Source organism: Capnocytophaga sp. oral taxon 863 str. F0517 (assembly GCF_000466425.1).
In the GTDB taxonomy this organism is placed as follows: Bacteria; Bacteroidota; Bacteroidia; order Flavobacteriales; family Flavobacteriaceae; genus Capnocytophaga.
This window is the reverse complement of the sequence record NZ_KE992117.1, coordinates 145,144-202,814: the sequence shown is the minus strand read 5'-3', so window position 1 is coordinate 202,814 and position 57,671 is coordinate 145,144. Positions and strand designations below refer to the sequence as shown.

The window sequence follows — 57,671 nt, the reverse complement described above, 5'->3', positions numbered from 1 at the left end:
CTGAGATGCGCCAAGCGGCTTTTGATAACTACGAAACCCTTGACGATCACGCCATGCACATCGTAGGCTTGGCCAAAGACCAAACAGGTAAGGAATACTATATCGTAAAGAACTCCTGGGGTACCGATAACGATAACCAAGGCTACCTATATGCCAGCAAGGACTATGTACGCTACAAAACAATAGCTATCTTAGTCAATCAAAAAGGAGCTCCTAAGGATTTGGTAAAGAAATTCAAGAAGGCCTCTTATGTAAGCCTTTGATAATGACTAATGACGAGTGACTAATGACGAGTGACAATTTACTCTAAAAAAGTGAAGATTACCTATGGTGGTCTTCACTTTTTTATGATTAGGAGAAGGGCATTATAGGTTGTGTTTGTTGATATATGTCAAAAAGAATAATAGTTTATTTCTTCAAAAAGTAACCTATTTTGTTACTTTTTGCAGAAATGAACTATTATAAAAAATAGAGAAGAGAAGGGTGTAATTAGATCTTTTCTATAAGAGTAGTTTTAATCTTTTCCCAAGCAACTGCTGCATTATAGTCTATATTGGGGCGTATAATCGCAACCATATCAGAAAGAAATTCATGGTCTTTCATTTTTTCTTCCATATTAGCAAGAAATTGTTTGTAGGTAGGAGGTTGTTCTACGACAAAAGACATATATTTGTGATAACATTCAAGCACTTTAGAAGGGTCTATTTCATTACGCAGTATCGCCCAATAAAGATCAAATAAATCTCGTCCCTTTCTACGTTGGTATAATGCCCTTAATTTTGTTCCTAGCAATTCCTCTAATTCATAGCTAATGAGATTGCATTCTCCAGAATACCAAGTGTTAGAAACTCTAAAAGGGATTGGCTTGAGACCTAAAATATTAAAATGTTCACGAGTGTTTATTTCTATTTTTAGTCTCATATTAATCACTGGAGGGAACTCAGATTCAAAACGGTAGATGATAGTGTTATTGTGTATATGTTGCTTGACGGTTCGCTTAGTTCCTAGGAAAGAAAGGCGATCTCGTATTTCTTTGAGTATAGGATGTATAGGAGCAGATTCTATTTGTACTAAATCAATATCTTCTGAATAGCGAGCCTGTGGTTGTATATATAGCTTATGTAAAGCAGTCCCCCCACGAAAGGCTAATGTTTTACTAAGCAATGGAGAGGAAAACATTTCTACAAGAGCACGACTAATGACCAAATCTTGCTCAACCTGAGCATCATTAGTCCAAGGAGCTATAGATTTCCATTCTAGGATATATCGTTGTGGTATCATATGTCAATTTCTATTTTGTCATTTGGAATAATCTTCCATTTATCAGTTAAAGAGCCATTTTTTTGAGTGGATAGAGAAAGGTATTGTGGGTATATATTTCGTTTTGAAAGGACAACGAACAAACACTTAGCTATATCCTCTCTGCCAAGCAAATCATCAAGTATATAACCTGTTCTCTGAACTACTGAAGTAGGATAGAAGTTAGCTATTTTCTTTAAAGTATTTTTATTGACCACTTCAGAGAGTTCTTCAATAATACCAATCACTCTGCCTAATCCAAAATTCTGTAAGTTCTCAACCAGGTCAAGTATAGTAGCCTCTGCTGTAGCGACATTTACATATCCTGTACGTGTTTTAAGTTGTGTAATACAGGAGGTATCCCAGCCATTTTTTATAGTAAAAGAAATATGGATTTTTTCTTTCTTTATATCCCTGATAAAAGGCATGGTAGTGGTAACGAAAAACTGCATAGGCTGTTGATGGGCGGCACCATGGAGAGCTGCCGCAGATAGTAGAGACACATAATAATTTCGCTGCATATACGTCATAAGATCATCAATATACATGATGTAAGGAATACTCCTTTGTATGGAAAATTCGGGGGTGATAATCACATAAAATCCCCTTCTGATAAGAAGGATTTTTCCTTTACTTATTAAGCGAGATAGAGAGACTTGTACTATTTTTCTATTATAGCCACTTTTCTCTATTACTTCGTCTAAGGTAAATGAAATTCTTCCTACAGAAAGTACCTGATTGATAAAATCAATATAAGGAAATCTTTTTTCTACCATGTCTTACAGATAATTTATTTCTTCAAAAAGTAACAAGATAGGTTACTTTTTGAAGAAATGAACTTTTGCTTAGTTGGCTACAAAGATACTTATTTTCAATGAAATATACAAGTTTTGGGAGGAAAATATTTTATGATACTAAACGGTTGTTTTGTTTTGAAAACTTTAACTATAAAAAATTTTTTACTCGGTCACAGTTTGGCCGAGTTAGTCTGTAATTTTGTCCCAGATAAAAAAACGAAGTATTATGTATATACGATCACTACACATAGAAACAGAGCGAACTAAGAATTTTCCCTATAACACTTTGGCGGCACGCTATGCCAAGCATATAGATATGGGGCAGGCGGTAACCTTTATCGTAGGGGATAATGGCGTAGGGAAATCCACACTGATAGAGAGTATTGCCTACAAATTGGGTTTGCCCCGTATAGACAGCTATTTGGACTATATGCAAGAGTCCTTTGAGCCTATAGAAAGGCTTTCGGAGTGCTTGCAATTGGAGCAATACAATCAGGGAAAGGTCAAAGGCTTTTTCTTTCGGGCGGAGGACTTTGGCGATTATGTAGCCAAAGTAGATGATTATGCCAAGTCATGGGCTTATGAGTATTTTAAAGAATTGCCCCATTCTCGTATGCTGGAGGCGGTCAATAACAATACCAGAGAGTACAAGAATATGATGTGGAATTACGGACAGAAACTCTCGTCCTTTTCCCATGGAGAGGCCTTTTTGCATATCATCACTGAGCGGACGAAGAAGCAGGGACTTTATATCTTTGACGAGCTAGAGAGCGCTCTTTCCCCTATACACCAGCTATCGCTGATCTATCTTATTAGGGAGCACCTCAAGAGGGAGGAATCACAGTTTATCATCGCTACCCATTCACCTATATTGATGGCCATGCCAGGAGCCTTGATTTACGAAATCACAGAGACAGGTATGAACGCCACGCCCTTAGAACAAGTAGAGCACTATGTTGTAACAAAAACTTTTCTTAATAACCCAGCGGCGTATTTCAGAGAGGAGGAATAGGGCAGCCAAAAGAAGACCGACCCGCAATAGGGTGGCAGCTCAAATGCTTGTATCTTAGCGCGTTAAAGAATTTATCAACGTGTATAAAATTTAACACATGAAAGTGTGTAAAATAAAGATAAATTTGTATTTTTGTAGCAGGTTTAAAATAGATACTATAGCGTACTAAAAATACAATTTTAAAAGACATATAAACAGCGTTTCGCTTTACAATTTCCTGTTATAGAAAACGACCAATTTTTTAATGTTACGGGGAAAGTAAAAGTGGAATTGCCTACCTATAGCGTAGGCATTCCTTTTGCTTTCGTAACATAGCCTTTGGTCGGGCTTCTATAACAAGCAAAAAAGGAATGTTTGCGCTTTTTTGTGCTTATACCTGAAGTGTTTTTTTGTGGATAGATTGCTGTTTATCGAAGGATTAGGAATAATTGTTTAAATATATAAAAAATGAAAGAATACTTAGAAAAATTCAAAGAAGAATTGGAAAATTTCAAAAAAACCAAAGTAAAATGCCGTATAATAGGAAGAAGTGGTACAGGAAAATCTTCCTTAATTAATGCGATTGTAGGTGAAAGAATTGCAGAAGTAGGAGTAACGGAAACAACCATGGAAGTAGGGAAACCTTATGAAAATAGAGGTCTTCTTTTCTATGACTTACCAGGTTGTTCGACGGAGAAATTCCCAAGAGAAACTTATATAGAAAAAATGGGAATCAAGGATTCTGATTGTGTAATAGTAGTAACTTCAGATCGCTTTTATGAAGACGATTTGTTCTTAATTAAGGAGATAGCTAAAATACAACCACTGATAGCTATTTATGCAGTAAGGACAAAGATAGATTATTCTGTTGAAAGAAATAGGAAAGATACAGGAGAGGATGAGGGAACTACTTTGAAAAAGATCTATGAAGAACTTAGAGACAATATACAAGATGCTCCCGTAAAAGGAATTTACTTAACATCAGCAGATTATCCCACAGCATATGATTTGGATAAGCTCTTAAATGATATATCTTCAAACTTATCAAAGATCAAAAAAGAACGTTTTATTGCTGATGTTACTATTACTTCTGAAAAAGTAATCAAGGAAAAAAGAAAAATAGCAGAGAAATTAGTTCTAAGGTATGCTGCTTTGGCGGCTGCAAATGGTCTGAATCCAATACCAGGACTTGATATCTCTGTTGATCTTGGACTTGTGTTAAAAATGTCTAATGATATTACGGCAGTATATGGACTTAATAAAGAAGATCAAGAATACTATAAAACTCTTGTAGATTTACCCAATCAAGTAAAGTTGAAAACAGCTCTGTTGAAAGGAACTCAATATTTGGCTAGATATGGAGCTAAAGAAGCTATCATGATTTTACTAAAAAGGTTTGGAACATCAGTGGCTACTAAATCATTATCTAAATGGGTTCCATTTGTAGGGCAAGCAATAGCAGCAGGAATAGGATTTAAAATGGTTTTTTCTTTAGGTGAAGAAATGGTAGAAGAAGGAGAAAAAACAGCTATGGAAATTTTCGAAAGTTTCAAACAGTGAATGGAAGAAGTTTTTCCTGTAATAGATATAAATTTCAGAAAAAGGGAATTAGGAGGCAATATAAACGCCTCCTAATTCATAAAATAAGACTTGGATAAAATGATCTACACCCTACACCCTGAATTAGCTCCCTTTGTAGGGAAGCATTATGCAAAGGCTCCTTTGAAAGTGCTCTTTCAAGGGGAGAGCCACTATCTGCCAGAGGCTTATGACCATAAGATGGGGTAGGAGTGGTATGAGTAGAATATAGTAATATAAAAAATCTAAAAAATGATAAGGTCAACAGAAGAGCGTACTTATGATGGTAGTGATTATGATGGAGGAAAAATATACTTACCACAACACACTATAAAAAAGCATTATGACCTACAAGGGAGATTGGTTGCTATAGATATTGCTAAGGATAATCGTAGGCAAGAATATACCTATGATCACTTAGGAAATCTTATAGAAGAGCGTTATTATAGAAATGGTAAGCAAATAGATATGGTAAGGCATGAATTTCTATATGATAATAAGGGTCGCTTACTACAGAAAGTAGATAAAGGTAGCTATTCTTCTACTCGTAAATATGTGTATGATGATCATGATAATCTTATTGCTCTCTATTTGAATGGTGTTCTTTTTGAAATATATGAATATGAGTATGATTTTTTAGGAAATATTACTGAAGAACGCTGGTATACACCTTATTGGGAAATATTTGATGAGTACCGTATGGAGATAAAAAATCCTGATTTTCAATCTCTTTATAAGAATAAAATTCCAATTTTCATTGAAAAAGATGATAAAAATAGTATTGATTATACCCAAGCAGGGGTACTATTCAAGCGAATTTGCTATGATGATAAAAAAGAAATCAGTACTCAGTTTGATTTGCAATGGGGAGTGTATTTCAATGTATTATTTGAAAAGGATGATAACCATATTGATATGGTGAAAAAAGGTAGGAAAAAAGAGCCTCAAGAATGCATCTTTCGTAATTGGGAAGGGGTAAGAGTAGAAAGGTGCTATAATAAGAAAAGTATAAAGGTGGAAATATTTGATGAAAATTTTCCAAATGACATATATGAGAGAAAAAAAGGAGGTTATTGGAGCAGGGTACGATTTTTTGATTATTTAGATTTATGTAGAGATGTTGATATATTTCAGCATGGTAAATATGAAGACGATATATTTACTTATTCTATGAGATGTTTTTTAAGTTGGAAGTATGACACTAAAGGAAATTGGATTGAAAAACTAGATTATAGATTTTTTTATACAGAAGGTTCTGTTTCTCTTGCTGAAAAGGAGGAAATTGTAGAGAGAAAAATAGAATATTATTAACCTTTAAATCATTAGAAAAATGCCATTATATAGAGTGACAGTAACAAGAACAGTAGTAAGCAATGGCTTGCGATTGGAATCAGGAATGCAGGTGGAGGTACCAACCCAATCAGTTACCAACCCTGTATTTGTAAACGGAGGAAAGGATGTAATTGCAGCTTTCCAGCGTGTGTATGGGATTGATGTAAGTCGTATCTTTACAAGCCTCAAGACAGCGCTAAAAGTAGACAAAATAGGATAAAATGATCTATAACCTACACCCTGAATTAGCTCCCTTTGTAGGGAAGCATTATACAAAAGCTCCTTTGAAAGTACTTTTTCAAGGAGAGAGCCACTATCTGCCAGCGGACTATAACCATAAGGTAGGGCAGGAGTGGTATGAGCGGAGTACCGCTAGCTATGGCTTTACGAAGGAGGCTTTAGCTTGGCTCAATACAGCGGCGATTATACGGCATGATGTGATAGAGAGCAGTTACAAAAATCCCTCTCATGCTATCTATAGGCATATAGGTGGGGTATATGGAGCGGTGTTTGACAAGGGAGATTACCCACAAGCTCTTGAATATATAGCCTTTAGTAACTACTTTCTACGTCCTGCGGAGGTAAGTGGGGTGAGCATTGTAGTGGCAGGGGAGGCGGAGGAGTTGCGTTCTTTCGAGCAGTTGCGTGCTTTGGAGAGCCAGTATCGCCCTGACCTGATTGTCTTTGTCAGCAAGAAAGCCTATGAGTCCTTTCTGCGGATCGCTCAAAAGCAGCAAGCAAGTAGCTTGCTCAGCAAGGCGCGGAGTATCCCGCACCCCAATACGTCTTGGTGGAACAGACCTATCAGTCAATATCAAGGACGTACGGGGAAGGAGCAGTTAGAGCAAATCCTGAGAGAAGCATAGCAAAAATATATTTTCCAAATTATTAGGGTGTAATTGATAATTAATTTCTATCTTTGCACCCTATTACTATTAGTATGAATTTATTTGAAACATTGGGGCTAAGCGCACCCCTACTCGAAGCGATTGATGACTTAGGCTTCGAGCGTCCGTCTGAGGTACAACAAGCCGCTATTCCTGTCTTGCTCGAAGCACCTACCGATATGGTGGCTTTGGCACAAACAGGTACTGGGAAAACCGCTGCTTTTGGTTTTCCGCTTCTTCAACTGATTGACCCTACCGAGCGTATTACGCAAGGACTGATCTTGGCGCCTACTCGTGAGCTTTGCTTGCAAATTGCCTCCGAGCTCAAGCAGTATGCCAAGTATATGCCACAGGTGCATATTGTGGCCATCTATGGGGGGGCAAGTATAGAGGAACAAGCCCGTAGCCTCAAGAAAGGGGCGCATATTATCGTGGCTACCCCTGGCCGTATGCAGGATATGATGCGCCGCGAACTGGCTTCTATTGCTCATATTAGCTATTGTGTGCTCGATGAGGCCGATGAGATGCTCAATATGGGCTTCTATGAGGATATCCGCGCTATATTATCCGAAACACCTGATGAAAAAAATACATGGCTCTTCTCGGCTACCATGCCTGCCGAGGTGGCTAAAATCGCTAAAGAGTTCATGTATAAGCCCAAGGAGATTACCATAGGGCATAAGAACCAAGCCTCCAACAATGTACTCCACGAGTGCTATATCGTCAATGGTCGTCAGCGCTATGAGGCCCTCAAGCGCTTGGCCGATGCCAATCCGTCTATCTTCTCCGTAGTCTTCTGCCGTACCAAGCGTGATACCCAAGCGGTAGCCGAAAAGCTGATAGAGGATGGCTACAATGCGGCTGCTCTCCATGGCGACCTTAGTCAAAACCAGCGCGACCTGGTGATGAAGGGCTTCCGTGCCAAGCAAATCCAAATGCTGGTGGCTACCGATGTGGCTGCCCGTGGGATAGATGTGGATGATATTACCCATGTGATCCACTACCAACTCCCTGATGAGGTGGAGACCTACACCCACCGCAGTGGCCGTACCGGGCGTGCGGGCAAGTCGGGTGTATCGATGGTGATCCTTACCAAGAGTGAGGCCAAGCGTATCAAGATGATTGAGAAGATCATCCAAAAGACTTTTGAGTACAAGTCTATCCCCAATGGGATGGAAATCTGTGAGATACAGCTCTACCACTTGGCCAATACGATTAAGGATACCCAGGTGAATCCGGCAGTGAATGAGTATCTGCCAGCGATCTACGATGTACTGAGCGACCTGAACCGCGAAGAGCTGATTCAGCGTATGGTAGCGGTGGAGTTCAACCGTTTTTACAACTACTACAGCAAGTCCAAAGATCTCAATGCAGAAACCTCCGAAGGCAAGTCTTTCTCTACCGAGGGAGAGACCCGTTACTTTATCAATATAGGGGAGCGCGATGGTTATGACTGGCGCCTACTGAAGGATTTTCTGAGGGAGAACATAGGCTTGGGCAAGAACGATATCTTCAAGGTAGATGTAAAGGATACTTTCTCCTTCTTCAATACCGAGGCGGAGATGACCCAGCTGGTATTGGACACCTTTGCCGATTTCAAGATGGACAACCGTTCCATTCATATAGAAATCTCCCAGCAAAAAGGAGCCGGGGACAAAGGAAAGAAAGATAGGAAAGATAAAAAAGAAAAAAGAGACCGCAAACCAGCCGATAGAAGAGATAAAAAAGGAGCGCCTAAGCGTAAAGATGCTTCCGATACCTTTTCAAAGAAGCGAAAAAAGAGAAAATAGCAGCTAGTGACAAATGACAAGTGACTAGTGAGAAATTATTGACAATTGTTATTTTTTTTCTTATATTTGGGGCTGATTTTGAAGTTGAGTAGTTATATTTTTAATTTACTGAAAACAAGTGTTTTATGAGAAACAGTTTTCTTTTTTTTCTACTATTCTTGTCCTTTGCCACTTGGGCGCAGGAGGAGACTCTCATGCGGGGTAATGTCTTCAATACCAAGACCAATTTGCCTTTGGATAATGTAAACATATTGAATATCAATCAAGTAAAAGGAGCTATCACCAATGCCAAAGGAGATTTTGCTATTCGGGCAGCGGTGAATGATACCTTACACTTTTCTTATCTGGGTTTTAAGTCTATAAAGGTGAGGGTTACTCAGGATATGATTCGCTTTCCAGGGACACGAATTGGGCTGACGGAATTGGCCTATGCCTTGGAGGAGGTGGTTATCTCCCCCTATCGCCTGACGGGTTATTTGGATATAGATGCCAAGTATATGCCTATCAATACCAATAAGCAATACAGCATCTCTGGTTTGGACTTGGGCTATGAGCCACGTACCGGTTCCCCTTCTACAGCCGGAAAAGTGTTGGGTGCTATAGGTAATCCGGTGGGCACTATCTATAAGCTCTTCAGTGGCCGCGAGAAAGACCTTAGGAAACTTAAGAAGATGAAGCAAAACGATGAGATTCGCACCATGCTCAATGGCAAATATGACCGAGAGTCCCTCTGTGAGATCTTAGGGATAGACAAGGACAAATTGGAGGACTTGCTTCGCCATTGTAACTATTCGAAGGACTTTATCAAAAACTCCAATGACCTACAGTTCTTGGACGCCCTTACCCAATGCTATGAGGAATACAAACTCCTTAATAAGTGACAAATTACTAGTGACTAATCCCTAAACCCCTATAACCTTATATAGATGAAAAAGTTTTTTAAAATTATTGGAATTATTTTTGTGGTCTTGATACTGCTGCTTGTTTCCATTCCTTTTCTCTTTAAGAATACCATAAAGGAGAAAATCATGGAGAAAGTAAACGAAAGTGTAGATGCACAAATCAGTTTTACAGACTTCTCTCTGAGTTTGTTCAAGAACTTCCCCGATGCGACGGTAGAAGTGGGCGGACTGAAGGTGATCAACAACGCACCATTCGAGGGAGATACCTTGGCTTATGTGGGTAATTTTTCCGCAAAGGTGAATCTCAAGGATATTCTCTTTAAGAAAGACAATGAGCCTTATAAGCTCTTGGGCTTTTCCATAGCCGATGCGGTGGTGAATATCCGTATGAATGAGGCAGGAAAGGGCAACTTCGACATTGCTAAAAGTACTTCGGAGACTCCAGAAGAGGAACCCAGTAATGTGTCTCTTGACCTGAATGAATATAGCATTGAGAACCTGCGCTTTACCTTCAAGGACGACAGCTCCAAGATGAGTGTAATAGTGGACAGTCTCTACCACAAAGGAAAAGGGAACTTTGCCAACCAAGTGCTTGACTTAGAGACAACTACTTCGCTTAAATTGTCTTTTGCTTCTGATGGTACGGCCTTCTTGCGCAACAATGTGGTGACCCTTGATGCTATCTTAGGGATAGACCTTAATCAGCAAAAATATACCCTAAAGGACAACACGCTGAAATTGAATAACTTAGAGCTTAATTTTAACGGATTTGTACAACTCTTGGACGATGGACAGCTCTATGATCTTAGCTTTAAGACCCCTAAGACCACCTTTAAGAACTGTTTGGATCTTGTTCCTGCGGCCTATACCAAGAGTATAGAGGGGGTACAGACGACAGGGGAGTTCACCATCAACGGAAAGGTAGCCGGCAAATACACTCCTACTACCATTCCAAAGTTGGATATACGGATGCTCTCCCAAGATGCTTCCTTCAAGTATCCTTCCTTGCCTAAGTCGGTTAAGAATATCAATATAGATATCAAGATAGGTAACGATACAGAGAAATTGGAAGATACCTATGTGAACATCAATCGATTTGCCTTTACGATAGATCAGGATGCTTTCTCAGCCAAAGCCCTTCTAAGAAACCTTACCGGCAATATGCTCGTAGATGCCGACCTTAAGGGAACTATCAATTTGGCGAATATCCAAAAAGCCTATCCTGTAGACTTGGATTTAGACCTCAAGGGGATTCTCAAGGCTGATGTAAGCACTTCTTTGGATATGGAATCTGTAGAGAAACAAGCCTATGAGCGTATTCGCAACTCTGGACATGCCTCTTTGGAACAGTTTGTCTATTCAGGAGCAGGCTTCCTACAGCCTTTCCATATCAATAAGGCAGGACTTTCCTTCAATAACGCTAAGATAGAGCTAACCGAATTGGATGCTAAGACCGGGAAAACAGATTTCCAAATCAAGGGAGACCTTCAGAACTTCTACGGTTTTGCCCTTCGCAATGAGGTACTCAAGGGGTATTTCTCCTTGGCTTCCAATCACATAGAGGTAGCAGACTTCATGCAAACAGATACACCAGCGCAAACCCCTAAGCAAGAGGAACAAAAACCCGCTGAGAGCAAGCCTGCTACTACGGCGAATACAGCCAGTACATCTATCAAAATTCCTGCTTTCTTGGATTGTACCCTCGATGCCAAGGCGAAAACGGTAGTCTATGACAAATTGTCACTCAACAATGTATCGGGTAAGCTCATTATCAAAGATGAAAAAGTAAGCCTACAGAACCTACAAACCGATATTTTCGGAGGAAAGACCGCTATCACAGGGGATGTCTCTACCAAAGGAGAAACCTCGACCTTCGCAGTGGATTTGGATATGAGCAAGCTCAATATCGTAGAATCATTCACTCAGATAGAGATGCTCAAGCATATCATGCCTATAGCCAAGGCCGTGGAAGGATTCTTTAGCTCTAAGATTTCCGTAACAGGAAAGCTCACTCCAGAGCTTACGCCTGATATGAACTCACTCTCTGGTAGCCTTTCGGCCTCTATATTGGATGGACATGTGAAGAGTAGTTCTCCTTTGGTGTCTGCCTTAGATTCACAGTTTACCCAGCTGAACCTTTCCAAGATGAATCTCAAAGACCTCAAGGCTAATGTAACCTTTGAGAATGGCCGTGTGATTGTAAAGCCTTTTACCATTAAGTGGAACAATAGTACCATCAATGTAGCAGGAACCCACGGCTTTGACCAAACGATGGACTACAAGCTCACCTTCAATGTGCCGGCTAAGATGCTTGGCTCCGATGCTTCGGCACTGCTGGCGAAGCTTACCGCTACCGAACAACAGAAGTTGGGCGATATTCCGGTGAATGTGAATATGGGAGGTAACTTTGCTAAGCCCCAAGTATCCACCGATATGAAGCAAGTGGTAGCCAATCTGGGGCTTCAAATAGCCAAAGCACAGGCCAACCAGCTTACAGATAAGGTGATGGACAAAGTAACCAATGAGGTAACGAATAAGATTACTGAAAAAATAGGCGGAGAGGCTATGAACAAAGCCACCGATGCCTTAGGCAAACTCATAGGCGGAGGCAAGACCACCCCTGCGGACTCCACCAAGACCCAACAACAAACCCCTAAAGACCAAGCCAAAAAAGCGGTGAACAACCTCTTGGATGGACTGTTTAAAAAGAAAGAATAATATTAATAATTAATGATTAATGTTCAATGATTAATGATTAATAGTCAGTGATTTAATGGCTATTAATCATTGATCATTATTGGCATTAATCATTCATCATTATTGGCATTAATCATTAGAAATGAAGGATACAGCCAGACATCAGGGGATGCGGAATCTTTTGGCAAGACAGCTTATGGAGCGTAAAGATTATCCTATTTCCGATGAGAAAGTATTGCAAGCCATTAGAGCTATTCCCCGACATTTGTTTTTAGATAGTATTTTTGAAGAAAAAGCCTATCAGGATATAGCCTTTCCTATTGGTGCGGATCAGACGATTTCTCGCCCTCATACGGTAGCATTTCAGACAGAATTGCTACAAGTAGCACCAGGGCAGAAAGTCCTTGAGATAGGTACCGGAAGCGGTTACCAATCGGCCGTATTAGTCTTTTTGAAAGTAGAACTCTACACCATAGAAAGGCAACAAGAGCTATTTAAAAAGACCAAGCTTCTATTGGAGCGAATGGGTTATACCCCCAAGAAAATGATTTTTGGAGATGGCTATAAGGGCTATGCAGAACAAGCTCCTTATGATCGTATTTTGGTAACGGCAGGCGCCCCTGAGGTGCCTTCGGAACTGCTCTCACAGCTCAAGGTAGGAGGGCGATTGGTGATACCCATAGGGCGAGGCCAGCAGATTATGACCATCTTCACCCGACTTTCTCCTTATGAGTTCCATAAGGAGGAATATGGCACCTTCGGTTTTGTGCCTATGCTGGAGAATGTACAAGGAAAAATCAGGAGTTAGGGATACCCCATAAAACGCAAATATACGAAAAAAAAACGGAAAATAAAAATGGAATTTTCAGTAATATTTCAAATATTTTTATTAACTTTGTAGTGCAAAAAAGAAACACATAAAATAATAAAGATATGAAACAGAGAGTTCCCGTTTCCCAAATTATGTCCAAGGACATCGTAACGATAGACCCTACTAATACTTTGTATGAAGCAGAGGCATTGTTCAAAAAGCACCATATTCGTCATATTCCTGTAGTGGAAGGGCACAAATTAGTAGGTGTATTGAGCCTTACAGACTTGTTGCGTATCAGTTTTGCTGACCTCTCCGATGACGAAAAACATGTGGATAGTGTGGTGTATGATATGTTCACCATTCCACAAGTAATGGCCAAGGTTCCGCTTTCTATCTCTCCGGATACGACTATCAAGGAAGCAGCGGAGATACTTGCAAAGCAAACTTTCCACGCCTTACCTGTTACAGAGAATGGAAATTTGGTAGGTATGCTTACCACTACCGACCTTATTAAGTATCTGCTTGAGCAGTATTAGTGCTGTTTTAAAAGGAAAAAAGAAGCCAAAATCCGAGGATTTTGGCTTCTTTTATTAAACACTATGCAAACTACAAACTTATTACTTGAGGGTTTCCTTGAGCCAACCAAAGAAGGTACGTTGCCAAAGGAGTGCGTTCTGTGGCTGTAACACCCAGTGATTTTCATCAGGGAAGTAGAGGAGTTTGCTCTTGATGCCTCTAAGCTGGGCAGCGGTAAAAGCTTGGAAGCCTTGTTCTTCAGGAACGCGGTAGTCCTTGCCTCCGTGGATGATGAGAATAGGGGTATCCCAAGCCCCTACTTTCTCTATAGGGTTGAATTCGGTAACTGCCTTTTGAGCTGTAGCATTGTCTTTTTCCCAGTAGTGCCCGCCGAACTCATGATGGTTGAAGAAAATCTCTTCGGTGGTACCATACATACTTTTGGTATTGAATACACCACAATGGGCAATAAAGGTCTTGAAACGCTTGTTATGGATACCCGCTAAGTAATATACAGAATACCCTCCATAGCTAGCCCCAACGGCTCCCAATCGGGAAGTATCCACATAAGGTTCTTTCGAAATATCGTCGATAGCCGCTAAGTAGTCTTGCATCACCTGGCCACCCCAATCACCGCTGATTTGGGCATTCCAAGCCACTCCATGTCCGGGCATTCCACGGCGATTGGGAGCGATGACGATATAGCCCTGAGAGGCCATCAGCTGGAGATTCCAGCGGAAGCTATAGAACTGTGTGAGGGCAGACTGTGGTCCTCCCTCACAATAGAGTAGGGTAGGGTATTTCTTCTTAGGACTGAATCCAGGAGGATAGATCACCCAAGCGAACATATCCTTGCCGTCAGTGGTTTTTATAATACGCTCTTTTACAGGACATCGGGCGATATTCTTATAGAGCTCATCATTGACATGAGAGAGCTGTTTTACATCCGCTTTACCTTTAAGACTAACGGTATATATTTCAGCAGCCCTATTCATATCATTTCGAGAAACCACTAAGAGGTCTGCGGATTGGCCTATGATACTGCTTATATCAAATACGCCTCGGGTGAGCTGCTTAGGGGTAGGATTTTTAGCAAAAGGCTCTATTTCAAAGAGCTGTTGGGTACCCCCAGTTGCGGCAGTAAAATAGATTTTCTTTCCATCATTGCTCCAAATATAGCTAAAGACGGTATTATCCCACCCAGCTGTAAGATTGATTCTATTACCTTCGTGGAGGATATATAGGTCATTCTTATCTGCCTCATTGCCATCCTCTTTCATACTTAACCATGCCAATACTCCCTCCTTGCTGAAAGAAGGATGGGTATCGTAGCCCATCATACCTTCGGTAAGATTGGTGGTCGTCTTGGTCTCGATATCATACTGATAGATGTCCGTATTGGTACTTACCACATAGTCGGTACCTACTTTGGCTTTGGTTACATAGAGTACTTTCTTGCCATCATTACTCCAAACATAGTCTTCATCACCACCGGAGGGTTCCTGAGGACAATAGTAGGGGAGTCCCTGCAAGAGGTCTGTTTGTGTACCAGTGGCTATATTTTCGATAAAGACATGGTTGTAAGTTCCTTCGTTCCACTTATCCCAATGGCGATGGTCTAACCCCTCATATACTTTTCCAGTGGATTTGTCCAATTCTTTGTAGAAATCCTTACCCAAGACAGGAGTTAGCTTAACTTCCTTGTGAATGAGCTTGAGGGTCTTGTCGGTATTATATTTTACAGTAAGGTTGTCCAACTGTTCTTTGGTGATAGGGATTAGCTTTCCTCCCTTTACATCCAGCTTATAATACTCTTTTTTGAAAGAGTTCTCAGCGATATTGGGAGTGGTTACACTTAGTAATACCTGTTTTTTGTCAGGCGTAAGGCCAATACCGCTTACACGGTGTAGTTCCCAAAGCTTCTCGGGGGTCAGGGGCTGTTGTGCTTGTGTACTATAGGTCATGATCAGTACAAGGATTAGTAAAATTTTTCTCATGTTATATAGAATTAGAAATTTTTCTTAATGAACTTAGAGAAAAACCAATTTGTCAGTCAGGAAAACATATCTTTGACCTTCTCGAAGAAACTTTTTTCCGATTTATCAGGCTGAGGCGTGAAGTTATCATCGTCCAACATTTTTTGGAAGAAGTTTTTCTGTTCTTTGGTCAAAGTCTTAGGAGTCCATACATTCACATGTACAAGCAAGTCTCCTGTTCCATATCCGTTGAGGCTGGGTAGTCCCTTTCCTTTGAGACGTAGGATTTTTCCGGATTGGATTCCCTCTTCGAGCTTGATGCGTACCTTACCATTAGCCGTTTCTATATCCTTAGAGGTACCTAAAATAGCTTCAGGCATACTTATGTAGAGGTCTAAATGGAGGTTTTCTCCTTCACGCTTGAGCGTTTCGTGTTCTACTTCCTCGATAAGTACCAATAAGTCACCAGGGATACTATTGTTACCAGGTGCTTCATTTCCTTTGTTAGGCACCTTCATCTGCATACCTTCTACTACTCCGGCAGGGATTTTGATAGAAACGGTTTCCTCAATAGTTTTAAGCCCTTGAGAGTCGGCACCTTCAGGTTTTTTGTCAATAACCTCTCCACTTCCCCCACAAGTATGGCAGGGGGTAGAGGACTGCATACGACCAAGCATGGTATTGACTTCCCGTACGATACTACCATTTCCATGGCAAGTACTACAAGTCTTGTAGGTAGCTCCTTCGGCCTTGACCTTGCGGAGAACCTTTACTTTTTTCTCAGTACCAGAAACGATGTCGGCCAAGGTAAGTTTTACACGGATGCGCAAGTCTCCTCCTTTAATTCTGTAGGAACGAGAGTTGCCTCCGCCGAAGCCTCCAAATCCGCCGAAGCCACTAAAGTGTCCGCCAAATATATCACCAAAATTACGGAAGATATCTTCCATGGAGCTAAAACCTCCACCACCACCTTCGAAGGCAGCGTGTCCGTATTGGTCATATTGTGCGCGTTTTTGTTCGTCACCCAGGACTTCATAAGCCTGAGCCGCCTCTTTGAATTTCTCTTCAGCCTCCTTATCTCCGGGGTTTTTATCGGGATGGTATTCTAATGCTTTTTTTCGGTATGCTTTTTTTATTTCAGCGGCAGTAGCATTTTTGCTAACGCCTAAAATTTCATAATAATCTTTTTTCATTTATTGAATTACTAAGAAGCCTTATTGTCCAACGACCACTTTAGGGTATCGGATAATTTTTTCTCCCAAACGGTATCCTTTTTCTATTACGTCAATTATCTTTCCTTTTAGTTCGGGGGTAGGGGCAGTAGTTTGAGTGAGTGCCTCATGGATATCACTATCGAAAGCATCGGAGGCGGCCACAGGTATTTCTTCCAATCCCTTTGACTTGAGGGTATTGAAGAATTTGCTATGTATGAGCTCAACCCCGCGGAGGAGATTTTCGTCTTCGGATTTGGATATCTCCACTAAGGCACGATCGAAATCGTCCAAGACAGGGAGCATGGCCTTTATGACATCTTGTCCGGCAGATTTGAGTAAGTCCTGTCTTTCTTTGGCAGTACGTCGTTTGTAGTTTTCAAATTCAGCAAACAGACGCATGTATTTGTCCTTTTCTTTGTGGAGTTCCCCCTCGAGGATAGAGATAGCCTCATCGGCCTGTTCGGCATCGCTGGCTTGTCTTTCGGCTTGGGCTTGTCGTTGGGCAAATTCGGCAGGGTTATCGTTGAACTGAATATCTATATTTTCTTGAGCTTGAGGTTCTACCACTTGTGGCTCCTCCTGTACCGCAGCAGTTTCCTGCTGTGGAGCAGTAGGGGCATGTTCGTGTATTTCCTCATCTATGATTTCCGCATCTTGGAATTCGGCGTCATGAATGTCATCTGCGTAGAGATCGCCTTCGTTGTGAGTGTGTCCTGTATTCATGGGTGTATTATTTTGTATTACTAATTTCTATTGTTAGCAAAAGTATTGCCAAAGATTAAAAAGTGACAAAATGGCATATACTAATGGTGATGGTGTCGGTGTTTTCGTTTTTCGGTGAGGTATCTGAATCGCACATCATCATAATACAAGCCAGCCAATAGGATGGCAATGGCAAAGAAAAGTGTCTTGATACCCAAGGCTAATTCTACATAAGAAAAGCCTGCAAAGAAGCCACCAAGGAAGAAAAAAACGACAATAAAAAGTCTTAGCCTGATACTATTTTTTATGTTCTTCTCCTGTTGTAGATAATTGTTCCGACGGATATAGAACAGCTGAGAGAGCTCAATCCCTAAGTCCGTAAATAGCCCAGTGAGGTGGGTGGTACGGACGGTAGCGTTGGAGATTTTGGTCACAAAAGAGTTCTGTAAGCCCATGGCATAGAGGAGCATGAAGGTAGTGAGTTCATGAGGGAATTGCTCCCATAGGCTATTGCATAGGATTACTACCCCCAGGGTCAAACATTCCAAAAGGGTAGGTCTGAAATACTTATTTTGCCTTTTGTGGTAGTTGGCATCCTCAATTAGCCATCCGGAGGTAAAAGAACCGCAAAGAAAAGAAATGATATAGCATAGATAGATGGTACCCTTCCAAAACTCAGCGATGGACATATCATGGATAAAAAAAGCGAAGTGCCCGGTGACATTGGTCGTGAGCCTGCTTAGGAAAAGAAATCCCACTACATTGACCATACCCGCCACGAAGGAGAGTACGACCGCTATTTGTAGGTTATTCTTGGCAGAACGCTTTTTTCCTTGATGTCTGAACATGATGGTTTGTTTTTCACAGGGTAAAGGGCTTATATAGAGCTTTTGAATTGCTCTAAGAATCGCACATCATTTTCGTAGAAAGCGCGGATATCACCTATCTGATAGAGGAGCATAGCCACACGCTCCAAGCCTATACCGAAGGCGAAACCGGAATATTTCTCAGGGTCTATATTACAATTTTTCAGTACATTGGGGTCGGTCATACCACATCCCATGATTTCGAGCCATCCGGTTCCCTTGGTGATACGGTAGTCAATTTCGTTGTTCAATCCCCAATAGATATCCATTTCGGCACTGGGTTCAGTGAAAGGGAAGTAAGAGGGGCGGAGGCGTATTTTGGATTTGCCAAACATCTCTTTGGTAAAATATAAGAGCGTTTGCTTGAGGTCGGCAAAAGACACATTTGTATCAATATACAAGCCTTCTATTTGGTGGAATAAACAGTGAGAGCGCGCTGATATATCCTCATTGCGATATACACGCCCTGGGGCTATGATACGGATAGGGGGTTGGTTTTGTTCCATATAGCGCGCCTCTACCGAGCTGGTATGGGTGTGAAGGAGGATGTCGGGATTGGTTTGGATAAAGAAAGTATCCTGCATATCCCTCGCAGGGTGATATTCAGGGAGGTTCAGTGCAGTGAAGTTGTGCCAATCATCTTCTATTTCAGGCCCTTCGGCGATGCTAAAACCAATATTGGCAAAAATTTCAATGATTTTATTCTTGATAAGGGACACAGGGTGTCGGCTGCCGATTTCGATAGGAAAGGCAGGACGAGTTAGGTCATTATAAGTGGGGGTAGCAGCAGCTTGGCTATTGAGTTTTTCTTTGAGCTCGTTGATCTTAGCTTCCGCCTTGTTTTTAAGTTCATTGATTATTTGGCCAAAATCTTTCTTTTCTTCCTTGGGAACTTCCTTGAATTTGGCAAAAAGGTCATTGAGCAATCCCTTTTTCCCGAGATACTCCAAGCGGAATTGTTCTAATTCTTCTTTTTTTTCAGTAGCAAAAGCCTCTACTTTGGCGATATGAGCTTTGATTTTATCGATCATAAGGATAACAATATTATTGTGGTTAAATTTTTTCTACACGTCGGGCATGTCGTCCTCCCTCAAAAGGGGTGGCGAGGAAGGTCTTGACCATTTCAAGGGCTTGTTCTACTGCGGTAAAGCGTGCAGGGATGGCCAGTATGTTGGCATTGTTATGCTCGCGAGCCAGGGCTGCAATCTCTTTATTCCAGCATAGGGCACAGCGCACTTTGGCATGTTTGTTCACAGTCATAGCCACTCCGTTACCGCTCCCACAGATGACGATTCCCCAGTCAGCTTCTCCCTTGTCAATCATCTCTCCTATAGGATGTGCAAAATCTGGATAATCCACACTTTCAGGAGTATCCGTACCTACATTGGTAACCTGATAATTCTCAGATAGCAAGTACTGCATAATTACTTTTTTGTATTCAGTACCAGCGTGGTCGTTTCCAATCGCAATTTTCATCAGTTAGTGTTTTTTAAGGTGCAAAGGTACATTTTTTTTAGTAGTTTTAAAAGCTATTGTCAAGAAAAAATTGTATTTTTGCACAAGTATAATTTTTTCCTAAGAGGAAAAGCTAATTCATTAAAAATAAGGCTCATGAAACTCACCTTTTTAGGGACAGGTACCTCTCAAGGGGTGCCTGTGATAGGGATGGATACACCTGTGGCACGCAGTCGGGACAAGCGAGATAAGCGATTGCGAACTTCGGCCTTGCTCTCATGGGGAGGAGTGAATGTAAATATCGACTGTTCGCCCGATTTTCGCCAACAGATGCTTCGCCATAGGGTACAGCACTTGGAGGCTATTCTCTTCACCCATGAGCATGCTGACCATACGGCAGGCATGGATGATATCCGTCCTTTCGTACTCAAGCAAGGGGATATGCCTATCTATGGATTGCCCAGGGTTATAGCGCAGCTACGCATACGCTTTGCCTATATTTTTGCCACTGAAAATCGCTATGCAGGTGCCCCCTCGGTGATGGCGACAGAGGTAGAGGCTCATACTCCTTTTACTCTTTTTGGGAAGGAGGTAGTTCCCATAGCGGTGGAGCATGGCACGTTACCTATCTTGGGCTATCGGATTGGGAACTTAGCCTATATCACCGATGCCAAGTACATCACCGATACAGAACTCTCCAAGCTCCATAAGGTAGATACCTTGGTGCTCAATGCCTTGCGTAAGGCACCACACCCCACTCACTTGAATATAGAAGAAGCCTTAGCCATCGTCAAGGAAGTAAAACCACGGCAGACTTTCTTCACTCATATAAGTCAGACAATGGGGCTTCATGCTAAAGTCCAAAAAGAACTTCCCCCACATGTGTTTTTAGCCTATGATAACCTTACGATAGTGGTAAAAGATTAGTTACAAATAATTAATGCTCTTTCTCTAATATAAAGGAAAGAGCATTAATTCGTTTAAAAAATTAACAATCAATCATTCTTATTTTCTTTTTATCTCAATGGCATATCCACCTCCACGAGCAGCCTTTAGGGTAAGTTTGGTTTTGGCATTTACCTTTTGCTTCTTAATAGTATAGGCTTGGGCGTTGGACTGATAGTCTGCATTAGGCGCATCAGCATAGATGGTAGCCTCGTAATCTTTTCCTTTGTCTAAGAAATCAAGAGAAAGCACGGAAGTATGTCCGTTTTCGTTGCTTGTATTACCTATATACCAGTTATCACTATGCTTGTCCTTACGAGCAATAGTGATATACTGTCCGGGTTCTGCTTCTAAATATACACTTTTTTGCCAGTCTACAGGTACTTTTTTGATAAAATCGAAAGCGTCTAAGAATTTTTCATAGTTTTCAGGAAGGTCAGCGGCCATTTGTAGAGGACTATACATGGTTACATACAGGCCTAATTGCTTAGCAATGGTACTGCTTAGCTTGTGATGGTTCTCAGGATTGATATTTACCATATTCGTTTCGAAGATACCAGGTGTATAGTCCATGGGCCCTCCTTGTAAACGGGTGAAAGGTAAGATAGTCGTGTTGAAGGGTTTCACAGTCTCAAGAGCTTCGTATTCGGTACCACGAGCCGATTCATTACCGATAAGGTTCGGATAGGTTCGGCATAGTCCGGTAGGGCGTACGGCCTCATGTCCATTGACCATGATCTTGTGTTTGGCAGCTTGCTTAAGTGCATAGAGGTAATGGTTCACAGCCCATTGGCCATAGTGATGTTCGCCACGAGGGATGATGCTCCCTACATAACCACTTTTTACAGAGTTATAACCATAGTCATTCATCAGCTGGTAAGCCTTTTCCATATGGCGTTCGTAGTTGCGCAAAGAGGCAGAAGTTTCGTGATGCATCATCAGTTTTATCCCTTTTTGGTGAGCATAGTCATTGAGACCCTTGAGGTCAAAATCGGGATAGGGGGTTACAAAGTCAAAGACATAATCTTTGGAATTGTCGAACCAGTCTTCCCAGCCGATATTCCAACCTTCTACGAGGACTTGGTCAAAACCATGCTGAGCAGCGAAGTCGATGTAACGGCGAACTTTTTGGTTGTTAGCGGCATGGGTACCATTGGGGCGTGTTTTGGAGTAGTCCACCTTATCAAGATCTACGGTAGGAAGATCGTTGGTATAAGCCCAAGAGGACTTTCCAGTAATCATTTCCCACCATACCCCTATGTATTTTACAGGTTTTATCCAAGAGGTATCGGAGAAGGCACAAGGCTCATTGAGGTTGAGGACCAGGCGGGAAGCTAAGATATTACGGGCATCGTCGCTGACCATAATAGTACGCCAAGGAGTATGGCATGGGGAGTATATATGTCCCTTATCGCCTTTGGCATCGGGGGTGAGGTGTGATTGGAAGATAAGAGTCTTGTCGTCTAAGTTAAGGTGCATACAAGCGTAGTTGACAAGGGCAGCCTCATGTAGGTTGATGTATAAGCCATCTTGACTTTTCATCATCAGTGAAGTCTGTACTCCTGTAGGAGAGAAAGGCGTTTGGCATACATTTTTAATCACAGCCTTTGGCATGAGTGCGCGGATTTGGGAGAGCTTACACTCGGTGTAGTCATATTCTTGAGTATCGTAATCTCCTGGAATCCACCAAGCGGTATGGTCTCCAGCCATAGCGAATTGGCTCAATTCTTCTTCTATTACAAAGTAAGTAAGTTCTTTTTGCTCTGGGAACTCATAGCGGAAGCCAACCCCTTCGTTATACACCCTGAAGCGAAGGTTCATCTTTCTATGGGTAGAGGTCTGTTCCAAAGCGACAAAAAGTTCATTGTAGTGGTTGAGAATTTCATTTTCTTCTCCCCATACAGGTTGCCAAGTTTCCTTTAAGGTAGATTTTTTAGTATCAATTACCTTGAATTGCTTGGTAAGGGGTTCTGCTTTCTTGAGCAAGAAGCCTAAGGTACTTTCCTTGATTACTGGTTTGTTCTGGTAGCTTACCTTATAGGAAGGAGTCCCCTCTTTGGTAAGGGAGAAGGAGAGGCTTATTTTCCCATCTGGAGAGGTCTGTTCCTGCGCCCTAACAGGAGTGAAAATACTGGGGAAAATAGCCATGGATAGGGCTATGATTAATGGTTTCATCAGATAATTATGTTTGATTATTGTGGTGCAAGATACGAAAAAAATAGGACATAAAAAAGGAAAAACTCAAAACTTTTTGAGCTCTGAGTTTTAAATGCTGAGTTTATGAGTAATCATTCTTCTCTTCTAATTCTTTATAAGTTGCTATTTTGTCTTCATTCTTAATGGAGATAAAATACAAGCAACTTACCCACCAACCGATCCAAAAGAGGTAAAAGCCGAAGTGGAACTTGGCCTTCATCACTTTGTGCATGGTAGTGGAGAAGTCCCAATAGGTGGCTCCAAAGCCTATTATACCTATTATAAGGAGTACCCATGCTGCTTTTTTGGCTATAGAAAGGGTTGTCATTTTTTGGATAGTCCAAAGTAGTCCTATGATAAGGCATTGTACGAAGAAAAGCAGCAAGGCAGTCTTCCACCATGAGCGAAAGATTAGGAATTGCCTATACATAGTATGGATACCTACACGCCCGAGGAAAGACATTTGGGTAATGAGGATTCCTGAAACTACAGCAAGGAGGGCTTGAAAGAGTAATAGGGAGGTACTTTTTTTCATTGGTCTTAGGTGATAGGTTTTACTTTATTTAGAGAGTATCCAGCCTTCTTTTTCTCGGTATTTGGCTTTGTACTTCTTTTGGATAAAGTCCTGTCCGCCAGCCTTTTTGTTTAGGAAGCTAAAGGGAGTTTCCTTTTTCTGAAAGGTAGCGGTGATAGTGGCATTTTTTTCATTTTTTTGTTCTACAGTAACCTCATTAGAAAGTACATACTCGAGGGTCTTTACCTTGGCACGTGTTTCCTTTAATTCAGTGACGTAAGGGAGCGCCTTTTCGGTACATTTGATATTGACCACCCATACACTATCGTTGGAAAGCCATTTTTTCTTTACTTTCAGTTCTTCTACAGAGAGATAATTATCGCTTTCGAGCTGCTTAATTTGTTTTATTTTATCTCCATCTTTTTTGGTACGATATTTTACCTCACCCAAAGTAAAGTGAGCGGTCTCATACATAGGAGAATCCTGCAAGGCAGCCTCTACCAAGTCATGAGCTTGAGAGGGGGATAGTTTTCCATCGGAGCAAGACACAAGGCTAAGAAGGGCTATTAGAAGGGTAAAAGAGTATTTGAACATCATTTATTAGTTTTGAATTCTACGATTTGTTTTTACTATACTTTGTTTTTACTTAATTATCTGGGTATCATAATAGTTACGATAAGCTTCGTTTTGGTTATATAGGTCGGTATGGGTACCCTCAGCTATGAGGCGACCTTGGTCTAAAAATAGAATATAGTCTGCATTTCGGGCTACGGATACACGATGGCTTACGATAATACGAGTGGTGTGTTGCGCCGTTTGAGAAAGGTTATGTAGGATCTTCTCTTCAGTATCGGTATCTACAGCGGATAGGCAGTCGTCAAAAAGGTATATCTGAGCCTGCTTGAGCAAGGCTCTGGCGATAGATACGCGCTGCCGCTGCCCGCCACTAAGGGATATGCCGCGCTCTCCCAGCATAGTATTATACTTATCCTTGAAGTCCATGATGTTGTCATGTACTTGAGCGAGCTTGGCTACATTGATAATTTCCAGGTCAGAGGCTTCAGGCTTGCCAAACTTGATGTTGTTCTCAATAGTATCGGAGAAAAGGAAAGAGTCCTGAGGGATCACCGATATGGCTTTTCGTAAGTCATTTAGGTTGAGTGATTTGATATTTTTTCCATCAATAAGTACTTGTCCTTTTTCTACATCGTACATACGGGTAATGAGGTCAAGAATGGTAGACTTACCCGAACCGGTACGTCCTATGATAGCGATATTTTTTCCTTTTGGGATATGGAAGGAGACCTCCTTAAGGGCGGTGACCTGAGTGTCAGGATAGGTAAAGGTAACCTTTTCAAAACGAATATCACCTTCTATAGGTGTAGGGTAGGGGTTCGTATTTTCAATATCAGGTTTTTCGTGTAGGAATTCGTTGATATGTCCTTGGGAGGCCTCGGCTTGTTGTACAATATTGCTGACCCAGCCCACGGTAGCCACAGGCCAGGTGAGCATCATAACGTAGATACTAAATTCGGTAATCACCCCGATGGAGTCTATCTCTCCCTTGATATACAATCGCCCACCAATAAAGATAACAAAGATGATACTAATACCGATCAGCAGTAGCATAATAGGGAAGAAACACGCCTGAATACGCAACAAAGAAAGATTTTTCTTACGTCCTTCCTCACTGAGTGCTTCTACATTTCTTTGCGCTTCTTTCTCTAAAGCATAAGCCTTGATGGTATGAATACCTGAGAATATTTCCTGAGAGAAGGAGGATATTTCCGATAGGAATTGCTGTACCTCAAGCGTTTTCTTATTGATCTTGCGCGATATAAAATAGATGAGCAAGGCCAATATAGGTAGCGGCAAAAGGGCGTAAGTGGCCAAGGTGGGGGAGGTGTAGAACATCAAGGGGATACTACAGAGAAAGAGCGTAGCGGTCTGTACACTATACATCAGGGCGGGGCCTGTGTACATACGCACCTTTCCTACATCTTCACTGATACGGTTCATAAGGTCGCCCGTGCGGTTTTGCTTATAGAAACGCTGAGAGAGGGACTGATATTTCTGATAGATCTCATTCTTCATGTCATACTCTATATAGCGAGAGACATTGATGATGAGTTGTCGCATCCAAAAGGTAAAAAAGCCAGAGAGTAAGGCCGAACCTATCATGATTAAGGCACATGGTAATAGTGCCCTTCCTAAGGATTGTTCAGGGTCGGGGAGCGCTATATAGTTTTCGATGGTTTTGATAGCATATTGTACTCCCTTGGGCATGACAAGGGAAAAAAGTCGTGCTATGATAGTGATGAGTACGCCCCAAAAGAGTTGTTTGCGGTATTTATAAAAATATTTGTTTACGTGAGTTAAGTGTTTCATTCTACTATAATTCTTTTCTTAGGCGTGCCACAGGGATGTCCAATTGTTCCCGATACTTGGCAATAGTACGGCGGGCGATGGGATAGCCTTTGTCCTTGAGCAGCTCCATGAGCTTATCATCAGTATAAGGCTTGCGCTTATCTTCACCCTCTATGATGGTTTGAAGGATTTTCTTAACCTCATAGGTAGAGATATCCTCTCCGTCATCATTTTTGATAGCTTCCGAGAAGAAGGCCTTTACGGGTTTGGTGCCATAAGGGGTACTGACAAACTTGCTATTGGCCACCCGAGAGACCGTAGAGATATCCATGCCAATACTCTCGGCTATATCCTTGAGAATAAGAGGTTTTATCTTGGCTTCATCTCCGGTAAGGAAATATTCTTTTTGATGAAGCATAATAGCGTTCATGGTGACAAAGAGGGTATTTTGGCGTTGCTTGATCGCATCGATGAACCACTTGGCAGCGTCCAATTTCTGTTTGATGAACTCCACTGCCTCTTTTTGTTTTTGCCTGTCTTTTTCTGTAGAGTCTCGATAGGTTTTGAACATTTCGGTATATTCCTGAGAGACATGTAGTTCGGGAGCATTACGCCCATTGAGAGAGAGTTCCAGCTCTCCATCATTGATAGTAATGGTAAAATCGGGAACTATCTGCTCGGTAAATTTACTTCCTTCGGCATAGGAACTACCAGGCTTGGGGTTGAGCTTCTCTACTTCCTGAATAACCTCTTTGAGGGTTTCTTCGGAGATATTATACTTTTGAGTGAGTTTGTCGTAGTGTTTTTTGCTGAAGATATCGAAATTTTGGGTCAGGATAGTGATAGCCAGCTCAGTGATAGCCGTTTGCGGTTTGTGCTTGAGCTGAATGATAAGGCTTTCCTGTAGGTCACGAGCTCCGATTCCAGCAGGTTCTAACTGAAAGATAACAGTCTTGAGGATATGCTCTACTTCTTTCTCATCGGTGTATATATTTTGGGTAAAGGCCAAGTCATCGGCAATGTCCCTCATGCTGCGGCGGATATATCCATTATCATTGATACTACCGACCAAAAATTCGGCAATTTCTCTTTCTTTTTCTCCTAAGCGGAAAGTGTTGAGCTGTTCTATCAAATACTGATGGAAAGAAATCTCTTCGCGATAAGGGAGCCCAAAATCATCCTCTTCTTGATAGTTATTGGTATAGAGGCGATAGTCAGGGATCTCATCATCACTTAGGTATTCATCTACATTGATCGCATCGGCCTCTATGATTTGGTTATCCTCATATTCGTCCTGGGCTGTATCGTAGTTATCTTCTGTATTGTCTTGCTCTTCCCAATCTTGAGAGTCAGAGGACTCCAAGGCGGGGTTTTCTTCCAACTCCTCTTTTACACGTTGTTCGAAGGCGAGCGTAGGAAGCTGTACCAACTTCATTAGTTGAATCTGCTGTGGAGAAAGCTTTTGGGTGAGCTTGAGTTGTAATTGTTGTTTTAACATAATTTGCTTTGAAGTCCATGAAATTACAAATATTGCAAGCACAAGGAGATGGTATTATCTTTGCAATAGTCTATATTAATAGCTATAATTTCATTTTTGCTATTAACCACTATGGGGGAACGCACTAAGAATTTGTCATGATAGGGCAAATAGAGATAGAATACAGTTCCCTTATCAGAGGTAAGAATTTCGCTAACTTGTTGCTTGGTCTGTCCTGAATTAATCAGTTCTTTGGCTTCTTTAGAAGTATATAAGATAGGCCCTTGATCTTGTATTTGGCTTTTTATAAAAATAAAAACCTGCCTTAATCGCTCCATTCCTCCTTGTTCTTGAGGAATCACTTGGGTGATCTTTAACATGGGATATAGGATAGGAAAATCCTCCTCTGGAGTATTTCTAATGGCTTCAATAAGCCTTTCGGCTGTTGCTCTTTGCGCATTCTGTGCATGGAGTGTTCCTATACATAGGAGCATACTCACTAAGGAAAAGAATAACTTCATAAAATATGAATGATGGTTATTATTAGTGCGCTAAGTTAATGATTTATAATGGGAAAACAAATCAAAAAAACTATTTTAACTAATAATTATCAGTTATTAAAGCTTAAGAATTATGGAAGTACTATGAGGTCTTGGTAAGTAGCTGTTAGGTAGAAAGATAAGAAACTGCCCGTAAAAAATTACGGACAGTTGTTTTGAAAATGAATGAAAAAAAATGTTTATTCAATCTCGTTTTCTTTGACGTATTCCTTCAGATCGTCAAGAGAGGTGAAGCTATTGAAGGAAAGGGATACTCTTTGCACTTCTACTTCGTCTATAAGAGTTTTGAGTAGCTCTAAGGCTGATTCTTCATAGCCATATAAGTCAGAAGAAAAGTTGATTCCGGCTACGATATCGTCCTGATACATATCTAAGCACCACTCTTCCATGAACTCAGATAAGGGGATTTCATCGACTTTGTATTCTTCCCATTCTTCTTTTTGGCAAGCCTCGGCGGCTTCTTTTTCTGACCAGAAGACAAAAACACCTACTTCTTCCTCTTGGTCTTGAGAGACAAAATCATTGGAGGTACAAGCGGCCACATATTCGCTTTGTACATCTCTAAGGCAATAAACAGTTTGGGTGGTGACTACTTCCCTGATAAAATGGTAGTAGCTATCCAATAATTCTTGTTGCATTTTTTTAATATTGAGTATTGAGTTTTTAGTTTTGAGCTTGAATATACTTAAAAATTCAAAACTAAAAACTTTATTTTACATTCTTGGCATGGATTGCATCATGCGCATCATCTGTTTGGCTCCACCGCTTTGCATCATTTTCATCATTTTACTCATTTGGTCGAACTGTTTGAGTAGTTGATTGACCTCCGCGATGTTGCGACCGCTTCCCTTGGCAATGCGATTTTTACGGGAGGTATTGATGATAGCGGGGTTACTACGCTCGGCTGGGGTCATAGAATAGATGATAGCTTCGATATATTTGAAAGCATCATCGCTGATATCTAAGTCTTTCACAGCCTTTCCTACTCCAGGGATCATGCCTAAGAGGTCTTTCATGCTTCCCATTTTCTTAATCTGCTGTATCTGGGAGAGGAAGTCGTCAAAGCCAAATTGGTTTTTAGCAATTTTTTTCTGTAGCTTGCGGGCTTGTTCCTCATCGAATTGTTCTTGGGCGCGTTCCACGAGGGAAACCACGTCCCCCATTCCCAAAATACGGTCGGCCATACGAGCAGGATAGAAGACATCTATGGCATCCATCTTCTCTCCAGTACCGACAAACTTGATAGGCTTATTGACTACCGACTTGATGGAAATGGCAGCCCCCCCACGGGTATCCCCATCCAATTTGGTAAGGATTACCCCATCAAAATTCAGTACATCGTTGAAGGCTTTGGCCGTATTTACAGCATCTTGTCCGGTCATAGCATCCACGACAAAGAGGGTCTCCTGTGGGGTAATGGCCTTGTGAATATTGGCGATTTCCTCCATCATCTGCTCATCCACAGCCAAGCGCCCAGCTGTATCTATAATCACTACATTTAGCCCATTCGCCTTGGCATAAGCAATACCTTTTTGGGCAATATCCACAGGATTGTTATTTTCTTTTTCAGAAAATACAGGCACTCCTATCTGATCTCCTACAATATGTAGCTGGTCAATCGCAGCAGGACGGTATACGTCACAGGCTACTAAGAGCGGCTTTTTATTCTTCTTAGTTTTAAGGAAGTTGGCCAATTTTCCGGAGAAGGTCGTTTTACCAGAACCTTGCAGACCGGACATAAGTATTACCGAAGGATTCCCACTGAGATTAATCCCTGTGGCATCCCCTCCCATGAGTTCGGTAAGCTCATCACGAACAATCTTGACCATGAGCTGACCTGGTTGTAGGGTAGTAAGTACATTGGCACCCAAGGCTTTGGTCTTTACTTTGGCAGTGAAGTCTTTGGCAATAGTATAGTTTACGTCCGCATCCAAAAGGGCTCGGCGTACTTCTTTTACTGTTTCAGCCACATTGATTTCAGTAATCTGACCATGTCCTTTGAGTACATGTAAGGCCTTCTCTAACTTATCACTTAAATTATCAAACATGTTATTAGTTGTTAGTTATTAGCGGTTAGTGGTTAGTTGTCAAAAACTAACCACTAATTACTGAATTAGAATAAATTCTTCAAGGAGTTAATTCCTTTTTGGATACCATCAGAGATATTTCCGGAAGAAATTTCGTTAAAAGCATCTTTAGCTTCTTCCCATTTGTCACCTGATAGATTCTTGAGGGCTTCTAATTTTTCGGTAAGAGAAGACTTGTCAGCCAAGAGTTTGTTAATCTCTTCCTGTGCTTTTTCTTTGAGATCACCTGTTTGAAGACCTAATGATTCTGTAAGGGTGCTGATTTTTTCAGTCAAGGCACTGATCTTGTCTTGTGCTTCCTTTAGGAACTGTTCTTTGTCCATAATCTAAATATTTAAAATATTAAACGGGGCAAAAATACAAATTTTAATTGTTAATTGTCAACGGCCAATTGTTAATTGTCTCTTTATAAAGATTAGTGGCCATTAGTCCCTGTGGCTTTCTCTTCGAAAGTGAAGGGTTTGGGATTTTTCACTACTTCTTGAGTTACGGCGAGCTTAAGGACTTCTTCCATTTCGGTAACATAGTGGAAGGTAAGACCTTGGAGGTATTCCTGCTTGATCTCGTCAATGTCTTTTTCATTGTCTTTGCATAGGATAATCTCCTTGATACCTGCACGCTTGGCTGCGAGTATCTTTTCCTTGATGCCCCCTACAGGAAGCACCTTTCCACGGAGGGTAATCTCTCCGGTCATGGCCAAGTTTTTCTTTACTCTTCTTTGGGTGAGTAAAGAGAAGAGAGACGTGAGCAGGGCAATCCCAGCGCTGGGGCCATCCTTAGGGGTGGCACCTTCGGGAATGTGGATATGGATTTTATATTGTTCAAAGATACGAGTATCCAAGCCAAATTGTTCGGCATGAGCCTTGATATATTCTAAGGCGATGGTAGCCGACTCTTTCATTACTGTACCTATATTTCCTGTGATGGAGAGCCCTCCACTGCCTTTGGAAAAGGCGGACTCTATAAAGAGGATATCACCCCCCACACTTGTCCAAGCCAGTCCGGTTACCACACCTGCTACTTCATTGTTCTCATACTTATCTCGCTCGGTGGGAATACCCAATATCTTTCGGATGTCATCCAAAGAGATTTTTGGATTATATTCTTCCTCCATGGCAATGGCACGAGCTATATAACGAACAATTTTAGCAATTTGTTTTTCCAAATTACGAACGCCCGATTCGCGTGTATAGCCTTCGATGATACGTTCTATTTCTTTTTTGCCCAATTGGATTTGCTTGTCCTCCATACCATGTTCCTTGAGTACCTTAGGAAGGAGGAAGTGGCGGGCAATCTCTACTTTTTCTTCGATGGTATAGCCAGAGATATTGATGATTTCCATCCTATCCTTTAGGGCTGGCTGTATGGTACTTAAGTCATTGGCAGTGGCGATGAACATTACCTTGGAGAGGTCATAGCCTATCTCCAAGAAATTGTCATAGAACTCGTTGTTCTGCTCGGGGTCAAGCACTTCCAGCATAGCCGAAGAAGGGTCTCCTCCGTAGCCTTGACTGAGTTTGTCCAATTCGTCCAAGACGAAAACAGGATTGGAAGTACCTGCTTTTTTGATTAGCTGTAGGATACGCCCAGGCATAGCACCAATGTAGGTCTTGCGGTGTCCGCGTATTTCTGCCTCATCGCGAAGGCCTCCCAGTGCCATACGAACGTATTCACGCCCCAAGGCCTTGGCGATGGAGCGTCCTAAGGAGGTTTTACCTACCCCAGGAGGGCCATAGAGGCATAGAATAGGAGACTTCATATCATTGCGCAACTTGAGCACGGCTAAGTATTCTATGATACGTCGCTTGACATCCTCCAGTCCATAATGGTCTTTGTCCAAAATCTTTTGGGCACGCTTGAGGTCAAACTTATCCTTGGAATATATCTCCCAAGGAAGTTCTAAGAGCAGGTCTATATAGTTGCGCTGTATGGCATAATCAGGCATTTGCGGATTAAGCCTTTGGAGCTTAGCCAGTTCCTTATCAAAGTGTTTTTGTATTTTTTCATTCCACTTCTTTCCCTTGGCTTGCTCTTTGAATTTTTCTATATCAGCTTCGAAGGACTCATTACCCAGTTCCTTTTGGATGGTTTGTATTTGCTGGTGTAAGAAATAGTCCCTCTGTTGCTTGTCAAAATCCATATGGACTTTGTTCTGTATCTCTTTCCTTAAGGTCGCTTTCTGAAGTTCTACGCCAAAGTACTTGATAATAGCCCAAGCACGAGTGATGAGGCTATCTTGCTCTAGGATATCCTGTTTTTCATTCACTGCGAGAGGGGAAGTGGAGGCTACATAATTGACAAGGAAGAAATCATTCTCAATATTTTGCAGAACAAAAGGCACTTCGAAGCCTCCAGTGTTTGTCTCCTTAGCTAATTTTAAGGAAATATCTCTTACCACTTCCATAGTAGCGGTGAACTCCTCGTCTTGCTCGTCGGGGAGCAGCTCTGGGGCTTCTGTAACTTTAGCCTTGAAGTAAGGCTGTTCCTCTACAAATTCAGTGATTTGGAAGCGGTGGGTTCCTTGTACTAAGACACTAATGCTTCCATCAGGAATTTTGAGTATCTTGATGATACGGGCTACCACTCCTATATCATAGAAGTCTTCCCGGCTGGGGGTATCGTTATCATTCCGCTGGCTCACTACGCCAATCAAGCGGTCTTTCTTGGCATCATTGATAAGTTCCAAAGAGGCTTCACGCTTAACTGAAATAGGCATAATCACCCCAGGGAAGAGTACTGTATTCTTCAAAGGGAGTATGGGAAGTATCTCCGGAAGGGGGAGCTCCTCGCGCCCCTCCTCTAGGTCTTCTTCCTCTTGGTGGTGAGGAATGGCTATGATTTTTGCATCTTCAAGATGGTCTTCTAACAGACTGTCAAAATTTCCTATTTTCATGAAATATATTCGCTAATGTATGTAATTTTGTCAGTTCCTTGATTTTCTATATTCAAAGAAAATAGAGGTAGAAAATCATAAATCATTGATAAACAGTTTGATGTAATATACTGCCGCGAACTGACCCTATATAAGGAGCAATTAATATGCCAAAAACTCAGAAGTGAAATGCAGCTTCAGTTGTGGGTATTTCTGTTTGACCATTTCTATAGAGAAAGCCGAGTCGGCTAAAAACACCAACTGTCCTTGCTTATCGCGCGCTAAGAATTTTTGTTTGACACGTAGGAAATCCAAGTAATCGGGATCCTTGGGGTTTTCAGGAGCTTCCACCCAGCAGGCTTTGTAGATGGGGAAGTTCTCATAACTACACTTGGCTCCATACTCGTGTTCCAATCGGTATTGGATGACCTCATACTGGAGTGCTCCCACAGTACCGATAACCTTTCGTCCGTTGAAGTCCAAGGTGAAGAGCTGCGCAACTCCCTCGTCCATGAGTTGGTCTATCCCTTTCTCCAACTGTTTGGACTTGAGCGGATCGGCATTGTTGATATAGCGGAAGTGCTCTGGAGAGAAGCTCGGAATTCCTCTGAAATGGAGTACCTCCCCCTCGGTCAGGGTATCGCCTATCTTGAAGTTGCCTGTATCATGCAGGCCGACAATATCTCCTGCATAGGAAATGTCCACGACCTCTTTCTTTTCAGCAAAGAAGGCATTGGGGCTGGAGAACTTGAGTTTCTTGCCTAAGCGGGTATGCAAATAAGGTTTGTTGCGCTCGAAGCTGCCCGAAACGATTTTAACAAAAGCCAAGCGGTCTCGGTGGTTGGGATCCATATTGGCATGTATCTTGAAGACAAAGCCGGTAAAGGTCTTTTCACTGGGCTGTACCAAGCGCTCTTCGCTAGCCTTAGGCAGGGGAGAGGGGGCAATCTCAACAAAGCAGTCCAAGAGTTCCCTCACTCCAAAGTTGTTTAGAGCTGAACCAAAAAAGACAGGTTGTTGGGCTCCACTAAGGTAGGCTTCTCGGTCGAAGGCAGGATATACTTCATAGACCAGCTCCAAGTCGTTGCGCAGGGTAGTAGCTGATTTTTCAGTAATTAGTCGCTCCAACTCGGGACTGCTGATATCATCAAAGGAAATGGTCTCCTCTATATTCTTACGGCTGTCTCCAGAGAAGAGGTTGATGTTCTTCTCCCATATGTTGTAGATACCCTTGAAGTCATAGCCCATACCGATGGGAAAGCTCAAGGGAGTGACGTGTAAGCCTAATTTCTGTTCTACCTCGTCCAGAAGGTCAAAGGCATCTTTCCCTTCTCGGTCGAGCTTATTGATAAAGACAATCATGGGGATATTGCGCATACGGCATACCTCTACCAGTTTTTCGGTCTGTTCTTCCACCCCCTTGGCTACGTCAATTACCACAATCACGCTATCTACAGCGGTAAGGGTGCGAAAGGTATCCTCGGCAAAATCCTTGTGGCCAGGTGTATCCAAGATATTGATCTTGTGTTCCTTGTAATTGAAAGCCAAAACAGAGGTAGCCACTGAGATACCACGCTGGCGTTCTATCTCCATAAAGTCGGAGGTAGCTCCCTTTTTGATCTTATTGGATTTCACAGCTCCTGCTTCCTGAATAGCCCCCCCGAAAAGAAGTAGCTTCTCGGTAAGGGTTGTTTTCCCCGCATCAGGGTGCGAGATGATGCCGAAGGTACGGCGCTTTTGTATTTCTGTTTCTAAAGACACTTTTCTAATGGTTAATGGTTAATGATTAATGGTTAATGATTAATGGTTAATCATTAGTCATTAATTTGATCATTTTTTGATAGTCTTGGGTGTTTCCTTGGGAGAGAACGAGCTTTCTAAGGCGGTCTCCGTTGGAGCGGGTCAGTCCTCCGTGGGTCTCGAACCAGTGATAGATCTCCTGGGCGAGGATCTCCGAGTACTGATAAGCGTAATAGCCTGCGGCATAGCCTCCACCGAAGATATGGGAGAAGTACAAGGAGCGATAGCGCACAGGTACTTCCTTGGGGAAGCGTTCGGTAGCAGTGGCCTCAAAGGGAGCAACCGCTATGATGTGGCGTTCTGCAGAGAGGGTATGCCATTGCATATCTAAATAAGCGGAGGCTAAAACCTCCCCAAATCGGTAGCCATGGTTGAAGTCTCTGGAGTTCTTGAGCTTCTTGATAAGGGCATCACTGATTACCTCTTGGGTTTGGTAATGATGCGCGTAGTGGGGGAGTATCTGCTCATGGAGTGCCCAGTATTCATTGAATTGGGAAGGGAATTCTACGAAGTCTCTCGCAACGGCGGTTCCCGCCAGAGTGGCATATTGCTGCTCAGCAAAGAAAGCATGCAGTGCATGGCCAAACTCATGGAAGAGAGTTTCTACCTCGCTATAGGTAAGCAGGCAGGGAAGTCCCTGGGTAGGAGGGGTATAGTTGCACACATTATAGATTACAGGCTTCTGCCCAAAGAGTTTGGAAGGGGTCACCAGCTCGCTCATCCAAGCACCACCACGCTTGCTCTCACGAGTGTAGAAGTCTCCATAGTAGAGCCCTAAGGGACTACCATCGGCCTCGAAGAGTTCATAGACTACTACATCGGGATGATATACGGGTAGGTCGGTACGTTTTTTGAAAGTAATCCCATAGAGGCAAGTAGCTGCATAGAAGACCCCTTTTTCTAAGACATTCAAGAGTTCAAAATAAGGCTTGAGCTCATTTTCATCTAAGTCGTATTGGCTTTTGCGTAGCTTTTCGCTATAGTAATCCCAGTTATAGGGCACTATATCCTCTCGCTGGGCAATCGCTTTGAGGGCAGCAAGCTCTTGTTGTATCCTTTCCAAGGTAGGAGGAATCCATTTCTCGAAGAAATCCATCACCGTTTCAGGTGTCTTAGCCATGCTTTTTTTCAGTGACCATTCGGCATAATTCTTATAGCCTAATAGAGTGGCTTTCTGTTGTCGCAGAGCAATGATTTCCAGAATAATAGATTCAGTAGCATGTGCTCCCTGAGTGGCTCTATGCCAAGACTGCTCAAAGAGCAGGCGGCGGGTCTCTTCGCTCTCCAATTGGGAGAGTAGCGGCTGCTGGGTAGTGTTGGTAAGGGCGATCTTCCAGCTGCCATCGGGCTGCTTAAGGGCTTGTTTTTCCTCAGGGGAAAGGCCTGCAAGCGCTTCTTCTTGGGTGATGACCAAGGCTGCTTCTTTTCTTGCTTGTAGGGTGTGATAATTGAAATCGTTTTCCAAAGTAGCCAATCGGCTGTTGAGCTGCTTGAGGGAGGCTTTTCCCTCTTCGGAGAGGTTCGCCCCACGAAGCAGGAAGAGGTCATAATAGTGCTCCAAGAGCTTGAGCGACTCTGCATCTAAGCCAAGGGTAGCACGCACTTGGTAGAGTGCCTGTACCCGCTCAAAGAGCCTGTCATTGAGATAAATGCTATCTTCCTGGGCAGCCAGTAAGGGAAGAAACTCCTTCTCTGTTTGCTGAAGCACCTCATTGGTATCCGCCCCAGCAAGGGCAAAAAAGAGGTTGCAAACGCTAAGAAGTGTTTGCCCGCTTTTTTCTAAAGCAAGGATTGTATTGGCAAAACTCACAGGGGAGGAGTCCTCCACAATCGCAGTGATGGAGCCTTGTTGCTGTGCCATAGCCTCCCTTAGGGCAGGGGCAAAGTCCTCACTTCTAATTTGTGAGAAATCAGGTGCCTCATAGGCAAGTGTGCTCTTTTGTAATAACATAGTGTTTGGTTGTTGGTGGGGCAAATGAATTAGCTTATTGTCTCATTGACAAATTGATAAATTAGTTGTACCTTTGCCCCCTTATTTAGAAAAAATGAATACTGCTTTAGTAGAGACATTTTCCGATAGCTTAGTGATTATCCCTACCTATAATGAGATAGAGAATATAGAGAGCATCATACGAGTTACCCTTATGCAGGCGCCTCATTTTGATGTGCTGATTGTGGATGACAACTCCCCTGATGGTACAGCGCAAAGAGTCAAGCAATTACAACAAGAATTCCCTGACAGACTCTTTCTTGCTGAACGTGCGGAAAAGACAGGGCTGGGTACCGCTTACATTCATGGGTTCCTCTGGGGGCTTAAGAGTGAGAAAAAATACTATTATTTCTTTGAAATGGATGCCGATTTCTCTCACAACCCGATGGATCTGATACGCCTTTACCGAGAATGTAAAGAGCAACATGCCGATATGGCTATTGGTTCCCGCTATATCAAAGGGGTCAATGTGGTCAATTGGCCGCTTAGGAGAGTGTTACTCTCCTATGGGGCTTCCTTCTACGTGAGGCTCATCACCGGTATGAAGGTACAAGACCCCACGGCTGGCTTTGTCTGCTATAAGCGAAAAGTCTTAGAGAGTATTGATTTTGACAAGATCAAATTTGTCGGTTATGCCTTCCAAATCGAGATGAAATACAAGGCCTATGTAAAGAAATTCCGCCTTTCAGAGGTCTCCATCATCTTCACCGACCGCGTACGGGGCAAATCCAAAATGAATGCTTCCATTATCCGTGAGGCCATCTTTGGGGTCATCGCCATGAGAATCAGACAATTTTTTAGTTGTTAGTGATTAGTGGTTAGTTACTAGTCACTAGTCATTAGTCACTATTAATATGCCTTAGCGAATAGTACTCTTCCTTTGGAAGGCTTGCCTGAATAGATACAGGTGCCAGCTTCTTCTTTTTGGTCTAAGGGGATACAGCGAATAGTTGCTTGGGTCTCTTCCTTGATCTTGGCTTCTGTTTCAGGGGTGCCGTCCCAGTGTGCAGAGAGGAACCCTCCCTTGCTTTCCAAGACTTCCTTGAACTCCTCATAGCTATTGACCTCGGTGATATGGCTATTTCGGTAGGCTAAGGCCTTTTGGTATATGTTCTCCTGGATATCCTTCAGTAACTGTTCTATATGAGTGATGATATGATCTCCTGATACACTTTCTTTGGTCAGCGTATCGCGGCGTGCTACCTCATAGGTGTTGTTTTCCAAATCACGTTGCCCTACAGCCAAGCGTACAGGAACTCCCTTGAGCTCGTATTCGTGGAACTTGAACCCAGGTTTTTGGGTATCATCATCATCAAACTTCACAGTGATCCCACGTTCCTTAAGTGCTTGTATAAGCGGGTTTATTCGCTCACGGATAGCCTGTAGCTGCTCTTCTCCCTTGTATATAGGCACAATCACTACCTGTATAGGGGCTAACAGTGGAGGCAATACCAAGCCATTGTCATCGCTATGGCTCATAATTAGCGCTCCCATAAGGCGGGTAGATACCCCCCAAGAGCTCGCCCATACATATTCGAGGGCTCCCTCTTTGGTCGCGTATTTCACCTCAAAAGCCTTGGCAAAGTTCTGTCCTAAGAAGTGAGAGGTACCCGCTTGGAGGGCTTTGCCATCCTGCATAAGGGCTTCTATACAATAGGTGTCATCGGCACCAGCAAAGCGTTCCGTTTCGGTCTTTCTACCTCTTACCACAGGCACGCCCATATATTGCTCTACAAAAGTGGCATACACCTCATTCATCTTTTGGGCTTCTTCTATAGCCTCCTCACAGGTAGCATGGGCAGTGTGTCCCTCTTGCCAAAGGAACTCCGCGGTACGTAGGAATAGGCGTGTACGCATCTCCCAGCGTACCACATTCGCCCATTGGTTGATAAGGATCGGCAGGTCGCGATAGGACTGTATCCAGTTTTTATAAGTATTCCAAATAATGGCCTCACTGGTAGGGCGTACGATAAGCTCTTCCTCCAGCTTAGCTTCAGGATCTACCATGAGTTTACCCTTTTGGGTAGGGTCTGTTTTGAGGCGATAGTGGGTAACCACCGCACACTCTTTGGCAAAGCCTTCCGCATTCTTCTCTTCCGCTTCAAAATAGCTTTTGGGAACAAATATAGGGAAATAGGCATTTTGGTGGCCTGTATCTTTGAACATTTTGTCCAAGATATCGCGCATACGCTCCCAAATGGCATAACCATAAGGCTTGATAACCATACAGCCACGTACCCCGGAACTCTCGGCAAGCCCAGCTTTTACAACGAGTTCATTATACCACTTGGAATAATCTTCTGCTCTTGATGTTAAATTTTTACTCATACTAAAATCTTTGGCACAAAAATTGTACTTTAGGTGCAAAAGTACAAAATTATTTGGAAAAAGACCCTCTTTTAGGAGCTATTTTTCTAAGGTAACTAAAAGACTGATAATCAACAAACTAAATAATACCATGATGAAAAAAACACTAATCCATGCAACTACAGCTTTCACCGCACTGATAGGACTTAGCTCCTGTGGTGCTTATATCGGAGGAAGCTATGATGACGGTATCTATGGGGATGAAGCCCCCATATATCAGAGAGAAGAGCCCCGCTATGAGAGAAATGACGAACGTCCTGTGGGGAATGGAAGCTATCGTGAACAGCTCAATCAGAAAATAGCAGGCTACAAGGACTTTGAACAACAAGTGCAACGCCCTGCTCCTTCCTATACCCCTATGACCCAAATAGATAGCTATCGTACAGATAGCCAACAGCAGGGCACTTCTTACAATACCTATGGCAGCTGGGGAGAAAATGCCCGACCTTCCACAGTGAATGTCTATAATAACTATGGGGGCTGGAATACGCCTTACTATTGGGGATCAGGTGCTTGGGGAGGCTATTATTCCTCTTCCTACTACTATCCACGTTCTCGCTGGAGCATAGGCTTCTCGGTAGGTACTTATGATCCTTACTGGAGTTGGCGCTATTATGACAGCTATTACTATCCTTATAGTTATAGCTACTATTATCCTTACTACGGATATAACTATTATTACCCTTATTATGGGTATAATTACTACTATCCTTACTATGGATATGGCTACTATAGCTACCCTTCTTATCGCTATAATAGCGAAAATAACTACTATTACTACCAAGATCCTTACGGAAATACCTCACGTAGGTATTCGCCAACTAATGGTAGAAGAGGGGATAGCAGCCGTTATGACAATAGTGGTTACCAAAATAATGGTTCTTATCGTTCCTATGGGAATTATAATAACTCTTATGATAATACCTCTCGTTCTTATCATGAGAGCAATACACGTAGTTATAACTATTCCTCAGGAAGTAGTAATAATACCTATAATAACAGTTCCTATGATAATACTTCCCGCTCTTATCATGAGAGTAATACAAACAATGGAAGAGGAAATAGTAGTGAATATACAGGGACTAGAAGAGATTATTAATTAAATAAAACGAAAATGAAAAAGACAGTATACATTACAGCTTTTGGCTTGCTCAGCGGTATGCTTTCCGCACAAAATCTTACCGATGGTCTGCGTTATTCTATGGAAGATATAGGAGGAACGGCTCGTTTTAGAGCCATGAGTGGAGCCTTCAACTCCTTAGGAGGAGACATGTCGGCCATAGCGCTGAATCCAGCAGGGAGTTCTATCTTTACCAGAAGTGAAATGACCCTTAGCCTGCAAGGAACCAATGCAAAGAATGAAGTAGGCAAACAGGCTACTCTTTCTTCAGATTTCCTACTCAACCAGTTCGGGGTAGCTTTCCCGATTGCCATAGCAGAGGAAGGTTGGAAGAATGTGGCTTTTGCCTTCAACTACCAAAAGGCCAATAATTTTGAGGTAAATGATTTGACATATAACCAACAAACCAATGGAGCGAACTTAGGAGATTATTTCCTTCATTTTGCTAATGGTATCAGACAGGAAAACCTCTTTCTAAATAATTATGAATATAATCAAAGAGCACACCGATGGATAGCAAGATCTCAGGGAGGTCTGGGCTCCCTCTATAGTAGAATGGGAAATGCGCCTGATCCTTTTAGATACCGCAATGCTATATTGGGCTATACAGCAGGACTTATAGCTCCTTCAGGAGTCGCTTCAGAAATAGAAGAAACAGCAACAGAAGAAGCAGGAAAGGCTATACTAAGAGCCAATCAGTATAAGAAAAATATTACATCCGGAACAACAACACTCCGAAAAATAGAGCAATATTCTGAAGGAGGGGTTAACAAATATAACTTTAACTTTGCAGCACGTTATGATTTTCTTTCCTTTGGGCTAAACCTCAATTCCCATAGTGTAGATTATCATATGGTAACCAAGCACTATGAGCAATATCCTGACAATACGGAATCCTCTATCCGTTCGGCCTATTTCCAAAATGAGCTCAGAACCGTAGGAAGTGGCTTCTCGCTCCAGTTAGGAGCTATAGCGGAGGTGGCCACAGGGGTACGTATTGGACTTACCTATACTTCGCCTACTTGGTATACGCTACAGGATGAGCTTTCTCAATCCTTATCCGCCACCACGCTAAGTAATGGCACCTACTTTGCCAATCCTAATGTAGTGGCTGTTTATGAGAAATATAGCTTCCGTACACCTGGGGCATGGACGGTAGGGGCTAGCTGGGTCTGGAACAAGCAGCTCATCCTTAGTGCTGACTATATGTACAGAGGCTTTGGAAATATGCGTTTTACCTCAGATGATTTGCTGTCAGAGAACGCTATTGTCCAAAATTCTTTAGGAGATACCAATGCGCTACGCTTTGGAGCCGAATACCGCTTGCCTATGAGTAAAACCAATCACTTATTCCTAAGAGGAGGGGGACGCTATGAGCAAAGTCCTTATAAAACAGACTATAAGCCTATAAGCAGACTCAAAAGTCTCTCCGCAGGTGTAGGGGTTAGTTTCAGTGGTGTACGTGTCGATCTCTCCTATGATATTACAAGGCGCTATTACCAACCTCAGCTCTACGAAACTGTCCTTACGGATACTCCTATGGTAAAAAATACCACACATAATATACTCTTGAGTTTTTCTATGAAATTGTAAGAGTTGGTTTTGATTTAGTTTGTTTTCATTTTAAGAAAAATGGGAGGCCTTCCAAAGCCTCCCATTTTATTATTCTTTTCCTCCAAAGGTCTTAACATCCTTAAGCGTTACTTCTTCATCGGAAAGAATTAGTAAGCGTTCTACGACATTTCTAAGTTCTCGTATATTTCCGCTCCAGTCGTATTGCTGGAGCTGTTCTATCGCCTTGGGGTGGAATTGTTTGTCGATACCTTGTTCCTGACAGATACTCTTGGTAAAATGCGCTACCAGCAGGGGAATATCATCTCTACGGTCGTTCAGAGGGGGTACTTCCAAGAGAATGACTGCCAAGCGGTGGTATAAGTCCTCTCGGAATCGCCCAAGGGCGATCTCTTGCTTGAGATCTTTATTAGTAGCGGCAATCACACGTACATCTACCGCTATATCCTTTTCGCTACCAACCTTAGTGATTTTCTTCTCTTGTAGGGCACGCAATACCTTTGCCTGAGCCGAAAGGCTCATATCTCCAATCTCATCTAGAAAGAGGGTACCCTTATCCGCAGCCTCGAACTTACCCACTCGGTCTTTTACGGCTGAGGTAAAGGAGCCTTTGATATGTCCAAAGAGTTCACTTTCAATCAATTCAGAGGGAATGGCAGCACAATTGACCTCTATCATAGGTTGTGAGACACGTTCGCTGCCTTGGTGTAGTGCACGGGCAACGAGTTCTTTTCCCGAACCATTAGGCCCTGTGATAAGTACCCTCACGTCGGTAGGAGCTACCTTCTCTATCATGTCCTTGATCTTCTGTATGGCTGCACTCTTACCGATCATAGTGGTGGTTGGAGTGTCTTTTTTAGAAGGTTTACCCTCTGTTTTCTGAGGCTTTTCTTCTACAGAAGGCGTAGTGAGCGCATTGCGGACGGTAGTGAGTAAGCGATTGAGGTCGGGGGGCTTGGCTATATAGTCGAAAGCGCCCATTTTCATCGCTTGCACTGCGGTCTCTAGGTCACCATGTCCTGAAATCATGACCATACGCAAGGCGGGCTTCAGGGCTTTGGCTTCCAAGAGTACTTCTAAGCCATCCTTTTTGGGCATTTTGATATCACAGAGTACCAAGTCATAGTCTGTTTTTTGAATCATATCCATGGCCTCCTGCCCATTGGTGGCTTCCTCTACCTGATAACTTTTGTCCTCTTCACTGAGGATACTACCCAGTACACGCCGTATAGAGGCCTCATCTTCAACAATTAGTATTTTGGGCATAGCTTACTTTATTTTACGTCTATCACCAAGGGAAGTATATACTCGGTGGTGACATTTACTTGGTTTTTCTTAGCAGGGATAGCCGGTTCGAACTCAGTCGTCTTGCTCTTTAGCAGCTCTTCTAAGTTGGGCAATAGCTCCTGAGTAGCACTTGAGGCCTCTACACTTTTTACATTAAGGTTCCCTTCCGTATTGATGACAATAGTAACCTTTACCGTATCGCTTAGCGCATCACCTATGGCTAATTTTTGGCTATTGAGGGCTTCCTGATAGAGCTTGGAGAGCTTACCAGTGAAGCATTTAAGTTTTTCATCCTTAGTAGTGATACTCTCACATTCCTTAAAGGAAGGATATTCATCCACCTCAGTTCCCAATTCCGCCAAGCGATCTTCGACCATCTTCTGCTCTTGCTCTTCTTGAGAGACTTCTGAATCGGTAGTTGAATTCTCTTGGCAAGCATATAAGCTTATGCAAAGTATAGAAAGTAATATTTTTTTCATTTTTTTAAGTTTATTCAGTTGGGTGTAAATATACAATTTTATTTTTTAATACTTAGAAGCATTCTAAAGAATTTAACTAAAAATCAAAATCATCATTACCGGATTGTTCTTCTTCAGAGGTTCCACCTGTAGAAAGACTATCAAGTATAGGCAGTGTGTTTCCATTGCCACATTCCAGAGTTATTATGGAATGCTTGCGTACTTTATCTCCATTTTTTATTTCCTTTTGCTTTCCTTTTTCTTTATAGAAAGCTCTTAGCACCATATCTTTAGCAATATCATTGACATAGATGATATTGTTATCTACCTTAAGGCCTAAGCTTTCAAGATTGGGACGAACCTCAGCTAAGGGTGCATTGATATTTATAATGGTGACCTCTTGATAGTTCTCGGGATTGATTTTTAGATAGATCTTACGGTCTTTCTTTACTTTTTCGTTGGGATCAGGGTCTTGCTCCATCACAGCATAGGCAGGAAAATTAGGATCATACTCTAAGGTGTCCACAATCTCATAACGGAGATGGCTTTTTTCCAAAAGCACTTGCGCTTTGCTAAGGGGGACATGAGTAAGATCAGGCACTACGACAAACTTCCCATGTCGGGTAAAGCTGTCCAAGGAAAATAAAGTAGCATAGATACCAATTAAGAGAAGAGATACCGCTAAGAAGACTTGTAATCCCCAAAAACGTATATTTTTATTTTGGAATATTTGGGATAGTGTCATTTTTATATTCATAAAACAATGTTTGTTAATATATTTTTTATTTCAGAAGATTGTCCAGTAGTTCTCGTACCTTATCACTGTTCCAGCGGGTGTTTCCAAAACCTTGAGCTACGACCCTATCCTGCTTATCTATGATATACCCTGAAGGAATTTTCTCAGGATCGAAGGGCATCTTTACCCCTTGGATAAGATAGGTAACCTTAAAGGTGAATTTTCTATCACGTTGCTTTTGTTCTACAGGTTCAGGTAGCTCATTGGTGATGATATAGAAGGCAACCTTGTCGTGATAATCAAGGTAGAGCTTCTCTATTCCAATCAGGTCAGCTATACTCATGGCTCGCCATGAGGAAAAGAAATAGACAAACCTCACTTCTCCTTCGGATTGGGTGAAAGAGAATTGCTTATTGTCCCGATCCTTCAGTGTCCAGTCAGGGTCAATCGTATATTGCCTTTCTGGTGCTAATATCTCCACCTGAGAGGAGAAAATCCGCTGCAAAAGTATCTTGGATTCATATCCTAAATTGGTGGTAAAAAATGAAATAATCAGCGCTAAGAATAACAAATTCAGTACAGTACGTTTTTTCATAGTAAGTATAGTGTTTTCAAGGGACAAAGATACATAAAAAATATGATTTATCTTTAAGATGTTAATCTTTTATAGCTATTTGTTTGGCCAAAGGATGGGTACGCAGGTAGTGTTCTATCAGGTGTACTTTCTCCGAGTTATGTGTCAGTGGGGTAAGGTGCTTCTCAAGGATAGGCCTGGAAAGCTGATAGTTCAGTGCGATGAAAGCATAGCCCCTGAGCCTACCTTGTTCGATAAAGATCACACTCTTCTCATGTACAGTACGTCCCTTGTCCATAATAGCAAAGGTTCTGCCTACAAGTGTATAGTGAGCGAGGGCTTCCTCCACCCGACGGTTATAGTCCTCTACAGCTTCGTCACCCATACAAGCCCCTGCACACTTACCGATAGAGTGGTTGTAGCAATAGGTATGAGCCTGGGAAAAACCATTGAGTTTGGTACAAAGTCCATAGCGCTCAGTCATCTCAAAGAGCATATTCAGTCCTTCCTCTTGGCTTTCAAAAATAGCTAAGGGCTCCTTCGCTCCAGCTCTTGGTATGACCGAAAGGCAGTGGTAACCCTTCTTATTCTTATGGCAGACCAAAGCAAAAGGGTAACTTTTCTTTTTCTTATACTTACGCAAGGAGGCTTGCATCTGAAGTTCTTCGGCCTCCTTAAGGGAGGCAATCAGTAGCGTGCCGGTTAGCTCATACATCACCTTTCCGACATGATTCCTTAGAAAAAGATCTCGCTTTCCACTTGAAGTAAAGTGTTCATTGACCCGCTTATAGATGTTCTTACTCTTGGAGAGCAGCAGTAGCTTTCCTGCCTTGTCATACAGATAATACACCCCCAATTGGTTAGGGAGCCCATCCAAGAGTGAAAGTAGCTGAATGGGTAGGGTAGAGAGGTTTTGCTTGACAAACTCACTTAGTGCGATCTTCTCGGTGTCTTTGTCCAAGAGGAGCTTGAAGAGGTGCACCGTGGCCATGGCATCTCCATTGGCGCGGTGTCGGTCAGAAAGTGGAATACCTAAAGAACGACAGAGCTTACCCAAGCTGTACGAAGGCTCATTGGGGAGTAGGCGCTGAGACATCTCCACCGTACAGATGGTACGACGCTGATAGTCAAACCCCAATCGGCGAAACTCCAAACACAAGATGCGATAGTCAAAGGCTGCATTGTGAGCCACCAAGATACACCCCTCAGTGATTTCCACAATCCGCTTGGCAACCTCATAGAACTTTGGTGCTTGGCGAACCATCTTGTTGGAAATACCGGTGAGGCGTACCACAAAATCGTCTATCTTCTTCTCGGGATTGATAAGTGAGATGAAGCGATCGGTAACTTCCCGACCGTCAAAACGATAGATAGCAATCTCTGTAATGGCTTCCTCACCCATCTTGCCTCCTGTGGTTTCTATATCTAAAATGGCGTACAAATCTACTTTTTTTGGTGCGCAAAGGTAGGAATTTTAACCTTTTGAGCCAAAGGAAAAAACGTTTATTTTTGTTGCCGAAGATGATAGTAAAATAAAAATATGAAAAAAAGTACTTTTATATGATAAAAAAATCATACCTTTGTAGCTTTAAAAACACTGTTTATGCTAATTAAAATACTTGATAAAGAGTTCCGCCCTTATATTTCAAGTGAAAGGCTTGCTCAAGAGATAAAAAGGCTTGCCCAAGAGGTGGAGCAGCAGATGCAAGGAAAGAGACCCCTTTTCATTTCCATACTCAATGGTTCTTTCATGTTTGCTTCAGATTTTATCCGTGCTTATCAGGGTGAGTGTGAGGTTGCCTTTGTACGCTTTTCCTCCTATCAGGGAATGGAAACCACTCATCAAGTAAAACAACTCCTTGGTCTCCCTAAGGATATAGCAGGCCGTGAGGTGGTCGTAATCGAGGATATTGTAGATACAGGCAATACCTTAGAGGAAATCTATAACCTCTTTGCCGACAAACAGGTGGCTTCCTTGCGTATCATGACACTCTTTTTCAAGCCCGAAGCCTATAAGAAAGACTTGCCCATACACCACATAGGTTTCTCTATTCCCAATCGCTTTATCGTAGGATATGGCTTGGACTATGACGAGTTAGGACGAAATCTCCCAGAAATATATCAATTAAATATAGAAAATATGAAGAATTTGGTTTTGTTTGGCAAACCAGGAGCAGGGAAGGGGACACAAGCAGCTTTCCTAAAAGAAAAATATGGTTTGGTGCATATCTCCACAGGCGATTTGTTCCGTCATCACTTGAAAAATGGTACAGAGCTCGGAGTATTAGCCCAATCTTATATGGATAAGGGAGCTCTCGTTCCCGATGAGGTAACGATCCAAATGCTCCAAGCGGAGATAGAAAAGAACCCCAATGCAGCAGGATTTATCTTTGACGGCTTCCCTCGTACCATAGCCCAAGCCGAAGCGCTGGATACTTTCTTGGCCTCTAAGCAAATGAATATCAGTGCGACTTTAGCTCTTGATGCAGATGATGAAGAACTTATCAAAAGACTTGTAGAGCGTGGTAAAGTAAGTGGGCGCTCTGATGACCAAGACGAAGGCAAAATTCGTAACCGCTTTGTCGAATACAACCAAAAAACAGCTCCTCTTATTGACTTTTACAAAAAGCAAGGCAAATATCACCCTATCAATGGTATAGGTTCTATTGAGGAAATCACCCAGCGCCTCTCCAAAATAATCGATGTGTTGTAAAAAATACCTATATAAAATACAAATCTCTAACCTCGATGGTTAGGGATTTTTTTATTGTATATTGGTATAATTTTTTGTATATTTGTCCCCCGTAGATAAGTTATTCCCACCACAGAAACTAATGAAAGCTCTTGCCAAAGGGTATACTTATGAGAAGCGAAGAAGAGTTATGTTTTTCTTGATGCCATTTATGATCCTTTGAAAATAGCTACACTTAGCAAGGATTGTATATGTGTAGATAGTGAAAAGAGTATTTTTGTTTCAGAAGCAATAAAAAAGGAATGGCAGAAAATGAATTTGAATTGTCTTACTTTTTCTTTAGTAAGGTAACTCAACACAACATATCTTGATAAATTTAATAATAAGCATCAATTTGTAAATAAATATGTTATCATACTTGAAAGAAAAATACCACTTAGACAAAGTTTCTGCAAACTACCTTAAGTCTGAAAAAAGCTATATAAGGCTATATCGAAATAAAGTAGTAGAGGTGATATTTTTTAAAGAGGATATTGATACTTTAGATGATTTGTTGCCCTTTGCAGATACATTAAAAAAAATAGCTTTTCGTAATTGTAATTTGTCTGACTTAAGTAGTTTAAAATTTTTTAAACAACTTACAAGATTGGGATTTAGAAATTGTCATTTTTCTAATACGGGCATATTTGAAAATTTCCTTAATTTTCCAAATTTGAAAGGATTAGGAATTGACGGAAGGGAAATAACTCATTTTAATATTTTTAGTAATTCAATTAAGTCTTTAAGTATTACAGAAACATCAGTAACAACTTTAGCAAATGTAAACATTCCCAACTTAAAAGATTTATCGATGACACGTAATCCTATCAAAGCAATAGATACTTCTTTTCCTAAATTAAAAGAATTATATATTACTGCAGGAAATTTTGATCTCTATTCATTGAAAAATACCCCGAATTTACGAGATCTTTATGCGTATAGTTGTACAAAAAATCAAAGTTTTGATGGAGTTGCTGCTTGTACCAAACTGAAACTTTTACAGTTGTATGGAGAGCCTTTTACAAATTTTTTACCTTTCGTAAAATTAAATTCTCTTGAATATTTAGATTTGCAAGAAAGTGAAATAGAGAGTCTTGAGGGATTAGAACAGATGCACAATTTAAAAGTACTTGAGCTATTTGGAAATCCAATAGAGAAAATAGATAGTATAAAACCTATTCGACATTTAAAGAAATTTGGTATTGAGAAATATAAAATGTCTCCCAGTATAAGAGGTCATATGACAAGAAATGGTATCATATATTGTTGGATATAATACGTGGTAATATTTCAGCTGTGTTGTAAAAATTACAAAAACCTACCAAACAGTATAATGTGAAAAGATAAAGCCTAATTGTAGGAGGTATGAGTAAAATGCTTGCGGTAGTGGGAATAACCCTAAACGATTACTTTAAGAAAGGATTACATAAAATAGAATGTAAAAATTAGTTTATGAAATATTATAGAATACGTACAGATTGGGATTCTAAAACAACAGGAAGAAGAAATGGGGGATGCGCTGTTGAACAGAATAAAAATTCTTTCACAGATAAAAGAGTGGAGAAAAATTTTAAAGAATTTTTTATAGCCAATATAAAAAATATTGAGCGAACTCGTTGGGGAAGTTATGTTATTTATGAACCTCCTCAGGATTTTGATCTTACTTATTTTCCTAAAACGAAAAGTATCAAGGAATTGGATATTATGAATTATAGTGAACAACTATTTAATATTCCATTTTTAATAAGTGAGAGAGCTTATAAAATTCTTGCTAAATATAGGCTTCCCATTCACAACAAGATACCTGCAAGAATAGCAACTTTTTCGCAAGACTATTTTTTAGTAGGCTTTCCTACTCTTTTGGCTAATATGTATGACTTTAAAAAATCTGTTTTTTGCAGATATGAAAAAGGTCCAAGAGTTATGTTTGAGAATGTAGATGATTATGAAAACGCTGAATATGATAGACATATGGCAGATCCTGTATCCATTTTTTTAAATATTAAGATGGAATATGATGTGATAGATACAAGGCACGGACTATTTCTTTCTCAACCACTTATAGAAGAATTACAAAAAGAAGCAATTACAGGATATGTTATAGAAAATGGGATATTGGAAAACTAGGTAATATTTCAGCCGTGTTGCTAAGTTTAGTACCTTATCTCAAAAACTCAAACACTATCTCATAACAAGAAGTATTTTAGTCTAATAGAGAGTACGATCAATAAGCTTGGATAAAGCCTCAAAAAAGAACTATTAAATGTAGATAGAATGAAATATTACGAATTGTATGAAAAATATAAGAGAAGTGCATATTTCTTTTATAGTGAAGAAAATAAGATAGATTTGATTTCTTTAAAGGAAAGCAGGTTGTATCTGACGATCCTATTATTTACGAAATAGATAAAATAGATACTTACTTAGAAAAGTATGACTATCTTCCTGTAGCAGATGGACCTCCTTTGGTAAGTAAGCGATTTAGAGAAGTGTTTGAACATTTAGAAAAAGAGGGGCAAATAGCTTATTTGAGAGCAAAAATTATTGCTGAAAACGGAGAAATCAACGATAATTACTTTGCGATGGTCTTGTTGAAAATATTTAAGGGGATTGATTTTGAAAAATCTATAGTGAAAAAGGACTCTTCTGGAACGATACAAATACAAAAGTTATTCTTAACAGAGAATTTTATGCTCAATAGTTCTATTTGTAGATTAGAGGAGAAAGAATCTGTTATTATTGTCAGTGAGGAATTCAAAAAAATATCCTTAAAGCATAAGTTAAAAGGTATGGACTTCATAGAAGAAGGATATTCTATTTATACCAATCTATAATATCAGCAGTGTTGTTAAGGTTATTGCATTACTCCAAAATCACTATGTAGAACTATCGATACAAACGTTTTTAAAACCTAATTGATAGGAATCGAGCTACAAGGAAACCTGTTGTGCATTTCAAATAATAGAGGCTTTTAGATTGAGAGTTTCTCTATATAATATAAACTTATTCATGTGTTGTATCAATGTTAAAGATGTTATCTTGCTGGATATCATTGTTTTAAATCCTTCAAAATGATTTTGCATAATTGAAAATTAAAAATATGAAAAATCTCAATATAAATATAAGATGTAATATTTATATAGTTCTCCTACTATTTTTATGTTATAATAGTGTATTGGCTATGACAGCTTTTGTTGCGATGCCTGGTACAGGAGGGTTTAGTATTTCTACTCCACATTATATAATTGCTTTTTTTAGAACAATTCCATATTCATTGGCACAATCTCTGTTTTTTGAAGACAGAATAGATATTCCTTTTCTATTCAAGACCTATTTTTATATTTCTATATTGTTATATATCCTTATTCCTTATTTTTTGTATAAGGAAAAGAAAGGGAAACCCTATTTTTATCATTATGATATAGAAGATAAAACCTATTTTATATTAATAGATGTAATAATGCTTCTTTTATATGCTCCTTTGTTACTTATAGGGTGTATGATGTTTTCTTTTTTTTCTTTATTCAATATCATTCCCTTATTTTTATTTGTTTTAGGGGTAAGAATATACCAATATAGAAAGAAATTAAACTTTATAGTAAAGTTCAATTTCTTTCAAAAGCATAGAAGATAATATTTTGGGAGGTACTTTTAGAAATCAATAGGACAATCCTACAGCTTTAAGAATGACATTAGCATTGCGATAGGTGATTTGGATTACACGAGGGACAGTAACTTTAGGGTAATTGGAAGGATTGAGAGTTAGATTTTTCTATCTTTTTTACTTTTTCATTAGGTTCTGGACTTTGACTGAATTTTCAAAGGAAAGAATATTTATTCCTATTAGAGATAGTATTGATATTGATAAGTAGAATAAAGATTACAAAGAAGATCCCTACAAGTATATATGAGTTGCTTGTAGGGATTTGCTTTAGTTATACCTCGTATTTGAGGTTATTGATGATAAAATCTTGTCGTTCAGGGGTATTATTCCCCATATAGAAGTCTAATAATTTCTCTATATGCATGGCCTTGTCCATCATTACAGGGTCAAGGCGCATATCCTGACCTATAAAGTGCTTGAACTCATCGGGGGAGATCTCTCCCAATCCTTTGAATCGCGTGATCTCTGGGTTTTTGAGCTTCTCTATGGCATTGACACGCTCCTCCTCAGTATAGCAATAGATGGTTTCCTTGCTATTGCGCACACGGAATAGGGGGGTCTGTAGGATATAGACATGTCCTTCTTTGATCAGTTCAGGGAAGAACTGTAAGAAAAAGGTGATGAGCAATAGGCGAATGTGCATTCCATCTACATCGGCATCGGTGGCAAGGACAATATTGTTATATCGTAGGTTTTCTATGGAGTCCTCTATATCCAAAGCAGCCTGCAGGAGGTTGAACTCCTCATTCTCATAGACAATTTTTTTGGTTTTCCCAAAGGAGTTTAGCGGCTTTCCTCGTAGAGAGAATACCGCTTGTGTATTGGCATCGCGTGAGTGGGTGATAGAACCAGAGGCAGAGTTCCCTTCGGTGATAAAGAGGGTACTCTCAAGGGCTTGCTCGTGCTTACTATCGGTTAGGTGAATACGGCAGTCGCGTAGTTTTTTGTTGTGTAGGCTCACTTTCTTAGCACTGTCGCGGGCAGATTTGCGAATATCGGATAGATCCTTGCGCTCGCGCTCTGCCTGAAGGATTTTCTTCTGTATCTCTTCGGCAACTTCAGGCTGCTTGTGTAGGTAGTCATCTAAGTGTTTTTGTACGAAATTGGTAATATAGGTACGCACAGTAGGCATACCTTCGCCCATCTCGGTAGACCCCAATTTGGTCTTGGTTTGGCTTTCAAAAACAGGCTCCATCACCTTGATAGAGATAGCCCCGATGATGGACTTACGAATATCCGAGGCATCATAAGACTTGTTGTAATAATTGCGCAAGGTAGCCACAATAGCTTCTCGATAAGCATTCAGGTGGGTACCCCCTTGGGTGGTATTCTGTCCGTTGACAAACGAATAATATTGCTCACTGTACTGGCTTTTGCTATGGGTGAGCGCAATCTCGATATCTTCTCCACTTAGGTGAATAATAGGATAGGCGAAATCCTCCTCGTTGTTGTCTTCCTTGAGCAGGTCTTCCAAACCATTTTCAGAGAAAAATTTCTCTCCATTATATACAATAGTAAGTCCAGGATTCAGGTAGGTATAGTTCTTAAGCATCCTTACCACATATTCCGAACGGAACTTGTAGTTTTTGAAGATGGTGCTATCAGGGACAAAGGTCACCAAGGTACCTCGTTTCTCGTTGGAGGCTTCCAAGGGTGATTCCTCTTGCAATACCCCCAAAGAAAAGGTAGCACTCTTTCGCTGTCCATCGCGTACGGAAGCCACATAGAAGTAGGAAGAAAGTGCATTGACCGCCTTGGTACCCACCCCATTGAGCCCCACAGATTTTTTGAAGGCACGAGAGTCGTATTTCCCCCCTGTATTCATTTTGGAAACCACATCTACTACTTTTCCCAAAGGGATACCACGTCCAAAGTCACGTATAGTAACTTTGTTGTCCTCTATACGTACCTCTATCTGCTTACCTGCCCCCATGACGAACTCGTCTATGGAGTTATCGATCACCTCCTTCAGTAGGATATAGATCCCATCATCAGCTGAGGAGCCATCACCAAGTTTTCCTATATACATACCAGGGCGCATACGCACATGCTCCTGCCACTCAAGGGTCTGTATATTATCTTCTCCGTATTCATTAATGGGTTTGTTAAAATCAATGGGTTCCATGTTGTTTTAAGGGTTATAAAGGGATAATATTTAATCGTTTTTTGTAATTTTTATGGTAGAGATTGAATAGAAAGAGTTAATTTATTAAAGTTTTTAATCGTTCTATTTTACAAAAAATATGGTTGTTTGGTTTTTCTGACTCTTCAAAATTTTTCTTCTCATCCTCATATAAGTATTCAATAATTTCTTTTATTAAAACTTCTTTTTTATTTTTTAAGGTTGCTGGTATTATTTCGTTTTCTATAAAATCTTCAGCATCCAAAACAATTTCTGTATTTCTATACATCTGACTTACTTTTTCTATAGCTTCTTCCATATTCTGAGCTTGAACGCTAATAGTTCTTGATAATAATTCTTGAACTATAATCTTAAATGTCTCCATATTTTATTTTTAGAACTGTTGTGACTAAAATGGATTTGATTATTGTAATCTTCATTTATATTTTATAATTGTCCTATTTTCAGTAGTTCAAAACTCTTAGTATGTAAGTTCGCTACAAAATCATAATCAATGAAAGAAACCCTGTTTCTTATATCTTTGAAGGAAGTATAGGCTATTTTCTGTTCAAATTCTCGTTTTCTTTCTACTGCACTAAGAATGTAGAACTTAGTGTAGAAATCTTGTAACTCATTGAATTTGAGTAGAGAATTTTGTATATCAGTAGTATGTTCTACTTCAAAGAAAGCGTGAGGGAACTTTCGCTCATTGAACCATATGACATCAATCGTCTTGGCTCTTTTGATCACGTTGGGATAGGTAAAATCTAAGATTTGATCTAATGAAGATACACTTCCTAATTTTCTATCAAGGAATAGTTTATTCTTATCCTGTGGAGGAATATAAGTGCGGTATCCCTTGATGTTTCCAATTTCAACTAATAATCCTTGGAAGTAGGAATGGGAAAAATCTTGCTCTTTCTTAGTGGATACTTCTAATTCGAATCTCTCTAAAAGCTGCTCTTTATGACTTTTTAGTGCCCATAGTCCTGCTTTTATTTTGAAAAAGAAGCGTTCATCCTGAACAATTCTCCTTATAGTGGCAAAGGGTGTTTTAGTTTTCCACCCAGAAGTATCTACATGATGATAAAGAAAACCAAGGGTTGCCCACCCTCCATTCTTTTCTATAATTTTGATGACTTCTTCATGTTGCTTCATGATTTCAAGTTGAGTTTCTGAGAGGATTTTTTGTTTACTAATTGATTTTTAAAAAGATACATAGATCAGTGTATCTTTTTACTAGGCAAGGCAAAGGTATAATTTTTTTCTTTCAGAGCAAAACAAAATAATTCACAATGACATAATATATTTTTGTACCTTTGCAAAAAAAAATGATCCCAATGAAAATACATGTTACCAATGAGACCAATCGCCTACGGGCTGTAGTTTTAGGAACTGCTCAGAGCAATGGGGCTACTCCTACTGCCCAAGAGGCTTATGATCCTAAATCCTTAGAACATATATTAGCAGGAACTTATCCCTTAGAAGAAGATATGATTCCTGAAATGGAGGCTTTCGCCGAGGTTCTTAAAAAATATGAGGTAAAAGTATATCGACCTGAACTAATAGAGAATTGCAACCAGATTTTTACCCGCGATATTGGTTTTGTCATTGAGGACAAGTTTATTAAGGCCAATATTCTTCCTGATCGAGAGGAGGAGTTCCAAGCGATAGAATATATCATTCGTCAGATTCCAGTATCTCAATATATAGTACCTCCAGCAGAGGTGCATATTGAGGGAGGGGATGTGATGCCTTGGAATGACCATATCTTTGTAGGTACTTACAATGGAGCAGATTATGCAAATTATAAGACCGCACGTACCAATAGGGAAGGGGTAGAGTTCCTTAAGGCTCTCTTTCCTAACAAAATAGTAAAGGCTTTTGATTTGGTTAAGTCCAATACTGAACCTCGTGATAACGCCCTTCACTTGGATTGTTGTTTTCAGCCAGTAGGAACAAATAAGGGGATTATCTACAAAGGGGGATTCCGTAATGAGGCGGAATATCAATACTTAGTGAATCTCTTTGGCAAGGACAACCTTTTCCACATAGAGAGAGACGAGATGTACCAAATGTTCAGCAATGTATTCTCTATCTCCTCTGAGGTGGTAGTTTCCGAACGTAGTTTTACGCGCCTGAATAATTGGCTTCGGGCACAAGGCTTTACAGTAGAAGAGATCCCCTATGCCGAGATTGCCAAGCAGGAAGGGCTTTTGCGTTGCTCTACTTTGCCTTTACTAAGAGACTAATCGTTTCTAATCCATATACTTATGGCTATAAAACATTTTTGGTACAAACTATATGCTAAGCAAGGATTGCTCTACAAGCTCTTCTTGGCAGTAGTACTTGTGGTGGCTATGAGCTTTCTTTTGCCCAAAGGAAGCAAGTTCTCCTATGAGTTTCAGGCAGGGAAACCATGGTTATATCCTGCGTTATATGCTCCTTTTGATTTTACTTTGAAAAAAACAAATGAGCAGCTTTCCAAGGAAAAGGAATATATAGAAAGTCAATCACCTACTTATTTTTTTAGGGATACAACGGTCTTGGCTTCTGTTCAAAAGAATTATTACCTGAAAGCAAGGACTTACTTCGCCTCTGAAGAGCCTGTTCTTCAAGAAAAACTTGTGCACAAAGGGGAGGATTTTCTTAAAAAAGCTTATCACTATGGAGTATTCTATGCCTCTGATGAGCTGACAGATAAGAAGGTTTTCTTAGTAGAGGGAAATGAAGTATTTACTTTTGCACCTACCAAATTTTTCTTTCTGAACCAAACCAAAGATGCAGTGCTTTCCTATTTTTCAGAAAAGCCCTTTGCGCCCTATATGGATACTTACTATGCAATTCTATCAGAGGTGATGTTGCCCGATATTTTTGTCAATGAGTATTTTACGCAACGAACTTTAGAGGAACAACTTAAGAATATAGTTCATTCTTATGGAATTGTCAAAAAGGGACAATTGATTATAGAAAAAGGACAGTTTGTCTCCGGAGAGCGACTTACGATGCTTTCTTCTTTGCAGAAGGAATACGCCCTTAATGGGGCAGAACATCTCACAACCTTGTCATTTTTGGGATATATACTCATTATTTCTATGTTAGTGAGTATGATACTGCTCTATCTGTATCATTTTAAGAAAGAATTATTTGACAACAACAATATTGTAACGCTGATCTTTACCACGATATTGCTCTTTGTCGCAGGAATATCCTGGACAGCGAGGGTGGATACGGACTACATCTATGCCTTACCTATCTGTATCTTTCCTTTGGTGATGAAGGCTTTCTTTGACCTGCGTTTGGGAATGTTTTTATACCTGATTACCTTGCTGCTTATAGGCTTTGTGGTACCCAATAGTTTTCAATTCATCTATACCAATGCTATTGTAGCAGGCGTACTTTTGTTCGATACCAAAGGGATGCACTATAGGATTAATCTATTTCTTACCATTACTTACATTGTTTTGGCTTATATTGTAACCTATCTGTGTCAGCTGATGATATCCACAGGGAGCCTTCATGGAATTCACTATCCTACCATTGGGCTCTTTATCCTTAATGGCTTTTTGACCCTATTCTTACAACCACTCACTTATATATATGAGAAGATATTCGGCTTGGTATCCAATGTATCCCTTTTGGAACTCTCTGATACCCATAATAAGCTCCTAAGGGAACTCTCTGAAAAGGCACCAGGCTCTTTCCAACACTCTCTGCAGGTCTCGAACTTGGCGGAGGCCAGTGCTCTTGCCATTGGAGCCAATGCGATGCTAGTACGTGTAGGTGCTCTCTATCATGATATAGGGAAGATGAAGAATCCGCTCTTCTTTACAGAGAACCAAAAGACTTCAGTCAATCCCCATGACGAGCTTACAGCGGTAGAAAGTGCTAAGATTATCAAGAGCCATGTGATAGATGGTATCGAGATGGCGCGTGCCAACAATATCCCTGACCATATCATTGATTTTATCCGAACACATCATGGTAATAGCCTCATTTACTATTTCTATAAGAAGCAATTAGATTCGGGAGAACCCTTCAATGAGGATGATTTTCGCTACTCAGGGCCTATTCCTTTTTCCAAGGAGACGGCTATCCTTATGATGTCCGATTCGGTAGAGGCGGCCTCCAAGAGTTTGGTCAATCCTACTACAGAGGCCATTGATGCCTTGGTGGAGGCTATTATTAAAAAACAAATAGAGGAAAAACAATATCTCAATGCTGATATTACCTTCAAAGACATTGAGAAAATCAAGAAGGTACTCAAGGAAAAGCTCTTTAATATCTATCACTTGCGGATTGCCTATCCCAAATAGTTGTTTTTGTTAAAAATATCTTTATTATAGTGCTGTATTGTCCCTTTTTGTTGTACTTTTGCAGGCTGTTTAACAGGATAGGAAATGCATCATTTTATTA

Annotated in this window: 53 protein-coding genes and 1 pseudogene (2 of these 54 only partly in view); 24 read left to right on the top strand and 30 right to left on the bottom strand. The window is 41.0% G+C overall.

The features are described 5' to 3' along the window. Nucleotides 1-263: part of a C1 family peptidase coding region (locus HMPREF1551_RS05230; protein ID WP_021628014.1), annotated on the top strand (this coding region is incomplete at its 5' end). Its footprint begins 222 nt before the window's first position; the window shows 263 of its 485 annotated nt. Between the two features lie 226 nt (nucleotides 264-489). Here the strand turns inward: HMPREF1551_RS05230 and HMPREF1551_RS05225 are convergent. Further along, on the bottom strand, nucleotides 490-1,281 hold the full coding sequence (locus HMPREF1551_RS05225; RefSeq protein ID WP_021628013.1) for a nucleotidyl transferase AbiEii/AbiGii toxin family protein: 792 nt from the start codon (nucleotides 1,279-1,281) through the stop codon (nucleotides 490-492). After that, a complete protein-coding gene (locus tag HMPREF1551_RS05220) occupies nucleotides 1,278-2,075 on the bottom strand; it encodes a type IV toxin-antitoxin system AbiEi family antitoxin (protein ID WP_021628012.1) in 798 nt (265 codons plus the stop codon). Before HMPREF1551_RS05220 ends, HMPREF1551_RS05225 begins: the two co-directional genes overlap by 4 nt. Before the next feature lie 247 nt (nucleotides 2,076-2,322). On the opposite strand from HMPREF1551_RS05220, the gene HMPREF1551_RS05215 reads away from it, so the two are divergent. The 11 genes from HMPREF1551_RS05215 to HMPREF1551_RS05170 all read left to right on the top strand — a co-directional run bounded on the left by HMPREF1551_RS05215 (nucleotide 2,323) and on the right by HMPREF1551_RS05170 (nucleotide 13,623). Beyond that, nucleotides 2,323-3,108: an AAA family ATPase gene (locus tag HMPREF1551_RS05215; RefSeq protein WP_021628011.1), complete on the top strand. Its 786-nt coding sequence runs from the start codon at nucleotides 2,323-2,325 to the stop codon at nucleotides 3,106-3,108. A 447-nt stretch (nucleotides 3,109-3,555) separates the two neighbouring features. Next, the gene (locus HMPREF1551_RS05210) at nucleotides 3,556-4,647 is read left to right on the top strand and encodes a GTPase (protein ID WP_021628010.1); all 1,092 of its coding nucleotides are present in this window, start codon (nucleotides 3,556-3,558) and stop codon (nucleotides 4,645-4,647) included. Nucleotides 4,648-4,746: 99 nt separating this feature from the next. Further along, complete coding sequence (locus HMPREF1551_RS14325) at nucleotides 4,747-4,875, top strand: hypothetical protein (RefSeq protein ID WP_021628009.1); 129 nt, start codon at nucleotides 4,747-4,749, stop codon at nucleotides 4,873-4,875. Nucleotides 4,876-4,917: 42 nt separating this feature from the next. Beyond that, nucleotides 4,918-5,976, top strand: coding sequence for an RHS repeat domain-containing protein (locus HMPREF1551_RS05205; protein WP_021628008.1), 1,059 nt, complete (start codon nucleotides 4,918-4,920; stop codon nucleotides 5,974-5,976). Nucleotides 5,977-5,995: 19 nt separating this feature from the next. Next, the gene (locus tag HMPREF1551_RS05200) at nucleotides 5,996-6,217 is read left to right on the top strand and encodes a DUF6140 family protein (protein WP_034544328.1); all 222 of its coding nucleotides are present in this window, start codon (nucleotides 5,996-5,998) and stop codon (nucleotides 6,215-6,217) included. A 1-nt stretch (nucleotide 6,218) separates the two neighbouring features. Beyond that, on the top strand, nucleotides 6,219-6,863 hold the full coding sequence (locus HMPREF1551_RS05195; RefSeq protein ID WP_021628006.1) for a hypothetical protein: 645 nt from the start codon (nucleotides 6,219-6,221) through the stop codon (nucleotides 6,861-6,863). Nucleotides 6,864-6,937: 74 nt separating this feature from the next. Next, complete coding sequence (locus HMPREF1551_RS05190) at nucleotides 6,938-8,674, top strand: DEAD/DEAH box helicase (RefSeq protein WP_021628005.1); 1,737 nt, start codon at nucleotides 6,938-6,940, stop codon at nucleotides 8,672-8,674. Nucleotides 8,675-8,799: 125 nt separating this feature from the next. Further along, nucleotides 8,800-9,555 (top strand): carboxypeptidase-like regulatory domain-containing protein, encoded by a 756-nt coding sequence (locus HMPREF1551_RS05185; RefSeq protein WP_021628004.1) that lies wholly within the window; start codon nucleotides 8,800-8,802, stop codon nucleotides 9,553-9,555. A gap of 45 nt (nucleotides 9,556-9,600) precedes the next feature. Further along, entirely contained in the window at nucleotides 9,601-12,294 is a 2,694-nt protein-coding gene (locus HMPREF1551_RS05180; protein WP_021628003.1) for an AsmA-like C-terminal region-containing protein, read from the top strand. Nucleotides 12,295-12,415: 121 nt separating this feature from the next. Continuing rightward, on the top strand, nucleotides 12,416-13,081 hold the full coding sequence (locus HMPREF1551_RS05175; RefSeq protein ID WP_021628002.1) for a protein-L-isoaspartate(D-aspartate) O-methyltransferase: 666 nt from the start codon (nucleotides 12,416-12,418) through the stop codon (nucleotides 13,079-13,081). Between the two features lie 125 nt (nucleotides 13,082-13,206). After that, nucleotides 13,207-13,623 carry a CBS domain-containing protein gene (locus tag HMPREF1551_RS05170; protein ID WP_021628001.1) on the top strand — a complete coding sequence of 139 codons (417 nt, stop codon included), beginning with the start codon at nucleotides 13,207-13,209 and terminating at the stop codon, nucleotides 13,621-13,623. Nucleotides 13,624-13,704: 81 nt separating this feature from the next. Here HMPREF1551_RS05170 and HMPREF1551_RS05165 read toward each other — a convergent pair whose 3' ends face one another. From HMPREF1551_RS05165 to rpiB, 6 genes are all read right to left on the bottom strand, one after another. Next, complete coding sequence (locus HMPREF1551_RS05165) at nucleotides 13,705-15,600, bottom strand: S9 family peptidase (RefSeq protein ID WP_021628000.1); 1,896 nt, start codon at nucleotides 15,598-15,600, stop codon at nucleotides 13,705-13,707. Nucleotides 15,601-15,656: 56 nt separating this feature from the next. Next, the gene (dnaJ, locus tag HMPREF1551_RS05160) at nucleotides 15,657-16,772 is read right to left on the bottom strand and encodes a molecular chaperone DnaJ (RefSeq protein WP_021627999.1); all 1,116 of its coding nucleotides are present in this window, start codon (nucleotides 16,770-16,772) and stop codon (nucleotides 15,657-15,659) included. A 21-nt stretch (nucleotides 16,773-16,793) separates the two neighbouring features. Further along, nucleotides 16,794-17,516 carry a nucleotide exchange factor GrpE gene (locus HMPREF1551_RS05155; RefSeq protein WP_021627998.1) on the bottom strand — a complete coding sequence of 241 codons (723 nt, stop codon included), beginning with the start codon at nucleotides 17,514-17,516 and terminating at the stop codon, nucleotides 16,794-16,796. 80 nt (nucleotides 17,517-17,596) lie between these two features. Continuing rightward, a complete protein-coding gene (locus HMPREF1551_RS05150) occupies nucleotides 17,597-18,343 on the bottom strand; it encodes a YoaK family protein (RefSeq protein ID WP_021627997.1) in 747 nt (248 codons plus the stop codon). 29 nt (nucleotides 18,344-18,372) lie between these two features. After that, on the bottom strand, nucleotides 18,373-19,392 hold the full coding sequence (pheS, locus tag HMPREF1551_RS05145; RefSeq protein WP_021627996.1) for a phenylalanine--tRNA ligase subunit alpha: 1,020 nt from the start codon (nucleotides 19,390-19,392) through the stop codon (nucleotides 18,373-18,375). Nucleotides 19,393-19,414: 22 nt separating this feature from the next. Further along, complete coding sequence (gene rpiB, locus HMPREF1551_RS05140) at nucleotides 19,415-19,837, bottom strand: ribose 5-phosphate isomerase B (RefSeq protein WP_021627995.1); 423 nt, start codon at nucleotides 19,835-19,837, stop codon at nucleotides 19,415-19,417. A 135-nt stretch (nucleotides 19,838-19,972) separates the two neighbouring features. Here rpiB and HMPREF1551_RS05135 point away from each other — a divergent pair, with 135 nt between their 5' ends. Then, on the top strand, nucleotides 19,973-20,743 hold the full coding sequence (locus tag HMPREF1551_RS05135) for an MBL fold metallo-hydrolase (RefSeq protein ID WP_034544327.1): 771 nt from the start codon (nucleotides 19,973-19,975) through the stop codon (nucleotides 20,741-20,743). 78 nt (nucleotides 20,744-20,821) lie between these two features. Here the strand turns inward: HMPREF1551_RS05135 and HMPREF1551_RS05130 are convergent, their stop codons facing one another. The 12 genes from HMPREF1551_RS05130 to HMPREF1551_RS05075 form a co-directional block, all read right to left on the bottom strand. Beyond that, nucleotides 20,822-22,936 (bottom strand): glycoside hydrolase family 97 protein, encoded by a 2,115-nt coding sequence (locus HMPREF1551_RS05130; RefSeq protein ID WP_021627993.1) that lies wholly within the window; start codon nucleotides 22,934-22,936, stop codon nucleotides 20,822-20,824. A 103-nt stretch (nucleotides 22,937-23,039) separates the two neighbouring features. Then, the gene (locus HMPREF1551_RS05125) at nucleotides 23,040-23,492 is read right to left on the bottom strand and encodes a hypothetical protein (protein ID WP_021627992.1); all 453 of its coding nucleotides are present in this window, start codon (nucleotides 23,490-23,492) and stop codon (nucleotides 23,040-23,042) included. 24 nt (nucleotides 23,493-23,516) lie between these two features. Beyond that, entirely contained in the window at nucleotides 23,517-24,065 is a 549-nt protein-coding gene (locus HMPREF1551_RS05120; RefSeq protein WP_034544326.1) for a hypothetical protein, read from the bottom strand. A gap of 48 nt (nucleotides 24,066-24,113) precedes the next feature. Continuing rightward, entirely contained in the window at nucleotides 24,114-25,859 is a 1,746-nt protein-coding gene (locus HMPREF1551_RS05115; protein WP_021627990.1) for an ABC transporter ATP-binding protein, read from the bottom strand. A gap of 4 nt (nucleotides 25,860-25,863) precedes the next feature. Then, a complete protein-coding gene (rpoN, locus tag HMPREF1551_RS05110) occupies nucleotides 25,864-27,336 on the bottom strand; it encodes an RNA polymerase factor sigma-54 (RefSeq protein WP_034544324.1) in 1,473 nt (490 codons plus the stop codon). A 23-nt stretch (nucleotides 27,337-27,359) separates the two neighbouring features. Continuing rightward, entirely contained in the window at nucleotides 27,360-27,836 is a 477-nt protein-coding gene (locus HMPREF1551_RS05105; RefSeq protein WP_021627988.1) for a hypothetical protein, read from the bottom strand. A 218-nt stretch (nucleotides 27,837-28,054) separates the two neighbouring features. Further along, nucleotides 28,055-28,513, bottom strand: coding sequence for a DUF2750 domain-containing protein (locus tag HMPREF1551_RS05100; RefSeq protein WP_021627987.1), 459 nt, complete (start codon nucleotides 28,511-28,513; stop codon nucleotides 28,055-28,057). Nucleotides 28,514-28,588: 75 nt separating this feature from the next. Then, nucleotides 28,589-29,923: a signal recognition particle protein gene (ffh, locus tag HMPREF1551_RS05095; RefSeq protein WP_021627986.1), complete on the bottom strand. Its 1,335-nt coding sequence runs from the start codon at nucleotides 29,921-29,923 to the stop codon at nucleotides 28,589-28,591. Nucleotides 29,924-29,988: 65 nt separating this feature from the next. Further along, nucleotides 29,989-30,285, bottom strand: coding sequence for a hypothetical protein (locus tag HMPREF1551_RS05090; protein WP_021627985.1), 297 nt, complete (start codon nucleotides 30,283-30,285; stop codon nucleotides 29,989-29,991). A 92-nt stretch (nucleotides 30,286-30,377) separates the two neighbouring features. After that, nucleotides 30,378-32,855 carry an endopeptidase La gene (lon, locus tag HMPREF1551_RS05085; protein WP_021627984.1) on the bottom strand — a complete coding sequence of 826 codons (2,478 nt, stop codon included), beginning with the start codon at nucleotides 32,853-32,855 and terminating at the stop codon, nucleotides 30,378-30,380. A 141-nt stretch (nucleotides 32,856-32,996) separates the two neighbouring features. Then, entirely contained in the window at nucleotides 32,997-34,595 is a 1,599-nt protein-coding gene (locus tag HMPREF1551_RS05080; RefSeq protein WP_021627983.1) for a peptide chain release factor 3, read from the bottom strand. Between the two features lie 46 nt (nucleotides 34,596-34,641). Continuing rightward, a complete protein-coding gene (locus tag HMPREF1551_RS05075) occupies nucleotides 34,642-36,585 on the bottom strand; it encodes a M3 family metallopeptidase (RefSeq protein WP_021627982.1) in 1,944 nt (647 codons plus the stop codon). Between the two features lie 94 nt (nucleotides 36,586-36,679). Here HMPREF1551_RS05075 and HMPREF1551_RS05070 point away from each other — a divergent pair, with 94 nt between their 5' ends. Further along, nucleotides 36,680-37,432: a polyprenol monophosphomannose synthase gene (locus HMPREF1551_RS05070; RefSeq protein ID WP_021627981.1), complete on the top strand. Its 753-nt coding sequence runs from the start codon at nucleotides 36,680-36,682 to the stop codon at nucleotides 37,430-37,432. A gap of 41 nt (nucleotides 37,433-37,473) precedes the next feature. Here HMPREF1551_RS05070 and proS read toward each other — a convergent pair whose 3' ends face one another. Further along, entirely contained in the window at nucleotides 37,474-38,952 is a 1,479-nt protein-coding gene (gene proS, locus HMPREF1551_RS05065; protein WP_021627980.1) for a proline--tRNA ligase, read from the bottom strand. A 133-nt stretch (nucleotides 38,953-39,085) separates the two neighbouring features. Here proS and HMPREF1551_RS05060 point away from each other — a divergent pair, with 133 nt between their 5' ends. Beyond that, complete coding sequence (locus tag HMPREF1551_RS05060; RefSeq protein WP_231374958.1) at nucleotides 39,086-40,090, top strand: hypothetical protein; 1,005 nt, start codon at nucleotides 39,086-39,088, stop codon at nucleotides 40,088-40,090. A gap of 15 nt (nucleotides 40,091-40,105) precedes the next feature. Further along, nucleotides 40,106-41,704: an OmpP1/FadL family transporter gene (locus tag HMPREF1551_RS05055; RefSeq protein WP_021627978.1), complete on the top strand. Its 1,599-nt coding sequence runs from the start codon at nucleotides 40,106-40,108 to the stop codon at nucleotides 41,702-41,704. Between the two features lie 69 nt (nucleotides 41,705-41,773). Here HMPREF1551_RS05055 and HMPREF1551_RS05050 read toward each other — a convergent pair whose 3' ends face one another. The 5 genes from HMPREF1551_RS05050 to HMPREF1551_RS05030 form a co-directional block, all read right to left on the bottom strand. Next, nucleotides 41,774-42,949 carry a sigma-54-dependent transcriptional regulator gene (locus HMPREF1551_RS05050; protein ID WP_021627977.1) on the bottom strand — a complete coding sequence of 392 codons (1,176 nt, stop codon included), beginning with the start codon at nucleotides 42,947-42,949 and terminating at the stop codon, nucleotides 41,774-41,776. An 8-nt stretch (nucleotides 42,950-42,957) separates the two neighbouring features. Further along, nucleotides 42,958-43,449 (bottom strand): hypothetical protein, encoded by a 492-nt coding sequence (locus tag HMPREF1551_RS05045; RefSeq protein ID WP_021627976.1) that lies wholly within the window; start codon nucleotides 43,447-43,449, stop codon nucleotides 42,958-42,960. 76 nt (nucleotides 43,450-43,525) lie between these two features. Further along, on the bottom strand, nucleotides 43,526-44,185 hold the full coding sequence (locus HMPREF1551_RS05040) for a PASTA domain-containing protein (protein WP_021627975.1): 660 nt from the start codon (nucleotides 44,183-44,185) through the stop codon (nucleotides 43,526-43,528). Between the two features lie 25 nt (nucleotides 44,186-44,210). Then, complete coding sequence (locus tag HMPREF1551_RS05035; RefSeq protein ID WP_021627974.1) at nucleotides 44,211-44,759, bottom strand: TlpA family protein disulfide reductase; 549 nt, start codon at nucleotides 44,757-44,759, stop codon at nucleotides 44,211-44,213. A gap of 61 nt (nucleotides 44,760-44,820) precedes the next feature. Next, complete coding sequence (locus HMPREF1551_RS05030) at nucleotides 44,821-46,179, bottom strand: exonuclease domain-containing protein (protein WP_034544322.1); 1,359 nt, start codon at nucleotides 46,177-46,179, stop codon at nucleotides 44,821-44,823. Between the two features lie 162 nt (nucleotides 46,180-46,341). On the opposite strand from HMPREF1551_RS05030, the gene HMPREF1551_RS13380 reads away from it, so the two are divergent. The 5 genes from HMPREF1551_RS13380 to HMPREF1551_RS05005 all read left to right on the top strand — a co-directional run bounded on the left by HMPREF1551_RS13380 (nucleotide 46,342) and on the right by HMPREF1551_RS05005 (nucleotide 51,103). Beyond that, complete coding sequence (locus HMPREF1551_RS13380; RefSeq protein ID WP_021627972.1) at nucleotides 46,342-47,451, top strand: adenylate kinase; 1,110 nt, start codon at nucleotides 46,342-46,344, stop codon at nucleotides 47,449-47,451. Nucleotides 47,452-47,848: 397 nt separating this feature from the next. After that, nucleotides 47,849-48,745: a leucine-rich repeat domain-containing protein gene (locus HMPREF1551_RS05020; protein ID WP_196800711.1), complete on the top strand. Its 897-nt coding sequence runs from the start codon at nucleotides 47,849-47,851 to the stop codon at nucleotides 48,743-48,745. Between the two features lie 176 nt (nucleotides 48,746-48,921). Then, nucleotides 48,922-49,596, top strand: coding sequence for a hypothetical protein (locus tag HMPREF1551_RS05015; protein WP_021627969.1), 675 nt, complete (start codon nucleotides 48,922-48,924; stop codon nucleotides 49,594-49,596). Nucleotides 49,597-49,859: 263 nt separating this feature from the next. Beyond that, nucleotides 49,860-50,303: an Imm43 family immunity protein gene (locus HMPREF1551_RS05010; RefSeq protein WP_410492499.1), complete on the top strand. Its 444-nt coding sequence runs from the start codon at nucleotides 49,860-49,862 to the stop codon at nucleotides 50,301-50,303. 266 nt (nucleotides 50,304-50,569) lie between these two features. Continuing rightward, nucleotides 50,570-51,103 carry a hypothetical protein gene (locus tag HMPREF1551_RS05005; protein ID WP_021627967.1) on the top strand — a complete coding sequence of 178 codons (534 nt, stop codon included), beginning with the start codon at nucleotides 50,570-50,572 and terminating at the stop codon, nucleotides 51,101-51,103. Nucleotides 51,104-51,133: 30 nt separating this feature from the next. Here HMPREF1551_RS05005 and HMPREF1551_RS14485 read toward each other — a convergent pair. From HMPREF1551_RS14485 to HMPREF1551_RS04990, 4 genes and pseudogenes are all read right to left on the bottom strand, one after another. After that, a pseudogene (locus HMPREF1551_RS14485) lies at nucleotides 51,134-51,235 on the bottom strand (penicillin-binding protein); the annotation flags it as partial. Between the two features lie 169 nt (nucleotides 51,236-51,404). Further along, nucleotides 51,405-53,258 (bottom strand): DNA topoisomerase IV subunit B, encoded by a 1,854-nt coding sequence (locus HMPREF1551_RS05000; protein WP_021627966.1) that lies wholly within the window; start codon nucleotides 53,256-53,258, stop codon nucleotides 51,405-51,407. Between the two features lie 76 nt (nucleotides 53,259-53,334). Continuing rightward, a complete protein-coding gene (locus tag HMPREF1551_RS04995; protein WP_021627965.1) occupies nucleotides 53,335-53,640 on the bottom strand; it encodes a DpnD/PcfM family protein in 306 nt (101 codons plus the stop codon). A gap of 62 nt (nucleotides 53,641-53,702) precedes the next feature. Next, complete coding sequence (locus HMPREF1551_RS04990; protein WP_021627964.1) at nucleotides 53,703-54,413, bottom strand: hypothetical protein; 711 nt, start codon at nucleotides 54,411-54,413, stop codon at nucleotides 53,703-53,705. 182 nt (nucleotides 54,414-54,595) lie between these two features. Here HMPREF1551_RS04990 and HMPREF1551_RS04985 point away from each other — a divergent pair, with 182 nt between their 5' ends. The 3 genes from HMPREF1551_RS04985 to HMPREF1551_RS04975 all read left to right on the top strand — a co-directional run. Beyond that, a complete protein-coding gene (locus HMPREF1551_RS04985; protein WP_034544321.1) occupies nucleotides 54,596-55,507 on the top strand; it encodes a dimethylarginine dimethylaminohydrolase family protein in 912 nt (303 codons plus the stop codon). A gap of 21 nt (nucleotides 55,508-55,528) precedes the next feature. Next, a complete protein-coding gene (locus tag HMPREF1551_RS04980; protein WP_021627962.1) occupies nucleotides 55,529-57,571 on the top strand; it encodes an HD family phosphohydrolase in 2,043 nt (680 codons plus the stop codon). 84 nt (nucleotides 57,572-57,655) lie between these two features. After that, nucleotides 57,656-57,671: the 5' end (the start) of a metallophosphoesterase gene (locus HMPREF1551_RS04975; RefSeq protein ID WP_034544320.1), read on the top strand. 1,217 nt of this gene lie beyond the right edge of the window; only the first 16 of its 1,233 coding nucleotides appear in the window; its start codon is at nucleotides 57,656-57,658; its stop codon lies off the right edge, out of view.

Coding starts and splice junctions, on each gene's coding strand:
- HMPREF1551_RS05035 (WP_021627974.1), bottom strand. CDS start 44,759: ATGAAAAAACGTACTGTACTGAATTTGTTATTCTTAGCGCTGATTATT.
- HMPREF1551_RS05150 (WP_021627997.1), bottom strand. CDS start 18,343: ATGTTCAGACATCAAGGAAAAAAGCGTTCTGCCAAGAATAACCTACAA.
- HMPREF1551_RS13380 (WP_021627972.1), top strand. CDS start 46,342: ATGCTAATTAAAATACTTGATAAAGAGTTCCGCCCTTATATTTCAAGT.
- rpoN (WP_034544324.1), bottom strand. CDS start 27,336: ATGTTAAAACAACAATTACAACTCAAGCTCACCCAAAAGCTTTCTCCA.
- ffh (WP_021627986.1), bottom strand. CDS start 29,923: ATGTTTGATAATTTAAGTGATAAGTTAGAGAAGGCCTTACATGTACTC.
- HMPREF1551_RS05200 (WP_034544328.1), top strand. CDS start 5,996: ATGCCATTATATAGAGTGACAGTAACAAGAACAGTAGTAAGCAATGGC.
- HMPREF1551_RS05125 (WP_021627992.1), bottom strand. CDS start 23,492: ATGAAAAAAAGTACCTCCCTATTACTCTTTCAAGCCCTCCTTGCTGTA.
- HMPREF1551_RS05005 (WP_021627967.1), top strand. CDS start 50,570: ATGAAAAATCTCAATATAAATATAAGATGTAATATTTATATAGTTCTC.
- HMPREF1551_RS05155 (WP_021627998.1), bottom strand. CDS start 17,516: ATGAATACAGGACACACTCACAACGAAGGCGATCTCTACGCAGATGAC.
- HMPREF1551_RS04990 (WP_021627964.1), bottom strand. CDS start 54,413: ATGAAGCAACATGAAGAAGTCATCAAAATTATAGAAAAGAATGGAGGG.
- HMPREF1551_RS05195 (WP_021628006.1), top strand. CDS start 6,219: ATGATCTATAACCTACACCCTGAATTAGCTCCCTTTGTAGGGAAGCAT.
- HMPREF1551_RS05060 (WP_231374958.1), top strand. CDS start 39,086: ATGAAAAAAACACTAATCCATGCAACTACAGCTTTCACCGCACTGATA.
- HMPREF1551_RS05210 (WP_021628010.1), top strand. CDS start 3,556: ATGAAAGAATACTTAGAAAAATTCAAAGAAGAATTGGAAAATTTCAAA.
- HMPREF1551_RS05055 (WP_021627978.1), top strand. CDS start 40,106: ATGAAAAAGACAGTATACATTACAGCTTTTGGCTTGCTCAGCGGTATG.
- HMPREF1551_RS05040 (WP_021627975.1), bottom strand. CDS start 44,185: ATGAATATAAAAATGACACTATCCCAAATATTCCAAAATAAAAATATA.
- HMPREF1551_RS05115 (WP_021627990.1), bottom strand. CDS start 25,859: ATGAAACACTTAACTCACGTAAACAAATATTTTTATAAATACCGCAAA.
- HMPREF1551_RS04980 (WP_021627962.1), top strand. CDS start 55,529: ATGGCTATAAAACATTTTTGGTACAAACTATATGCTAAGCAAGGATTG.
- HMPREF1551_RS05205 (WP_021628008.1), top strand. CDS start 4,918: ATGATAAGGTCAACAGAAGAGCGTACTTATGATGGTAGTGATTATGAT.
- HMPREF1551_RS05100 (WP_021627987.1), bottom strand. CDS start 28,513: ATGCAACAAGAATTATTGGATAGCTACTACCATTTTATCAGGGAAGTA.
- lon (WP_021627984.1), bottom strand. CDS start 32,855: ATGAAAATAGGAAATTTTGACAGTCTGTTAGAAGACCATCTTGAAGAT.
- HMPREF1551_RS04985 (WP_034544321.1), top strand. CDS start 54,596: ATGAAAATACATGTTACCAATGAGACCAATCGCCTACGGGCTGTAGTT.
- pheS (WP_021627996.1), bottom strand. CDS start 19,392: ATGATCGATAAAATCAAAGCTCATATCGCCAAAGTAGAGGCTTTTGCT.
- HMPREF1551_RS05105 (WP_021627988.1), bottom strand. CDS start 27,836: ATGAAGTTATTCTTTTCCTTAGTGAGTATGCTCCTATGTATAGGAACA.
- HMPREF1551_RS05185 (WP_021628004.1), top strand. CDS start 8,800: ATGAGAAACAGTTTTCTTTTTTTTCTACTATTCTTGTCCTTTGCCACT.
- HMPREF1551_RS05120 (WP_034544326.1), bottom strand. CDS start 24,065: ATGTTCAAATACTCTTTTACCCTTCTAATAGCCCTTCTTAGCCTTGTG.
- HMPREF1551_RS05225 (WP_021628013.1), bottom strand. CDS start 1,281: ATGATACCACAACGATATATCCTAGAATGGAAATCTATAGCTCCTTGG.
- HMPREF1551_RS05180 (WP_021628003.1), top strand. CDS start 9,601: ATGAAAAAGTTTTTTAAAATTATTGGAATTATTTTTGTGGTCTTGATA.
- dnaJ (WP_021627999.1), bottom strand. CDS start 16,772: ATGAAAAAAGATTATTATGAAATTTTAGGCGTTAGCAAAAATGCTACT.
- HMPREF1551_RS05175 (WP_021628002.1), top strand. CDS start 12,416: ATGAAGGATACAGCCAGACATCAGGGGATGCGGAATCTTTTGGCAAGA.
- HMPREF1551_RS05075 (WP_021627982.1), bottom strand. CDS start 36,585: ATGTTATTACAAAAGAGCACACTTGCCTATGAGGCACCTGATTTCTCA.
- proS (WP_021627980.1), bottom strand. CDS start 38,952: ATGAGTAAAAATTTAACATCAAGAGCAGAAGATTATTCCAAGTGGTAT.
- HMPREF1551_RS05215 (WP_021628011.1), top strand. CDS start 2,323: ATGTATATACGATCACTACACATAGAAACAGAGCGAACTAAGAATTTT.
- HMPREF1551_RS14325 (WP_021628009.1), top strand. CDS start 4,747: ATGATCTACACCCTACACCCTGAATTAGCTCCCTTTGTAGGGAAGCAT.
- HMPREF1551_RS05130 (WP_021627993.1), bottom strand. CDS start 22,936: ATGAAACCATTAATCATAGCCCTATCCATGGCTATTTTCCCCAGTATT.
- HMPREF1551_RS05090 (WP_021627985.1), bottom strand. CDS start 30,285: ATGGACAAAGAACAGTTCCTAAAGGAAGCACAAGACAAGATCAGTGCC.
- HMPREF1551_RS05135 (WP_034544327.1), top strand. CDS start 19,973: ATGAAACTCACCTTTTTAGGGACAGGTACCTCTCAAGGGGTGCCTGTG.
- rpiB (WP_021627995.1), bottom strand. CDS start 19,837: ATGAAAATTGCGATTGGAAACGACCACGCTGGTACTGAATACAAAAAA.
- HMPREF1551_RS05070 (WP_021627981.1), top strand. CDS start 36,680: ATGAATACTGCTTTAGTAGAGACATTTTCCGATAGCTTAGTGATTATC.
- HMPREF1551_RS05190 (WP_021628005.1), top strand. CDS start 6,938: ATGAATTTATTTGAAACATTGGGGCTAAGCGCACCCCTACTCGAAGCG.
- HMPREF1551_RS05220 (WP_021628012.1), bottom strand. CDS start 2,075: ATGGTAGAAAAAAGATTTCCTTATATTGATTTTATCAATCAGGTACTT.
- HMPREF1551_RS04995 (WP_021627965.1), bottom strand. CDS start 53,640: ATGGAGACATTTAAGATTATAGTTCAAGAATTATTATCAAGAACTATT.
- HMPREF1551_RS05000 (WP_021627966.1), bottom strand. CDS start 53,258: ATGGAACCCATTGATTTTAACAAACCCATTAATGAATACGGAGAAGAT.
- HMPREF1551_RS05165 (WP_021628000.1), bottom strand. CDS start 15,600: ATGAGAAAAATTTTACTAATCCTTGTACTGATCATGACCTATAGTACA.
- HMPREF1551_RS05050 (WP_021627977.1), bottom strand. CDS start 42,949: ATGCCCAAAATACTAATTGTTGAAGATGAGGCCTCTATACGGCGTGTA.
- HMPREF1551_RS05015 (WP_021627969.1), top strand. CDS start 48,922: ATGAAATATTATAGAATACGTACAGATTGGGATTCTAAAACAACAGGA.
- HMPREF1551_RS05170 (WP_021628001.1), top strand. CDS start 13,207: ATGAAACAGAGAGTTCCCGTTTCCCAAATTATGTCCAAGGACATCGTA.
- HMPREF1551_RS05045 (WP_021627976.1), bottom strand. CDS start 43,449: ATGAAAAAAATATTACTTTCTATACTTTGCATAAGCTTATATGCTTGC.